At 43.5% G+C, this 54,907-nt stretch carries 46 protein-coding genes and 1 other annotated feature (1 of these 47 only partly in view); of the genes, 24 read left to right on the top strand and 22 right to left on the bottom strand.

Annotated features, from left to right (window positions below; translation table 11 throughout):
- The 4 genes from ACSQ8O_RS19245 to ACSQ8O_RS19230 all read left to right on the top strand — a co-directional run.
- Positions 1–529: peroxiredoxin-like family protein (locus ACSQ8O_RS19245; RefSeq protein ID WP_436242927.1), on the top strand; the 529-nt coding region annotated here is incomplete at its 5' end.
- Positions 530–649: 120 nt separating this feature from the next.
- On the top strand, positions 650–1,321 hold the full coding sequence (locus ACSQ8O_RS19240) for an NAD(P)H-dependent oxidoreductase (RefSeq protein WP_436242926.1): 672 nt from the start codon (positions 650–652) through the stop codon (positions 1,319–1,321).
- Positions 1,322–1,492: 171 nt separating this feature from the next.
- Positions 1,493–2,131: an FMN-dependent NADH-azoreductase gene (locus tag ACSQ8O_RS19235; protein ID WP_436242925.1), complete on the top strand. Its 639-nt coding sequence runs from the start codon at positions 1,493–1,495 to the stop codon at positions 2,129–2,131.
- Between the two features lie 141 nt (positions 2,132–2,272).
- Complete coding sequence (locus ACSQ8O_RS19230; RefSeq protein WP_436242924.1) at positions 2,273–2,737, top strand: GNAT family N-acetyltransferase; 465 nt, start codon at positions 2,273–2,275, stop codon at positions 2,735–2,737.
- 18 nt (positions 2,738–2,755) lie between these two features.
- Here the strand turns inward: ACSQ8O_RS19230 and ACSQ8O_RS19225 are convergent, their stop codons facing one another.
- Positions 2,756–3,148 carry a spore germination protein gene (locus ACSQ8O_RS19225; protein WP_436242923.1) on the bottom strand — a complete coding sequence of 131 codons (393 nt, stop codon included), beginning with the start codon at positions 3,146–3,148 and terminating at the stop codon, positions 2,756–2,758.
- Positions 3,149–3,330: 182 nt separating this feature from the next.
- On the opposite strand from ACSQ8O_RS19225, the gene ACSQ8O_RS19220 reads away from it, so the two are divergent.
- The 12 genes from ACSQ8O_RS19220 (at position 3,331) to ACSQ8O_RS19165 (ending at position 11,793) form a co-directional block, all read left to right on the top strand.
- The gene (locus ACSQ8O_RS19220; RefSeq protein ID WP_436242922.1) at positions 3,331–3,684 is read left to right on the top strand and encodes a DsrE family protein; all 354 of its coding nucleotides are present in this window, start codon (positions 3,331–3,333) and stop codon (positions 3,682–3,684) included.
- Between the two features lie 162 nt (positions 3,685–3,846).
- Entirely contained in the window at positions 3,847–4,122 is a 276-nt protein-coding gene (locus ACSQ8O_RS19215) for a TetR/AcrR family transcriptional regulator (protein WP_436242921.1), read from the top strand.
- A 319-nt stretch (positions 4,123–4,441) separates the two neighbouring features.
- A complete protein-coding gene (locus tag ACSQ8O_RS19210; protein WP_436242920.1) occupies positions 4,442–4,684 on the top strand; it encodes a glutaredoxin family protein in 243 nt (80 codons plus the stop codon).
- On the top strand, positions 4,677–5,375 hold the full coding sequence (locus tag ACSQ8O_RS19205) for a Crp/Fnr family transcriptional regulator (protein WP_436242919.1): 699 nt from the start codon (positions 4,677–4,679) through the stop codon (positions 5,373–5,375). The genes ACSQ8O_RS19210 and ACSQ8O_RS19205 overlap by 8 nt, the downstream gene beginning before the upstream one ends.
- A gap of 405 nt (positions 5,376–5,780) precedes the next feature.
- Entirely contained in the window at positions 5,781–6,485 is a 705-nt protein-coding gene (locus ACSQ8O_RS19200; protein ID WP_436242918.1) for a response regulator transcription factor, read from the top strand.
- A 974-nt stretch (positions 6,486–7,459) separates the two neighbouring features.
- Positions 7,460–8,401, top strand: coding sequence for a thioredoxin-disulfide reductase (gene trxB, locus ACSQ8O_RS19195; protein ID WP_436242917.1), 942 nt, complete (start codon positions 7,460–7,462; stop codon positions 8,399–8,401).
- 44 nt (positions 8,402–8,445) lie between these two features.
- The gene (trxA, locus tag ACSQ8O_RS19190) at positions 8,446–8,757 is read left to right on the top strand and encodes a thioredoxin (RefSeq protein WP_436242916.1); all 312 of its coding nucleotides are present in this window, start codon (positions 8,446–8,448) and stop codon (positions 8,755–8,757) included.
- A 622-nt stretch (positions 8,758–9,379) separates the two neighbouring features.
- Entirely contained in the window at positions 9,380–10,042 is a 663-nt protein-coding gene (locus ACSQ8O_RS19185; protein ID WP_436242915.1) for a thioredoxin family protein, read from the top strand.
- Between the two features lie 697 nt (positions 10,043–10,739).
- Positions 10,740–11,015 (top strand): hypothetical protein, encoded by a 276-nt coding sequence (locus ACSQ8O_RS19180; RefSeq protein ID WP_436242914.1) that lies wholly within the window; start codon positions 10,740–10,742, stop codon positions 11,013–11,015.
- Positions 11,016–11,051: 36 nt separating this feature from the next.
- Positions 11,052–11,243 (top strand): hypothetical protein, encoded by a 192-nt coding sequence (locus ACSQ8O_RS19175; RefSeq protein ID WP_436242913.1) that lies wholly within the window; start codon positions 11,052–11,054, stop codon positions 11,241–11,243.
- Positions 11,244–11,256: 13 nt separating this feature from the next.
- A complete protein-coding gene (locus tag ACSQ8O_RS19170) occupies positions 11,257–11,430 on the top strand; it encodes a hypothetical protein (protein ID WP_436242912.1) in 174 nt (57 codons plus the stop codon).
- Positions 11,431–11,505: 75 nt separating this feature from the next.
- Complete coding sequence (locus ACSQ8O_RS19165; protein WP_436242911.1) at positions 11,506–11,793, top strand: hypothetical protein; 288 nt, start codon at positions 11,506–11,508, stop codon at positions 11,791–11,793.
- Positions 11,794–12,270: 477 nt separating this feature from the next.
- On the opposite strand, the gene ACSQ8O_RS19160 is transcribed toward ACSQ8O_RS19165, so the two are convergent.
- From ACSQ8O_RS19160 to ACSQ8O_RS19150, 3 genes are all read right to left on the bottom strand, one after another.
- Entirely contained in the window at positions 12,271–13,197 is a 927-nt protein-coding gene (locus ACSQ8O_RS19160; RefSeq protein WP_436242910.1) for a hypothetical protein, read from the bottom strand.
- A gap of 30 nt (positions 13,198–13,227) precedes the next feature.
- Positions 13,228–13,905 carry a DUF7002 family protein gene (locus ACSQ8O_RS19155; RefSeq protein ID WP_436242909.1) on the bottom strand — a complete coding sequence of 226 codons (678 nt, stop codon included), beginning with the start codon at positions 13,903–13,905 and terminating at the stop codon, positions 13,228–13,230.
- A gap of 228 nt (positions 13,906–14,133) precedes the next feature.
- Positions 14,134–15,117 carry an SLAC1 anion channel family protein gene (locus ACSQ8O_RS19150; RefSeq protein WP_436242908.1) on the bottom strand — a complete coding sequence of 328 codons (984 nt, stop codon included), beginning with the start codon at positions 15,115–15,117 and terminating at the stop codon, positions 14,134–14,136.
- A gap of 338 nt (positions 15,118–15,455) precedes the next feature.
- Between ACSQ8O_RS19150 and ACSQ8O_RS19145 the strand changes: the two genes are divergently transcribed.
- On the top strand, positions 15,456–16,367 hold the full coding sequence (locus ACSQ8O_RS19145; RefSeq protein ID WP_436242907.1) for a LysR family transcriptional regulator: 912 nt from the start codon (positions 15,456–15,458) through the stop codon (positions 16,365–16,367).
- A 50-nt stretch (positions 16,368–16,417) separates the two neighbouring features.
- Here the strand turns inward: ACSQ8O_RS19145 and ACSQ8O_RS19140 are convergent, their stop codons facing one another.
- The 3 genes from ACSQ8O_RS19140 to ACSQ8O_RS19130 form a co-directional block, all read right to left on the bottom strand.
- Positions 16,418–16,627 carry a hypothetical protein gene (locus ACSQ8O_RS19140; protein WP_436242906.1) on the bottom strand — a complete coding sequence of 70 codons (210 nt, stop codon included), beginning with the start codon at positions 16,625–16,627 and terminating at the stop codon, positions 16,418–16,420.
- A gap of 458 nt (positions 16,628–17,085) precedes the next feature.
- Positions 17,086–17,400 carry a hypothetical protein gene (locus ACSQ8O_RS19135; RefSeq protein WP_436242905.1) on the bottom strand — a complete coding sequence of 105 codons (315 nt, stop codon included), beginning with the start codon at positions 17,398–17,400 and terminating at the stop codon, positions 17,086–17,088.
- A 98-nt stretch (positions 17,401–17,498) separates the two neighbouring features.
- A complete protein-coding gene (locus ACSQ8O_RS19130; RefSeq protein WP_436242904.1) occupies positions 17,499–19,064 on the bottom strand; it encodes a putative bifunctional diguanylate cyclase/phosphodiesterase in 1,566 nt (521 codons plus the stop codon).
- A 388-nt stretch (positions 19,065–19,452) separates the two neighbouring features.
- Here ACSQ8O_RS19130 and ACSQ8O_RS19125 point away from each other — a divergent pair, with 388 nt between their 5' ends.
- Both ACSQ8O_RS19125 and ACSQ8O_RS19120 read left to right on the top strand, forming a co-directional pair.
- A complete protein-coding gene (locus ACSQ8O_RS19125) occupies positions 19,453–20,889 on the top strand; it encodes a PLP-dependent aminotransferase family protein (RefSeq protein WP_436242903.1) in 1,437 nt (478 codons plus the stop codon).
- A gap of 138 nt (positions 20,890–21,027) precedes the next feature.
- Positions 21,028–22,062: an S-layer homology domain-containing protein gene (locus ACSQ8O_RS19120; protein WP_436242902.1), complete on the top strand. Its 1,035-nt coding sequence runs from the start codon at positions 21,028–21,030 to the stop codon at positions 22,060–22,062.
- A gap of 53 nt (positions 22,063–22,115) precedes the next feature.
- Here ACSQ8O_RS19120 and aroC read toward each other — a convergent pair whose 3' ends face one another.
- Positions 22,116–23,171, bottom strand: coding sequence for a chorismate synthase (gene aroC / locus ACSQ8O_RS19115; protein WP_436242901.1), 1,056 nt, complete (start codon positions 23,169–23,171; stop codon positions 22,116–22,118).
- Between the two features lie 19 nt (positions 23,172–23,190).
- Entirely contained in the window at positions 23,191–24,537 is a 1,347-nt protein-coding gene (gene aroA, locus ACSQ8O_RS19110; protein WP_436242900.1) for a 3-phosphoshikimate 1-carboxyvinyltransferase, read from the bottom strand.
- 105 nt (positions 24,538–24,642) lie between these two features.
- Here aroA and ACSQ8O_RS19105 point away from each other — a divergent pair, with 105 nt between their 5' ends.
- Both ACSQ8O_RS19105 and ACSQ8O_RS19100 read left to right on the top strand, forming a co-directional pair.
- The gene (locus ACSQ8O_RS19105; RefSeq protein ID WP_436242899.1) at positions 24,643–25,521 is read left to right on the top strand and encodes a LysR family transcriptional regulator; all 879 of its coding nucleotides are present in this window, start codon (positions 24,643–24,645) and stop codon (positions 25,519–25,521) included.
- A 78-nt stretch (positions 25,522–25,599) separates the two neighbouring features.
- A complete protein-coding gene (locus tag ACSQ8O_RS19100; RefSeq protein WP_436242898.1) occupies positions 25,600–26,079 on the top strand; it encodes a hypothetical protein in 480 nt (159 codons plus the stop codon).
- A 75-nt stretch (positions 26,080–26,154) separates the two neighbouring features.
- On the opposite strand, the gene ACSQ8O_RS19095 is transcribed toward ACSQ8O_RS19100, so the two are convergent.
- Positions 26,155–26,373, bottom strand: coding sequence for a hypothetical protein (locus ACSQ8O_RS19095; protein WP_436242897.1), 219 nt, complete (start codon positions 26,371–26,373; stop codon positions 26,155–26,157).
- A gap of 306 nt (positions 26,374–26,679) precedes the next feature.
- Between ACSQ8O_RS19095 and ACSQ8O_RS19090 the strand changes: the two genes are divergently transcribed.
- A complete protein-coding gene (locus tag ACSQ8O_RS19090) occupies positions 26,680–27,237 on the top strand; it encodes an NADPH-dependent FMN reductase (RefSeq protein WP_056625375.1) in 558 nt (185 codons plus the stop codon).
- A gap of 246 nt (positions 27,238–27,483) precedes the next feature.
- Here the strand turns inward: ACSQ8O_RS19090 and ACSQ8O_RS19085 are convergent, their stop codons facing one another.
- The 6 genes from ACSQ8O_RS19085 to ACSQ8O_RS19060 form a co-directional block, all read right to left on the bottom strand.
- Entirely contained in the window at positions 27,484–29,505 is a 2,022-nt protein-coding gene (locus ACSQ8O_RS19085) for a beta-galactosidase (protein WP_436242969.1), read from the bottom strand.
- A gap of 147 nt (positions 29,506–29,652) precedes the next feature.
- A complete protein-coding gene (locus tag ACSQ8O_RS19080; protein ID WP_436242896.1) occupies positions 29,653–30,648 on the bottom strand; it encodes an Ig-like domain-containing protein in 996 nt (331 codons plus the stop codon).
- Positions 30,649–30,671: 23 nt separating this feature from the next.
- Entirely contained in the window at positions 30,672–34,274 is a 3,603-nt protein-coding gene (locus tag ACSQ8O_RS19075) for a glycosyl hydrolase 53 family protein (RefSeq protein ID WP_436242895.1), read from the bottom strand.
- 162 nt (positions 34,275–34,436) lie between these two features.
- Entirely contained in the window at positions 34,437–36,008 is a 1,572-nt protein-coding gene (locus ACSQ8O_RS19070; RefSeq protein ID WP_436242894.1) for an ABC transporter substrate-binding protein, read from the bottom strand.
- Between the two features lie 71 nt (positions 36,009–36,079).
- Complete coding sequence (locus ACSQ8O_RS19065) at positions 36,080–36,979, bottom strand: carbohydrate ABC transporter permease (protein WP_056625360.1); 900 nt, start codon at positions 36,977–36,979, stop codon at positions 36,080–36,082.
- A gap of 27 nt (positions 36,980–37,006) precedes the next feature.
- On the bottom strand, positions 37,007–37,924 hold the full coding sequence (locus ACSQ8O_RS19060; protein ID WP_056625357.1) for an ABC transporter permease: 918 nt from the start codon (positions 37,922–37,924) through the stop codon (positions 37,007–37,009).
- Between the two features lie 186 nt (positions 37,925–38,110).
- On the opposite strand from ACSQ8O_RS19060, the gene ACSQ8O_RS19055 reads away from it, so the two are divergent.
- Both ACSQ8O_RS19055 and ACSQ8O_RS19050 read left to right on the top strand, forming a co-directional pair.
- Positions 38,111–39,685, top strand: a complete 1,575-nt coding sequence (locus ACSQ8O_RS19055; protein WP_436242893.1) for a response regulator transcription factor — start codon at positions 38,111–38,113, stop codon at positions 39,683–39,685.
- Positions 39,682–41,460, top strand: a complete 1,779-nt coding sequence (locus ACSQ8O_RS19050) for a cache domain-containing sensor histidine kinase (protein WP_436242892.1) — start codon at positions 39,682–39,684, stop codon at positions 41,458–41,460. The genes ACSQ8O_RS19055 and ACSQ8O_RS19050 overlap by 4 nt, the downstream gene beginning before the upstream one ends.
- 74 nt (positions 41,461–41,534) lie before the next feature.
- On the opposite strand, the gene ACSQ8O_RS19045 is transcribed toward ACSQ8O_RS19050, so the two are convergent.
- The 6 genes from ACSQ8O_RS19045 to ACSQ8O_RS19020 form a co-directional block, all read right to left on the bottom strand.
- Positions 41,535–49,727: a polysaccharide lyase family 8 super-sandwich domain-containing protein gene (locus tag ACSQ8O_RS19045; RefSeq protein WP_436242891.1), complete on the bottom strand. Its 8,193-nt coding sequence runs from the start codon at positions 49,725–49,727 to the stop codon at positions 41,535–41,537.
- Between the two features lie 267 nt (positions 49,728–49,994).
- A complete protein-coding gene (locus tag ACSQ8O_RS19040) occupies positions 49,995–50,945 on the bottom strand; it encodes a stalk domain-containing protein (RefSeq protein WP_436242890.1) in 951 nt (316 codons plus the stop codon).
- A 121-nt stretch (positions 50,946–51,066) separates the two neighbouring features.
- Entirely contained in the window at positions 51,067–52,311 is a 1,245-nt protein-coding gene (locus tag ACSQ8O_RS19035) for a stalk domain-containing protein (protein ID WP_436242889.1), read from the bottom strand.
- Positions 52,312–52,708: 397 nt separating this feature from the next.
- Positions 52,709–53,230, bottom strand: a complete 522-nt coding sequence (locus ACSQ8O_RS19030) for a YfiT family bacillithiol transferase (protein ID WP_436242888.1) — start codon at positions 53,228–53,230, stop codon at positions 52,709–52,711.
- Between the two features lie 18 nt (positions 53,231–53,248).
- Positions 53,249–53,881, bottom strand: coding sequence for an NUDIX hydrolase (locus tag ACSQ8O_RS19025; protein WP_436242887.1), 633 nt, complete (start codon positions 53,879–53,881; stop codon positions 53,249–53,251).
- Positions 53,882–53,885: 4 nt separating this feature from the next.
- Positions 53,886–54,698, bottom strand: a complete 813-nt coding sequence (locus tag ACSQ8O_RS19020; RefSeq protein ID WP_436242886.1) for a class I SAM-dependent methyltransferase — start codon at positions 54,696–54,698, stop codon at positions 53,886–53,888.
- A 45-nt stretch (positions 54,699–54,743) separates the two neighbouring features.
- Positions 54,744–54,907: a binding site (T-box leader), on the bottom strand (it continues 62 nt past the right edge of the window).

Here is a 54,907-nt window from a genome sequence, read left to right as displayed (position 1 = left end):
CGCTTCCGGGAAGCAACCAGGCGAAAAGGCGGTGGACTTTAAATTAACAAACGCACTAGGCCGGGATGTAATTTTATTTGAAGAGCTCGCGAAAGGGCCGGTTGTGCTGGTCTTCTATCGCGGCGGATGGTGTCCTTTTTGCAATATGCAATTAAAAGCTTACCAGCAGATATTGCCGGAAATCCAAGCGATAGGAGCGCAGCTTATCGCGATTAGCCCGCAAAAGCCGGATCATTCGTTATCACTTCAGGAAAAGGAAGGATTGGAATTTCAAGTCCTTAGCGATCCGAACGGCTTGATAACGGCCAAGTACAATCTACTCTTCGATGTTCCGCCGGGAGTAAGGGAAGTCACGGAAGGTTTCGGACTTGATCTTGCGGAGTACAACAATACCTCCAAATGGATTTTGCCGGTTCCTGCTACTTTCATGATTGATGAGAGCGCCATTATCCGCTCCGCTTATGTCAATCCGAATTTTATGCAGCGTCAAAGCCCGGAGGAAATTTTGCGAGAGCTAAAAAAGCTGTAACGATTTTTGCAGGCAGAATAATCGATTTAGTATAGCTTTAATTGACATCAATCCACAAAGTGGTTGTGATTACAAGATCGGTTATCAAAAAGAGTAAAATAGAAGGAAGGTTGATTTCACATGATAGGAACAGAGAGTAAAAAACAAGAAATTTTAAAAGCTTACGAGTTCAGACGTGCTTGCAAGGCATTTGATACCAACAAAAAGATTACGGATGAAGATTTTCACTTTATTTTGGAGACAGGAAGATTGTCTCCAAGTTCATTTGGCTTCGAGCCGTGGAAGTTTGTCGTGATCCAGAATGCAGCTCTTCGCGAAAAATTAAAACCTGTATCTGGCGGTGCCACGGGACAACTGCCCACTGCCAGCCATTTTGTAATTATATTAGCCAGAAGAGAAGAAGGCTTACGGCCTGACTCGGTTCACGTGAACAAAATGTGGAAAGACATTCATCATATGCCTGAAGAAATTGTGCAAGATTGGTACGATTTCTACAAATTCTTCGTCGAAACAGAACTCGAAGATAATGACCGTCTCATTTTTGAATGGTCAATCAGACAAACCTATATAGCATTGGGAAACATGATGACAGCCGCGGCTCAAATCGGTATTGATTCCTGTCCGATCGAAGGTTTTGATAAAAAGCAGGTGACCGCTATTTTACAAAATGAGGGTATCATTAACGGCGACGATTTCGGTGTAGCCTGTATGGTCGCTTTCGGATATCGTCAAAAGGATCCCTATCGTCCACAAACAAGACAACATCTCGATGAGATTGTTGAATGGCGATAAACTTAAGATGATATTTCTCAGCATCAGGGGACATGTTTCGCTAACAGGTGCTCGAGTTTAAGAATGGGGTTGCTGCGTGTGCGGCAACTCCTTTTTTATGGTGCTAACGGGTAGGATTCTTTGGGGGACTGTAACAACATCAATTTAAGAAAAGGGAGCGTTTGATTTAACATGGCACAAGTTCTATATATTACTGCTAATCCAAAATCAATTGAAAGCTCAGTTGGTCATCGAGTAGGACAAGCTTTTCTTAAAGCTTATTGCGAAACTCATGCAAATGATGAGATTCAGGAAATCAATTTATATGAAGAGAAATTTCCAATCGTGGATCTCGATATCCTTAACAGTTGGGAGAAAATGCGTCGAAGGGGAATGCCATTTTCAGAGTTGAGTCAAGTCGAACAGCAAAAAATGAATGCTTTAAATCAATTTATAGATCGAGTAACGAGCGTTGATAAATACGTATTTGTATCTCCTATGTGGAACTGGAGTATTCCACCACGATTAAAAGAATTTATTGATTCCATTGTGGTGGCCGGAAAAACATTTCATTACACCGAAAATGGTCCTGTCGGACATTTAATAGGTAAAAAAGCCATTCATATTCAAGTTAGCGGCGGTATTTACTCGCAAGGACCTTTAACGAAAATGGATCATAGTCACCCTTATTTAAAACAAGTACTTAACATCATAGGTATACAGAATGTAGAAGTATTATATGTGGAAGGACATGATTTTGACCGAGAGCGAGCAGATGAAATTATTCGCAAGGGTATATCCGATGCAGAAAAGCATGCGATGACTTTTTAATCACGATGTCGATTTCGCCCCGCAGCATTTTACATTTCGTAAATTGGTCTAATAAAAGATATTAGTATTTTATATCTTATCCCAATAAGCTATAAATACTAACCTTTGCTACTCTTATTATAATTGAAAGGATGAGCCAAAATGGCAGGAATATCGAACAAACAAATCTCGATTGACATTGTGCCACTGAGAACAGAGGATCGTAACAGCTGGAACATCTTGGCTCGAAGTTATAAAACCTTTTACGAGACTGATCTCCACGACTCAACATATGATGAGGTGTGGCACCGATTGTTGAATGCTGATGGTATATATGGTTTTGGCGCGCACTTACAAGGAAATTTGGTCGGTATAGCCCACTACCAGTTCCATCGCACTATCTGGATGGATGATGCCTGCTATCTGCAAGATCTATTCGTCGACGAGGCTTCCCGGGGGTATGGGGTGGCTCGGGCACTCATTGAAAGAGTAGCGCAATCGGCGCGAGAAAATAACGCTTCCCGATTCTACTGGCATACTCGTCAAGACAATACCACAGCTCGTTTGCTCTATGACAAGGTTGCCAATTACAAGGGTTTCATTCGTTATGATTATCCGCTTGAGTAAAACCACTACTTTGTAATCTCAGATAAGGTTGTTCCTAATTAATACTGTCCGATAGTTGAGCAGGCTTCCGATCACAATCGCATACCCTTTCAGGAGCCTAAGTTGAATGCTGTTGATCTGATCGGTAATCTCGATATCATCATTCGGAATCCAAACCTTAATATCCTTGATCCGTTTGAATTCGGAATCCAGCGCACGAGTCTGCATCGCAAATATAACTTGCTGGAGCAGCTTCTCATCGACTAATGTTTTGTAATAGGAAATGACTACTTCGTGCTTTCCCAGTGAAACCGTCGTCGTCTTAAAATCGCTCGATTGTGCGGATAGCTGCTTCAGTTGATCCGGATTTTCCAGCTCAGGTTGTAGTTCGGATACATGCTGTTCGGATTTAAGGCGATTGTTCAGCTTCATATACCGACTCCAGGGCTAGAATGATGAGCCATGTTATTTTACTGCGGGAAACCCATATCTATACATTAGGCACAACCCGAAAAATCACATCCGTAATGTGAAATATTTCGCAGAAGGATTCGACTCATTCCGGTTATGATAAACACATGAAATACAAATCACAAAAATAAGGAGTGTTCATCATGAAAAAAGTAGCTATTATCGTACACGCAACGGAGAATGAAGGGGGAAGAGTGTCACATGCCCTGCTGTACGCCCAAGAGCTGCACGAGGCAAATTTCGATGTCAAAATTTATTTCGACGGCCAAGGTACGACCTGGGTCAAAACGCTGGAGGATCCATCCCACATGTTCAATCCCCTTTACAAAGCCGCTAAAGGGCTGGGCCTCATCGCCGGAGTTTGCAATTTCTGCGCGAATGTTTTCGGCGTGACCGAGGATGCCAAATCCGCCGGCCTCCCGACTTTCGCCGATGTTGAAGGACACCTCAGCATAACGAAATTAATTGCGGACGATTACCAAATCATCACCCTTTAATTTCGAAGCGGCTTAAACACCATTTGACAACAGGAAGATGGGTTGGTCAAGACACCTTGATCAGCCCGTTTTCGTTTTCGCTTGACTCTCTCCCGTTTCGGCCATCATATCGCAGGAGTGTTTAAAATTTGCTCCTTACAACTAAATAGTTAGAATACAGTCATGGAGAGCAGAAAAAATCAAATCATTTCATTGGCGTTCAAGCTGATTCAAGAAAAAGGCTTTGTTTGCATGAGCTACGACGATTTATCGAAGCCGCTCGGCGTGACCAAAGCGAGCATTCATTACCATTTCGAAAAAAAGGAGGACTTAGGAGCCGCAATCCTGGAGCGAATGATGGAGCGCTTGGAACAGCTGTTGCTTCGTATCGCTTCATTACCGCCCGAAGAGAGGCTGGAGCATTATTTTTCCGATCGGTTTTCTCGCTTCGGAATGTAGGATATATGTCCCCTATCTTCGGCTGCAAGCGGATTTCGAATCGCTGCCTGAGGCGCTGCAGCACAAAGTAAAAGAAGTGAGCGCTTTTTATCCTGATCCAAATTCTTAAAGCGATTCAGGAAGAAGGCGTCATCGACTCTGCAGCGGAAATCGAACCGCTTACGATCATGATATTGGCAGGCGGTAAAGGGATTTTGCAATATCAGCGGGTATTCGGAAGAAAATTATCCCCTGTTTTTTTCAAACAAATCAATCGGCTTATTCAATAGCCCGGCCGTGACTGGCCGGTTCTTATGACCTAAGCGGGAGCAAGGGGGAGATGGAAATAAAGAATGTCGTATTGTATGGAGCCGATCATTGCGCAGCATGCGCCGAAGCCATAAAGTTCTTTCAACAGGAAGGAATTCCTTACCAATACAAGGACGTCGGAAACGACAAGGAGGCTTTCGCCGAAATGCTTCGTCTCGGTGGTATCGCGACGCCGTTCATCGTAGCCGGTAGACACGTATTTCATTCGTTTGACCGCCAGAAATTGAAGGAGGCATTGAAACCGCATGGATAAGCTTTGGTATTTATCGAGAATCAGCATTTTTGACTCTCTCTCTCCGGAGGATTTTAAGGAAATCGATATGATGGCTCCGATAACACATTTTAATGCAGTTCCCAAAGGCACGCTTATCCAAACTCCTGAACATCATCGCGAAGGCTTGTTTTTCGTAAAAACAGGCACGCTCCGCATGTACAAAGTGAACGCCGAAGGCAAGCAGTTTACGGCTGCGATCCTGGGGAGCGGCAATATGTTCGGCGAAATCGACTCCCTATCGTTCGGAACGCACGACATGTACATCGAAACGATCGAAGAAACCTTGATCTGCTCCGTTCTGCGCGAGCATTTCGAAAAGTTCCTCCTGAAAAGACCGGAACTGGCCATGCGATTTCTGAAGGTTTTAAGCAATCAGCTGAAGGAGAAAGATGAGCTACTTGAAAAGCTGGCCATCGGTAATATCGAAGATCGCGTGCTGCATTTGCTATTTAAATTATCCGAGCAGTTCGGCACGGAAAACGACGGCTTCATCAAAATTGATTTTCCTTTGACCCACCAAGAAATTGCCAATATGATCGGCGTAACTCGCGAATCGGTGACCACGATTTTGAAGGACTTGTCCCAAAAAGGCATCCTTCGAACCGGTCGAATGCAGATCTCGGTTCATTCGCAAAAATTCAGAGCATACTTGAATCATGCTGAGTTTTAACAATAACGAGCGACGACGGGAAATACCGCATTCCGGAAGAAATAAGCTTCGGAATGGCGTTTTCCTTCGGCATAGTCATATTTCTAAGCGTCCAAATCATAGCTGTATTGTTCCGGCATGAAACACCCTGAATGGGGAGATCGGACATGAAACAAGTTATTCAGCATTTGCTGAGTTTCACACCGACGAGGATCGTGCTGGCGCTTGCTTTTTTTGTCCGAATTCACCCTTCTTATTTCGCTAATATTCTACTAACAATTTCTCTTACAATGTCAATGATAGCGGTTACTCTTAAATTTTGACACCGTATAATAGAATTAATGAATAAAGTGTTAGCGCATGCATTCCCTCTGTTCATTTCACAATTTTGAATTGGAAAATTAGCTTAGTTTGGGGGAGTTTCTAATGGATAGAGTTCTACTAATTGAGGACGAAGATATTATCGGAGAAATGATCTGTATGTATCTGAAAGAGGAAGACTTCCTAGTCCTAAGGTCCCGCTATGGTCAGGAAGGCCTTGCAGCATTGCGTGAATTCGAACCGAATCTCATTCTGCTCGACCTGAATCTTCCTGACTTTGAAGGAACTGAGCTGTGTATGTCTCTTCGGAACATAACTCCTGTGCCCATTATTATCATTTCATCCGACTCTAGAGTGAGCGAAAAGGTTGAAGCATTCACCGTAGGTGCTGACGATTACTTAGTTAAACCATTCAGCATGCATGAGATGAAAGCCAGAATACAAGCCCTATTACGGCGTTTCAAACTGGGACACCCTACCGAGACGACAAATCTTCAGGTAGATCATGAAGTTACCGGACCTGCCACGGATTTAAACTTTAATTTGGAAAAAAGAACGCTCTACGTCCGAGGCGAGTCCATCGAAATGACGTTCTCCGAATTCGAGCTTATCCGGCTGCTGTACGAGCATCCCGAACGCGTTTACCGCAGAGAAGATCTCATAAATGCATTACGTGGTTTCGATTCCTACATAAACGACCGTGCCATTGACGTTCATATTACGAATTTGCGCAGAAAAATTGAAGTTAATCCCAAAGAGCCGAAATACATAAAAACCGTGTGGGGCGTAGGCTATAAATTTGTCATTTGAAGATGAGCCAATCCCGTTTGCAGATCGCCGCGGCCGGGTTAGTTGAGGTACAGTAATGCAAATTGTGATGCTCAGGCAACTACTGACATCATTCTTGATAAATGAACATGAATTCAATTTGATAAAAAACGCAGCGTAATTATGGCATCTATTTGAATATTGCTTCCGGGTAAGTCATTCATTTCACATGAAGTTTGTGGACTATCAAGATGGAGCTTTGAAATCCAAATTCGCACATTTGTTGATTTCACCTGAATTCATACGTAGAGATATGTCTGCTGATAACCGCAGTGTTGTTAAAACTTCTTCATGATAAAAACGAGTTTACAATCACTTCAATATTCATCACATTTTTTAAACCACTAGTTAAGGCGTTTCTAACAAATGAACGCGACTCGTCATCGAAGCGTTTTCAATGACTGGATATTTGACCGTAAGATTTGAATAGCAGCGATTGTGTTGGCCAATTGTAATCTGGTTTACAGATGATAAAAGAATTGGGTGGTAAAATTAAATAGAAATGAACGAAATTTGTATTAAAGGAGATGCTCGAAAATGAGTTAATTAGCCTTATCTGGAAAAATAGCACCGGTCACTGGAGGATCTAAGAACAATGCCGCTACCTTTCGATTTAAGCCTTATGATTAATTCACTATTAGGGAATTTGACTACAATGTCTCCATAAATTGCGTGCAGTCTTTACCGTTGTCCAGGCGGATATTTCTTACATGGTAGAAGGCGGTGGATAATTAATATAGGACGAATGTTTGATGAACACGCAGGTGAGTTGTGGAAGTGAGGGAAAGTCTAGACAACGATGCACACAGCTGTAATTATTTAATTTGTGTGCAACATAGTTGTTGGCAAAGTAAATGGATCTTGGTATGATTCCCTCATGAGTTTTGCTTCAAATTTATTTGTAAACAATTTAAATGCTCCGCAATATGAATGAAAACAGAAGAGGAGGCCTTCCTATGCATTATAAAGCGATTATTATCGGTACAGGTCCGGCCGGTCTAACGGCGGCGATCTATTTGGCAAGAGCGAATGTTGCTCCACTTGTTATTGAAGGAATTCAACCCGGCGGCCAATTGACGACAACAACCGAGGTCGATAACTTCCCGGGGTTCCCGGACGGGATTATGGGTCCCGAGTTGATGGATAACATGCGCAAGCAATCAATCCGCTTCGACGCTACGATTCAGCCGGGACGGGTGACGGAAGTGGACATGTCCAAGCGGCCGTTCACGCTGTTCTTGGAGGACGGCGGTCAATTGACGGCTGATTCGCTGATTATTTCGACAGGCGCATCGGCCAAGAAGCTGAGCATCCCCGGCGAAACCGAGAATATCGGTAGAGGTGTCAGCACCTGTGCGACCTGCGACGGCTTCTTCTTCCGCAACAAGAAAATCATCGTGATTGGCGGCGGAGATACCGCGATGGAGGAGGCGCAATACCTGACTCGGTTCGCGTCCGAAGTTCGTGTCGTACATCGCCGCAATGAACTGAAGGCTTCGAAGATCATGCAGGATCACGCACGCGGCAATGAGAAGATCGCTTGGAGCCTGAACCGGACACCGCTCGAAGTAACGGCGGGGCCGATGGGCGTAAGCGGACTGAAGGTGCGTAACAACGAAACGGGCGAAGAGGAGCTGCTGGAAGCCGACGGGATTTTCCTGGCGATCGGCCACACGCCGAATACGGGCTTCTTGGGCGGGCAGCTGCCAACCGATGAGCTTGGTTACCTGCAAGTCATTCCGGGCACATCCCAAACCGCCATACCTGGCGTTTTCGCCTGCGGCGACGTGCAGGACCGCATTTACCGCCAAGCCATTACGTCGGCAGGCAGCGGCTGTATGGCCGCGCTGGATGCGGAACGGTTCTTGTCCGAACAGACGCTTAATATTTTCGCATAACGAATCAATCAATCAATCAATCATTCCTAAGGGAGGCATATGCCATGTCAGTTCAACCGATAACAGATGCTACTTTCCAAAATGAGACCGCAGTGGGCACTGTGCTCGTTGATTTCTGGGCGCCTTGGTGCGGACCTTGTAAAATGATCGCTCCGGTACTGGACGAACTGTCCACCGAGATCGGCGATAAAGCCAAAATCGTAAAAATCAACGTGGACGATAATCCGGATTCCGCGGCCAAGTACAACGTCATGAGTATCCCCACCCTGTTAATATTCAAAGACGGGCAAGTAGTGAACCAACTAGTCGGGGTGCAACCGAGAGATCGATTGAAGGCGGCTATCGAGCAGGCCTGAGAGACAGAAAAAAACACCCATACACCATATTCTACTTAGGAGACAGCGTTCATGACACAATTTCAAGAACGCACAGGAGTAGTGACATTAGGAGGCAACCCGATTACACTTCTGGGACCGGAGATCCAAGTTAAGGATCATAGCACCGGACTTCACAGTAAATAAAGATCTGATGACGGAAGCCCGATCATTCTTATTTTTTATCGTGATGAATGGTACCCGTATTGTAACATGCAGTTAAGGGCATATGAACGTATCATGGGAGATATTCGAGCATTTGGTGCCAGTTTGATTTGATTAATCCGCAAACTCCCGATCATTCTCTTTCCATGAAGGAAAACATGAATTATCCTTTCATGTCTTGAGCGATCCTGGTAATAAAAAGGCAGAGCACTATAATTTGAAATATAAGTTGCCAGATTACATGCATGAATTTTCTTCGTAACGTGGGTATGATACTTGAAGGATCATTGTAATGAAGCATGTTTTTTCTTACTGGAGGGTGCTTCTGGTGTATGGTATCGCCGTTTGAGGTAATTCAAGGTCGTTTCCGCAGAGGATCCGACAGGGAATACCGAGGTGAGGAGCCAGGAAGGTGATTTTCTTCGAAGGAGTAAGTTTTATGAGATCCGCAGTCCGCAGTATCCCAAAAATAATGAAGAGGGTGCGTAAAGAAATGGAAGCACGATTGAACTTAACACACAAAATAGGTCAAGGGATTTCACCTCAACAATTCATGAATGACATGCAAATTCGGGCAATAGAAATCAATAATATCCCGAATACCAAAAAAGAGTTAATCTCCATTTACGAGAATTTCACATGGACGCAAGAAGATCAGAAAGTATTCTTTACCGATTTAAACAATAGCTCCGACCTGCACTGTTTGATTCTATGCACGGATTGGTGCCCGGACGTCATCTGGAACGTCCCCATACTGTTTCGAGTGATGGAGCAGAGCCGCATTACGACTGAAGTGTTGCCCATGGAAGAGCATCTGGAAACCATGGATCTCTTTCTCACAGATGGCGGGCGAAATCAGCCGATCGCGGTTTTCTTGAATGCGTCCGGAGATGTTCTAGGCAGATGGGGAGCGCGTCCAGCCTATATTCAGGCCGTGATGGATCGGTTTAAAAAGAACAATCCAGATAAACAGGAAGCCGATTATAAGGAGAAATTGAACCAAACATATCGAGAGATCGGCGAGCTCTATCAAGCTAGTAACGAATATCAGGAAGTTATCCTTCATGAATTAAGAGATTTGTTTACTACCTTTCCTTCGTGAATTTTCAATCTCTCTGGAAGCAGGGATGAAGTGTTGAGTGCTCAAATAACGGATAACTTTAGTTGAGGAGCTTGCTTCAGGGCGGCTCCTTTTTTTGTCCATTGAAGTAACGGGCAGCATTCCTATTATGATGAAATACGAGATTTGAAGAATAAAAAGACTCCTTGGTATGATGTTAATGGGTCCCAGATGCTGGCCAGCGTCAGACCCAAAAACAAAACCAAGGAGACTGCAACATGCATTCTACTCAAAATGAACGAATTAATCAAATCACTTGGACACGATAGTTCAACATTAAAGGACTGCCGCGTGGCAGTCCTTCGCTCCGTTAACAGGCAGTTTAACGCAACTAAATTAAATCGTAATAAGAACATGCTTCTACAAAAAAGCCAGCCCAGGCGCAAACAATGGTAAGCCAAGTGCATTCTACGCTTCAAACCGTCCAATAAAATATCAATCCGTGACGTTCCAGTTAGGAACGTCTTTTTTGTGCGCCCATGCCGTGGTGTATAAAGTAGACCACCCACCGGAACTGTTGTCAGGCCACATTATCAAAGATAATCGTTGAATAAATCCGTCCATATCTATGCAGATTAATCCATATATGGATGGAGGGGCATTGTAGTGAGTGGATTTGAACTACATTAATTGTCGAGACTGACTGTACGGAATAGAACGTTTAGGAGGGAAATTCAACGTGAATGCATTTAATAATATCAATCGGAATCAGAATCGTAATGACGGAGTTCTCCGGGAGGAGATAGAAGTTGACTCCGATGTTAACGAGGATCCCAACCGAGAGCAGCAATTGGACGCTTCGTTTCAGGACTGGTACCGCAACATTGGGTATTGGGTACATCAAAAGGAAGATATGACTCAGGTGTCAAAGGCGAACGTCTTCGATGCTGCCGCTGATATGGACGCAGAATATGAATTAAACGAGACTACGGAAGACGAAGAGATGGATAGGTAAGGTCAAACTTAGAATCAATAATTGGAGGTAAGAACGATGTCTGATAATACTAAGAACCTGAAAAATGTTGTTGCAAACAAAACGCATATCTTTAAAAACGGGTTTCAATCAGCAACGAATTATGTACAGAACGCCATAGAAAATGTGACTGAATCCACCCAAGACGCAACACAAAACTTGGTGAATAACGTAATGAGAATACGACAAAAAGAAGATGAAGATAAATAGGAGGTGATACAAAATGACTCAAAGGGGCAACCAAAAATCTATGGTTGTAACAAATGACCATAATCAGAATTTACCAAGATCATCAGTATCAGTTTTAAATACAACTGATGAAGTTAAAAATATTGATGACCGAATCAAGGTAGATACAACATCCGAGACATGTCGTGCAAGTTTAGATGGAAATTAATTAGTCTATTAACCACCAAGAAAATGGGGAGTTTTATATACCATTTTCATCATATACCCAAAGAGGTGTTTTATATTGTGGATTATAAAAACAGAACACAAAAGAGATGAAGATGGTGGAACAGTAGCCCTAGAACTGGAAACCGATGATAAGCGTCTTGATGTTAATGTTAGATGGGATGGTTGTACAGAAATTCACGTATATTCACTTACAGAAGAAAATCGTGAACTTAAAGATACTTTTCATACGTGTGATTTAAAAGGATTTATTGATACGTTGCAGACCCTTGATAATGTTTGTCAGGATTACTTTGGTAAGGGAAGTTATTGGGAACGGAAAAAAGATGAAGATGAAGATGAATAGCGCGCACGTGTAGCATAACAATAGAATGCATTTACGCGGGTTTTTGTTTTTTTGTCGGGTGGACAAGAACATTATCTCATTAATTGCCGCGTAAATCGCGGTTTTTTTATTTTATCGGATCAAGTTCTTGTCAAAACCCGAAATTGTGACACAAACCATAGAAGTTTAGCTATATCATGGACTAGACCAGCTTTACCGACATGTGTATAAAATACGGATTTTGTGAAGTAGTATAGCCCAGGGTTTCCCGGGGATCTCTTCTATCGATCCTTTCGTGCCGAATATTATTGTCCCAACATCCGGACAAGCATACCGTACAACAAAGAGTGATTATGAGCGTTTTTAGGATTGGAAAATGTCGACATTGGGCTCACCACCTGTTCCTATATTTTCCTTCACGTTAGTTTTTTATCCCAAGATTAGGTATTTAGATTGAAAGCCAAAAAATCCGCTAATAAGCGGATTTTTTGATTTATTTTAGCTGCGTTCAGTCAGTTGTTGTATCGCTTGTTTATTTCTTAATTGACGGTAGGCTGCTGACATACACATCAAAACACCTGTAGTGACAAAGACACCTACTGGAAACCCCCAGCTCCCCCATGCTGGAACGATCAGCGGCATTAACGAGACACCGAATGCAACAGGTACAGGTGTTTTAAACAACATACAGAGAATAAGTGTTATCAGTACATTGATTACACCAACCCAAACGATTGAACCGGGCAATAGATGATAGACGCCAACCGCAAGAAGAGCTGTCAATGTCAATACCGCCAACCGAGGTGGAATCAATTTCCAACTAAATTTCTCCGTATGAAACACCTCGAATATGAGGGCAAATACAGGTGGAACCACGATAACTTCTACATTTGTAGCGAATGCCAGTCCGATCCAAAGACATAAAATGATGCTAATGATAACCGTATCCGTTATTTTTCGAAAATTTTGCGCACCACTTGGCGTTAACTTTTCTGGTTTCCTCACTTTAAAAGCGGCTAACATTATCACAAAAGTAAACACAGCAGTCGTAATCGCAAAAACATAGTCATGCAAACCTAAAAAGATCGGCAGCAAGGCAGCCGGAATTGTTGGTCCAAAATTGACGCGAAATATGTGCATGAGAACGACTATTATGACAAAACCTAACCAAAGTTTGGACAGAGGCGTTATGGACAGCCCGTTCAAGGAAGTTCCCAGGAATGCAGCTATTGTCGGAGAAAGCCACAGATGAAGGGGCTTCTTTATCCAATGTGGAACTGGAAATACCATCACACCCATGGCCATACCAGCAATTTCTGGGAAGAGAATATCCTTTTGTTGTAGACATACTGAACATATAAGCATGAGAATAACTAACACGTATCCCGATAGAAAACCTCTTGATTTTAACGTATTCCAAATCATTTCTTTAGCCCTCCTTTTCGAGTCCTCCATTTAAAATCCTTGTAAAGATTGTGTATGCTTCCTCCACTTTTCAATTATCAAGCTACGATTATCACAATACACGGTTTGTAAATAGCGGGTCACATTCGTTACTTTTCCTTCTACAAGGACCTCGCGTATCTCAGATGGTTTTGAAGGCACATCATTTCGCTGTACAATCTCAAATTGATCTATTGGTAAAAACATTTGCAAACTTTTTTTATATGAAGTGCGAGCTGGATAGCGTGGTGAGCTTCCCGAATCGTACTTTGTTAGCTTTATCATGTCATAAAAGTCAGTCATCAGCGATTGAGCATCTAATTGAAGGATAGCGAAAGATTCATTTGGTTCTCTTTTTGAGTAAATCGCCAGCATTTTCTGACAATCTAGTTGCGTCGGCCAAAAAAATACGTGCTTATCCACATATTTATGAAATTCCAGATGAGTGGTGTTTGGATCCATCACTTGATCGGTAATCTTTAAATGCGCGTTTGCTATAAAAAGATGTCCGTGAAATTGAATTTCTCTCCTCACTTCCCTCCTTTCATCTGATAAATGTGGATTTGCTTGATTACTTGAATACAAAGCATCCACATGTGATATGGAAGGCAAATTTCGTGCCCTCGTAAAGTGAAATAATGACTTCCTCTTTGAGCTGTTCGTTATTTTTTTTACAATGGAATCGTTCATAGCTGGATACCTCTTGGTTCTCATTTTGTGCGCAATTTAATTATAGTAAATCAATATGTATACGATCAATATCACGTTTTCTATCATAATGATGCTTCATTTCTATAACTTGATCCGTTTCTATAATAAAGAATAGTCCAAAGATTTATTGAAAATCATTGGACTGTTTGTAGTATCTGAAGAATAGATCTCTATTATCCGACAGTCTTGATGCCTTTAAAATTTTGATCACCCTTTAAGCAGATTCCCATTAAATAGCGCCTTTATTGTTCGAACAAAGAGAACGACCAAAACGATATTCATCAAGACAAGAATGATCGCAGCAATGGTAATTAGCGGCCAGGAATGTACAAACATCGCATATTGCAAAGCAGCGTTGCTAAGTGCAGCCAATGGAAAGCTTACACCCCACCAGGAAGCGCCAAACGGAATTGACTTTTTAAATACTTTGAAGAACAAGACAATGAACAAAAACAGACCAAAGTAAAACAAGATCGACGCAAACTGATCAATTCTATGCTCAAAATTAATATAGCCAAGAAATCCAACCTCGAACGGCCCAATCATGATAAGCATAGAAGGCGTTAATCCTGCATGCATTGGAGCATGATGTATCAATCTGGATAGGATCATGGTAAGGAAAACTAAAGCCACAATTCCGCCGATCGCTAGAGAAAGTAAATTAATTTCATGCGCCCATGTAAACGGCATACTCCCACCTGCAACCGCAATATCAAGGGTCCCAACCCCAGGAATAAGCCAAGCAGGTACCGCATGCCCATGTTCGTGATTCCCGTCTAACAAGCGTGTAACGATGATAAAACTAAGCGCTAACGTCGTTACAGTTCCGATGATCCAGAGCACTTGACCAGTCAGTCCACTGTAAGTCCCAACCACGGAAGATAGCAATAGAATGGCAATCGTGATTGTACCAAAGAAATTTCCTATGATGGGATGTTTAAATTCATCTTTGACTTTTTGTGGGTATAGAATCCACTTAGAAATATATCCTAAGCTTAATACGATAAACATGAGCACCGCGGCAATTCCAATGATATCAGCGATTACAAGTGAAGTACCGAATAGCTTACTTGCTTGTCTCCAAGCCAATGACAGACCTGAAATTCCCATAACCGACGCAAATAGATTAACGGGTAAAAATTGTATAGAGCCAATGCTTTTTTGTTTGGGTACGGCAGTTATGGTTTGCATATATGTTGGTCACTACTTTCATCATTTTTTGTGTATATATTCAAATTCAAAAGGATTTCGATTTACCTAAACTCATTTTGTCCCCTCCCTTATTTACCTATTAAAAGGTAGTTGTTTTAGCAACTTAAGTATCATTATTGATTACTTGATGAAAAGTATCAATACTTGATATTCTATCGTTATCATTAATAATATGGATGATTGACTCCACTTCATTTCTACATAATAAGCGGGAGTTTATGATAAAGTAACGTTTAAGGGGATGGATACAACGCATGTACTTTTCGCGAAATACATACTACTAATTTCAATATCAATATAAAAGTGAGGTATATCCTATGGAGTTTCGACAGCTGGAATATTTTATAGCCATTTGTGAAGCGTTGCATTTTACAAGGGCTTCAGAGAAGCTGGGCATGAGTCAGCCGACGCTGAGTCATCAAATTAAATCGCTAGAGGATGAGTTAGGGGTTCCATTATTTGATCGTATTGGCAAAAAGATTGCAATTACCGAAGCGGGTAAAATTTTATTAAATGAGTGCAAAGTGATTTTTTCTTCTTTAAATAACGTCAAAGTACAAATTTTGGAGCTTCAGAAGGTTAATCGCGGAACTTTATCCATAGGTGCACTTCCTGGTGAGTTAACTCAGCTTGTTTCGTCTTTATTGCTCGACTTTCATCATATTTATCCTGAGGTACAAATTAAAATTCTAAATCTAGACGATATTGTGGAGCGAGTCATACAGAATCAAATTGATCTGGCTATCACCATTTTTCCTGTCGAAGATGAACGCATTCGTAAAATTCCATTGTACAAAGAAGATATCTATTTGGCAGCTTCTAGAGACCATGTTTTAGCCGACCGTGAAAGCATTAATTTTGACGAAATCAGCAGTTACCCGCTCATCCTTTTCCCCCAATCCCATAAATGCCGTCAAATTATCGATCTACACAACAGCGTCTGTGGCATAAATATGGAGCCGATCATCGAGACAACGGCGATTGAAACGATTATTGGCCTTGTAAAATCGGGTGCTGGCGTGACCGCGCTATCCAGAACGTACTTGAATATGTATAACGATAACCAATTAACAGCTATTAAAATCGTGAATCCAACGCTGCAAAGGGAAATTGGTATCATCCATCATAAAGATAAGTATTTAAGCCAAGCTGCCCGGTTATTTATCGACTTATTATCACATCATATTGTTAAATTGAAGTTGGCAGAAGAAAGTACGATACTGGCTTAGTCGTGGTTCAAAATTACAAAGAAAAAAGGAGCCGTTAGACGGCTCCTTACCTATTTAGTAAAAATATAGGTTTGTGGCGCAGGCGAAACAATAAACGAACATTTTTTTCGTGAATACCATTCGTCACCCACTTTGACCTCATTCTCATTCCATACGGCAATCATACCCCATCCAACAACTCTTCCGTCCTTCATGACCATGATAAATTGCCCAAATAAAATAGCATTATCTAATTCAATGTCATACTTAACTGTTTCCATCGCTTTTCCACCTTCCTAAATGAAATATGAACTCCTTAAGTTCTTATATCGCATCGTTCTAACGCTTTTTAGTTGTCTTCATATCATGTTTAGCTAGAATGGCTATCGTGCTTGAATCGCTCTTTCTTAATAGTCACTCTCTTCTGCTTCTTACAGCCTCATTATTGAATAATTGATGAAAAGTATCAATATTCGATATTCTATTGTTATCATTAATGAATTGAATCAATATACGAAAAAGCCCGACTAATAGTCGGACTATTCATCGAACTATTCTATTTGCTCCAAGTCGACAGCCCTTAAACGAATAGTCTGAGCGCACGCTTTTTCCCCATTACGTGTGAGCGAGTAATCCCCTCTTTGGTAACTTGGAACGCATAACTCGTTCGTGTAGTTTGGAGATGGAATAATTGCTGAACTTCATCGTACTGAATTGGCATGGATTTTCTTTGGGATCCCTACATGAAATCAAGTCGATGAAATAAAGAATTTCGGTCAGGGTAATTATAACGAATCGGCAAATCCTGTTTGGTTATCGAGATCAATCCATATTTCTCTAAAAAATGCAGTGACCTTTTTGTGATTGAAGGGGTGTCCAAGAAAATGGTTGTAGCTCCTTGCTGCCATGCATACTCAAAAATGACATCAAATAATTCTTGTCCAAAAGAGAGCTCATTCCCGCGATTTTCGATATATATATAAAACTTTTTGATAGGAAAGATATCATGTGTGTTTATCTGCTCCATGGTGTTTTCCCATTTATTCTCTTTCAAGGAAATGAACTCCTGATGATGAAAAGATAATTTGAGCTCAACAATTTCCTCGAAATAACGATTTTTTAACAGCCTTAAACTACACATGTAACTTTCCCTCATTCGTTCAAAATGTATTCAATATCCGACGCTCCAAGTGGCTTACTGTATAGGTAACCTTGCGCTTGATGACATCCACTGTTCAACAACCAAGTATGCTGTTCATGTGTTTCCACTCCCTCAGCAATGACCTTAAGCTTTAATTTTCGAGCCAATGAGATAATCATCTTAGTTAAGGCTTTATCCTGAGGTAAATCTTTGATGAAACTTCTATCTATTTTTAAGGCATCCAATTTAAAGGTTTTGAGATATTGCAATGAAGAATAACCGGTTCCAAAGTCATCAATGGATAGAAAAACACCCATTTCCTTAATCACTTTTAAGGCATCGACGATAGGTCGTTCATCCTTCATTAATGCACTTTCTGTAATCTCAATTTCGATGAATGTAGGTTTAATCTCGTTCTCTCTAAGGATTTCCTTCATTTTATTCACGAAAGAAGCTTGAAGAAACTGCTTCGCAGACACGTTAATAGCAACTCTAACCGGTGGTAGACCTTTTTGTTGCCATTGTTTAATTTGCCTGCAAGCTTCCCGTATGACCCATTCACCTAAAGGCACAATAAATCCAGTTTCTTCCGCTAGCGAAATAAATTCCATCGGTGCAACAATCCCTTGATCTGGATGGTTCCATCGCACCAGCGCTTCAAGACTCTTAATTTCACCGCTATCTAGTTCCACTCTCGGTTGATACTCTAAGAAAAACTGTTGATCTGCAAGAGCTTTCACAAATTGTGATTTAAACACAAACCGTTTATATTCTCCTTCATCAAAGGATGATTGATAAATAACGAATTGATTTCTGCCCTCCTGCTTCGCATGATACATTGCTTTATCAGCTCTTTTCATAAGCATGCTCGCAGTCATACCATGATCTGGAAATACACTTATGCCAGCGCTCATCGTTACTCTTATTTCATGTTTGTCAAGCCATACCGGCTCTTTAAACGCTTCAATAATTCGCTCTGCCATACCGACCATTTGACCACTAGAATGAATCCCTTCTAAAATGACTGTAAATTCATCGCCGCCTAAGCGAGCGACAGTGCCAAATTGGCCTACACATGTTTTAATTCGTTGGGCTATCTGAACGAGCAAACGATCTCCAGCATCATGGCCGAGTGAATCATTAATCCATTTGAAGTGGTCTAAGTCAATAAACATCAGTTCTAGTTTAATGTCCTGTTTATGATGTTTTTGGATCATAGTTGTTAATTTTTCTTTGAAATATCTCCTGTTTCGTAAACCTGTTAAAGAATCGTGATATACTAACGCTAATAATTTCTTTTTCTCCTCGTTACGTTTGATTGCATAAGCTTTCAATTCTCTTAAAATCTCGATAATCTCTAGTTGTTCATGCTGATTTATCTTGACTTGTTTCGAAGACAGCAAGGAATGACTGCGCTTGTTCGGCATTATCATGGCTCGTTTTGTCTTATCGATTGCTCTTAATATCGTAGATAGTGACTCACCGGATGCGAATAGCGATAAGATGTCGCTTTTTATTTGAAGGATTTTATTCCTTGAATTTATTTCACTAATTGATCGTGAATTCATTGTTCTCATCTGTGAAACTCCTCATGGCGTTCAAAATTACATCCGATATTTAAATGACAAGGCACACAATCCTCATCATAACTAGAATTGGTCACGATGTAACCATCCACTCATCAAGAAAAAAAACCATCCAAGTTTACCCAAGAAACCTATTTATTATTGCACTTCATTTTAATAACTTAATAATATAATTTTACTTAATAAGCATACACAAGCGAATAACATATATGATATGATACTTAAAAATTACAAAGAACTGTTGCCAAGTGTGAGAAAAATAGTTAAAAATGACAACCCTATCTATGGAAAGCTGGGTGTTTTTTTGTATTTTATCGTTGCTCATTTAGCGTAACTTCAAATAGTTATGACAAAAATTTGATAAAAGTTGGTATATTTTATGTGGAAGCCGGATCGATCAAGCAAAACGCCTATTTATCAACAAATTGCAGATTACATGGAACACCGCATAGCATTTGGAGAGTTCCCTCCTGGTAGTACGCTTCCTTCCGAACGAAAATTGGCCGCCGTACTGCGCGTTAACCGAAGTACTGTAGTTGCTGCATACGAAGAACTTCGTGCTACTGGCATACTGGTAAGTAGTAAAGGCAACGGTACCATTGTTTCCAACCTGAATGAGGAGAACTCGACTAACCAAACTCCTAACTGGAAAGAGTATGTTGAAGGAGGAAATTTCCTCCCTAATCAACCATTCGTACGCCGTATTCGCGAAGAATTACTTCACAAAAAGGGGCTTATCGACTTTGCAAGTGGCCAGTTGTCACCAGATCTATATCCGCAGGAAATCGTCCGTGAACTTCTACAAAAGCGGCCCTTTCATGAACAACTCGGTTACGATAACCCGCAGGGGTGCGCACAACTTAGAGAAACGCTTGTTTCATTTCTTGCACAGCATCTTCACATTCATACGACGGACTCATCTATATTAATTTCATCTGGTTCCCAGCAATCTTTATATTTGATTTTACAGTGTTTATTAAATCCAGGAGACGCCGTTGCGATAGAAGACCCTTCATACAGTTATTCGTTGCCCATGTTTCAATCGGCTGGTCTTCGTTTATTCCGATTATCCACGGATGAACATGGGATAAATCCAGAAGAAGTTATGGCGTTATATCGCAAGCACAAAATTCGTATGTTATTTGTAAACCCTAATTTCCAAAATCCAACGGGTAGTGTAATGCCATTAGAGCGAAAAATTCGCTTGCTTGAAATTGCATCGGAACTTGGCATACCAATAGTTGAAGATGACACCTTTACATTAACTGCCTTCGATGGTCATCCACCTCCTACTTTGAAATCAATAGATAAAAATAACAATGTCTTATATATTGGATCTCTTTCCAAAACGGCTACTTCTGGCTTACGAATTGGTTGGTTAATTGCTCCACAATCCGTTATTTGTCGATTATCCGATGCCAGACAGCAGATGGATTTCGGATTGAGCAGTATTCCGCAGTGGGTTGCCAATCATTTTATCAAGGAAGGTCATCTCGATAAACACATTCACTTCTTGCGAACAGAATTAGCAAAAAAGAGAAATGAACTCATGCGAGGACTAGCAGAAATCATGGGTGATACCATTTCGTACTCCGTACCTCAGGGCGGACTTACGCTTTGGTGTAGAATCAATCGTGAAGTTGATGAATTTAAATGGCTCGAAGAGTCCACCAAAAGAGGCGTTATCTTTGTTCCGGGAACTGTGTATGGGTCCAAAAAAGGATGGATCCGCTTAAGCTTTGCAAGGCCATTATTCCATGAAATTATTCCAGGTATTCAACAACTCCACGCTGCTTTAGAAATGTGCATTAATTAATCACTCAAAAGGGCCGCAAATCTGCGGACTTTTTCACAAATAATAAGATAGTAACTTATTTAAGAGTAGGTGCAACCTTTTTATCAACATTGCCGTTTAATTTTCTGAAACACAAAAAACCATATGAGGTGAAATAAAATGAAAAAAACAATCAAAACCTTCACGCTAACTGCAGCAACTGCATTGCTATCCCTATCTTTAGTCGGCCAAAGCTTTGCGGCTACTAGCTCCTTCACTGACCTCAACAACATTGCATCAAAAGATAAAATTGTATCCCTACAGCAAAGTGGTATTGTCAGTGGAATGACTTCTACGTTATTTGCACCACAAGAAAAAATGACAGCAGCCCAATCCGCACAACTTCTAGTGAATGCACTTGGACTTAATTTAGATTTGGTCAAATTCGTGAAAGAGCCGAAAGCAACTGATTATTTTGCGAATGCTTCCAATGACGCTTGGTACGCACAGGCGCTTATCGTTGCGGCGGTCAACAATGTTGAACTTCCCAAAGATCTAACCCCTGCTAAAAAACTAACACGTGAAGAGTTCACCCATCAGCTCGTTCGAGCAATCGAAATTAGTAAAAACCTCCCTTTGATTAACCCGGTTGTTGTCGATATTAAAGATGGTGATCAACTAACAGTTGATTACTCGGGATCGATCCAACGTGGACTTAAATACGGAATTATTAAATTGAATACGGAAGGTAAATTCAATCCAAAAGATGAAATTACGCGTGCTGATGCTGCAGAGGAAGTATATAATGCGTTAGATTATCTGAAAACACATCAAGCGCCAGTCACAAACAAAGAGCCTATCTCAGCAACGCAAGGTGTACAGCTTATCACGGATGCACTTGGCAAATTGGGTACAGATATCAAAATCAAGATAGATCCAGATGCCAAAGTGACGCGTGAATCGTTCACCTATCTTCTCGTTCACACGTTTCAAACCAGTGAGAAATTACCGATGATTAAGTTAAATCCTGTCGATATCAAAGATAATGACAAGATCGACTTATCTAATGTTGGCGCCATCCAAACCGCGCTTGCTTTAGATATTGTCGAGCTAAATGCAGACGGTACATTCCATCCGCAAGATGGACTTACCCTTGCAGAGGCAACAGAAATTGCCAATCAAGCGGTAAAAGCTGCTGAGGGGTTAAAGAAATAAATGTAAAAAAACAGACCCATTCTCGAATGAATGGGTCTGCTTTACTTTCCTATTTATCCAAGATTAGCTGCTTGTCGTTTATACAAATCTTCCAATACTAAGCACGCCATCGCTTCAACCACAGGTACGATTCTCGGGCAAATACATGGATCATGTCGACCTATCGTTCGAATTTCTTGTTCCTCACCGTTTACGTTTAACGTCTTCTGGGCAACAGAAATCGAAGAAGTCGGCTTCACGCTAATTCGGAATATAATTTCTTGTCCCGTACTAATCCCACCTAGAATTCCACCAGAATGGTTACTGAGAAATCCGTCACTGTCCATTTCATCATTATGCTCACTACCTAGCATGGAAGCAGCTGAGAACCCTGCACCAATTTCTATCCCCTTCACAGCTCCGATAGATAACATTGCTTTCGCCAATTCAGCATCCAATTTATCAAATACTGGCTCTCCAAGACCAGGCATAACCCCACGAATCCGGCATTCTACGATGCCTCCACAACTATCACCAATCGAAGCAAGTTGCTCAATTTTTTCAATCATTTTGGCTCCTGCAATCGGATCACATGCACGTACCGCATTGCGTTCAATCGCATCTTCATCGAAAGTTTGACTTCGAATACCACCGATTTCAAGGGTATAGGCCAACACTTGTACACCTCTATGTTCAAGCAGCTTACGAGCAATTGCACCACCTGCTACCCTGCCTGCTGTTTCTCTTCCAGAAGCTCGCCCACTTCCGCGATGATCACGGATTCCGTATTTCTGCAGATATGTGAAATCCGCATGGCCTGGTCGAAAAGAATTCTGGATATCATTGTAAGCCTCCGGCTTCATATCTTGATTATAGAGATTAACAAAAAGCGGCGTACCTGTCGTTTTACCTTCGAATACACCTGATAAGATATGAATGATATCATATTCTTTACGTGGAGAGGTCACCGAGGATTGACCGGGCTTTCTTCGATCCATCTGTTTCTGTATATAGGCTTCATCGATCTCTATGCCTGGTGTTACACCATCCACAATGACACCTACAGCGGCCCCATGTGATTCTCCGAAAGTCGTAATTTTGAAAATTTCACCGAATGTATTCCCTGCCATATAAGTATAAGCCTCCTATTTAGTAAATAACTTCTACACCTAACGTAGACAATTGTTCGAAATAATCTGGACACGTCTTGGATACACACCCTGGATCGGCAATACGGATATTTTCAACCCTTAGGCCGATCAAAGACAATGCCATCGCCATGCGATGATCGTCATGCGAATCTACCAAAGCAGGCAACGGTTGCCCAGGATAAATCGTTAAACCATCCTGATGTTCCTCAACACGAATGCCTAGCTTGCCGAGTTCACTACACATAGCAGCAATACGATCGCATTCATGATGTCGAATATGAGCCGCATCGATAAGTGTAATAGGGCCATCCGCAAAAGGAGCTAGTGCAGCTATCGTCAACGTCTGATCAGACCATTTCTTCATACTAAGAGTAAAGCCACCTTTGAGCTGTTGTGTACCATGTACTTCTACAAAGTTCTCACCGCGTAGTACCGTACACCCCATTCGCTCCAATACATCTAACATTTCTATATCGGGCTGACTCGTGCTCCGCGCGTCAATGCCTTCGATTCTTACACTCCCAGTGGTTAATGCGGCTAAAGCCCAGAAATAACAACAGGTAGAGACATCTGGTTCAAGTTGCACAGTCTGCGCTTGATAGGTCCCAGCAGGAACCTTAATCGATTGTCCGTCCTCCGAAACCTGCGGTGTGATACCGAAAGCAATCATCATATCCATAGTCAGTTGTACATAATCTCGTTGCACAATTTCACCCTCGATCTGGATGGTTAATGGGGCTTGTGTATAGGGAGCTGCTAATAAAACCCCACTTATAAATTGGCTGGACATTGAACCAGGCAGCTTCACGATTCCACCTTTGAGTCCAGCAGCATCCAATTCGTAAGGCAATCGATGTTCAGCCTCCAAATAATTGAACGAAGCTCCTTGCGCTGAAAGTGCCGAAATTAATGGTGCTAGTGGCCGCTCACTTAATCGTTTACTCCCTTTTATCGTCCATTTCCCTCGCCCGATAGCCAATGCTGCTGGCAAGAACCGTGCAACCGTACCAGCTGCCCCCATGTATAGCTCTCCAGATGAATTTGGCCAATTTCCCCCGCAGCCATCCACATTAGCAGTTTCTCCATCGATGATGACTGACACTCCTAATTTGGTTAATGCTTGAATACACCAGTACGAATCATCGCTTTTCAAAATGCCATTTAACTGTGATTTCCCTTCAGCTAGTGCGGCAATTAATAACGCTCGGTTCGTCAAACTTTTACTCCCCGGTACTCGGATGGTTCCTGACACGATCGATTTAGGAGGACTAATACGTACTTCCGAAATCCCCTTATTCGTCGTCCACGGAGAACGCGCTTCCCAATCTGGTTGATGCATCGCCATATTCGCCACCTCTTTGTGTTTTTGCTATATGCCAATTATAATGAGTTATATGAAATAAATGAAATTGGAATATATGCTACTTGTCATAGAGGTGATCTATATCAAATGATCAATTTAGAATGGTATCGTATTTTTTTACATACGGCCAAATGCCGGAATTTAACGAAAGCTGCGCAAGAACTTCATATAACGCAACCGTCGGTGAGCTATGCCATTAAGCAAATGGAAGAGGCGGTTGGGCTTAAATTATTTCATCGTCTATCGAAAGGTGTTGAGCTCACAGAAGAAGGACGTACGCTCTTTGACTATGTGGAACAATCCTTTGCTATGCTGGATTCGGGACAGAAGCATCTGCTCAATCTGAAGCAATTACATCAAGGTGAAATTCGGATCGGGGCAAGTGATTCGTTGATTAAGCACCTTCTGTTACCACAGTTGAATGCGTATCATAAGCAATATCCTGGAATACGGATTCGGTTATCACATGGAAAAACAGGCGAGATTACGAAGCGTTTAAAGGAAGGTGATATTGACTGTGCCATCGTTCATTTACCAATCGAAGATTCGGATTTGACGATTCACACGTTAGCGACGTTGGAGGATTGTTTCGTGGTTGGGGAAGATTTCCGAGAATGGACGAACCATTCCATCTCTACGAAGGAACTCGCGGAGCTACCTCTTATCTTCTTATCGCCAGGGAGCAGTACTAGAGTGTCTATAGAAAAATGGTTTGCAGCACAAGGATTCGCGGTGAATCCAGATATTGAATTAGGTAATATTGATCTTTTAGCTGAGTTCGCGAGACTAGGTTACGGGGTTGCCTTCATAAGCCGATCATTTGTACAGGACGAGCTTCGATCAGGCACTCTCTTTGAGCTCAACTTGGAGGAACCACTACCACCGCGCAGCATCGGGTTAGCTGTTCGTCGGGATATGAAATTATCCGTAGCCGCTGAAGGATTTGTCCGGATTCTGCATATGTAGTTGGACGTAAATGAACGATATTCCTTATTCATACGTCTGTATTTAAGAAAGAAATTTAACTGTTTAAGGAGTACATGAATGAAAAATTTTCTCACATCACGATTTAACTGGACTAGAATTAGCGAACAACTGGAGTCTTATTGGGAAGCAAACGTGCTGAAATGGAAAAAACGTTTAAATCCATTGACGAACAAAATTGGATTTGGCATCTACTTTTATAAAAACATGACCTTAAACCTCAATCGTTTGAATAAAGAATTCTTACAAATTGCTGAGGATCATATCCACCTTGGACTGTACAAGAAACCCGAGTTCCCCAGTTTTATCTCCGTTGTTGATGGTATTCATGCATCCACGATGGTTATGAAACTACCCAATCATATCACGAAGCAAATCACGACTATGGTTAAATCGCTCCCAGGGTTCAAATCCTTACAAGCCATTGCTAGTGAGTACGGGTACAAATGTGAGCTCCATTACAATCAAGGGAAAGCATTTTTCGGATCGTTGCAGATTCACTTTATTAAAATCAACACGTTTCCAATGATGCCAGCTTGAATCCTACTTTCCTCCCAATACTGCATCAAAACAAAAAAATCTCCCACCAATGGAGATTTTTTTGTTTATTTGCGTCTATTTAATTGTGTATCTAATAAAGGCTAGCAACGCTAATAAACCTGCTGCAATCGAGATGACGTAGAAAGAAGTGAGCCTTACCCACTTTGTGCCTGTTTTCTGAAAATAGGATTGATCCCCTTCACGATTTTTACGAGAAAAACCGATGATGAATGTCGACAATAAGCCAAATAATAAAATAACGGAAAATATCACAAAGTAAATGGATGTATTCATAAGAAAAGCGACCACCCTTCTTTTGTCTATTCTAAATATGTTTTACTAAATTATATAGGAGCTTGTATGATAAATCATATACATCCTCTCCCATGTTCATACAAATTTCAAAAAGTATCTGTTATTTATGATGCGAAAATGTCACTTTTAGAATAAAAGTAAACTTAACTTATATTATGTAAACAAATATCAGTTCTTATTGATCCCTTACGGGAAACATTTGTTATAACTGTATTTTCAATTGCACAAGATTCCATTCAACCGTTATGCTACTTGTAAATACTTTATCTTTTGGAGGCCATAACGATGTTGAAAATCGGAATTATTCTCGGCAGCACTCGGCCAGGACGTAGAGGCGAAGTCGTCGCTCAGTGGGTACATGAAGTTGCAAGTAAACGCACCGATGCATTATTCGAGATCGTCGATCTGGCAGATTTTAATTTGCCACTTTATGACGAACCTCATCCACCTATGATGATGAAATATACGAAAGAACATACCATTGCTTGGTCGAACGCAATTCAAGGTTACGATGGTTATATCTTCGTGACACCAGAGTATAATCATGCCGTACCCGCGGCGCTGAAGAATGCCCTCGATTTCCTGTTCAACGAATGGAAAGATAAAGCCGCTGGGATCGTCAGCTATGGTGGAGGTACAGGTGGAGCGCGTGCAGCGGAGAACCTAAGACTCATCTTGAGTGAGTTGCATATTGCAAGTGTACGTGCCCAGGTAACCTTGTCCCTCTTTACTGATTTTGAGAATTTCACGGTGCTCAAGCCCAATCCGCGTCAGGAGACTGCTGCGAACACCATGTTTGATCAAGTCATTGCATGGAGTGGTGCATTGAAAACATTGCGTTAATTCCTACTTTATATCTACATGCATGTGATAACAAGCTGATTTAGGGTTCTCTAAATCAGCTTGTTTGGAATAATTCATCAAATGCGTAAGGTGAACATAATTGCCCGTATATTATCCTATAAGAGTTAGTGATTTCCTTTCCCTGCATATTTGTTTGCATAACTTATATTATGTCATCTATAGAATGGAATATAAGCTGAATCAGGTTTCCCCAATTCAGCTTACTGCTCACCTATGTGATGATCTCTACTTGGATCTTCTTAAAACACGAACGCCATAAGGCTCAAGTTGCAAACTCTTCGCTTCCCACGTTTCCTGCAAAAGCATATCCCAATACGCATCCTCATCTAACTCGACCGTTTGCGTCTGCTGAGCGAAATTCATCAAGAAAACATAGTCATATTCCCCATTCGACCTAACTTGTGCAGTTACTTCAGGAGGTAACTCCATTTGTAACACAGCTTTAACTCCCGCCTGCTCAACTACTTGCTTATACAAAAGGTTCAAAAGCTCAGTATCTGTTCTCGTCGCGATATAATACGCTTTACCATGGCCAAATGAGTTCACGGTCAACGCTGGACGACCTGCATAGAAATCATCTCCGTAGACAGCCAGTGTCTCTGCTCCCTCGGTATGAATGAGCTCACAGAGCTCATGGGACTCGTACTCGCCTTCTAAGTCAAGTCCATTCCCCTCCGTAAAGATCAAACGGTTTTTCTCATGATCATAAAGTGCATCGATTTCCTCCGACCAAAGCCCAAGCGTTTTACGAAGCGGTCCTGGGAAGCCACCTTGGAAACAGAGGTCATTTTCGTCAACGATTCCTGACCAATACGTGGTTACGAACGTACCGCCATCCGCAACAAATTGCTCGATGCGCTCCCCGACACCAGGTCGAACCAAATATAGCATCGGCGCCACGATTAGCTTGTATTTACTGAAATCAACATCCATATCGATGACATCGACGGGAATGCCGCTATCCCAGAAAGCGCGATAGTGACTAAGAACGGTCTCTTCATATTTGATTCCCATATTACGAGGTCCTTGCGAATTCTTCACTGCCCAGCGATTTTCCCAGTCAAATATCAAAGCTGTTTCCGCCGGAACCGAAGTCCCAATCACTTCAGAGAGCTTCTCTAAGGCACAGCCTAGCTCAGCTACATCACGAAATACACGCGTATGTTCATGTCCGACATGATCAATAACCGCACCGTGCAGTTTCTCACTAGCACCGCGACTCTTCCGCCATTGGAAGTATTGAACGGAATCAGAGCCATGCGCGACTGCCTGCAAAGAAGATAACAAATGCATACCAGGCTTCTTCAATTTGGAAACTGCCTGCCAATTCGTCAAGCTCGGTGTGCTTTCCATCAATAAGAACGGCTGTCCACCCTTCAGCGAGCGGAATAGGTCATGATTGAGAGCGAACCAAGCAGCCAAGTTACGTTGATCTTTCGCATCATGCCATGTCGGGTACGCATCCCATGAAATAACATCAAGCACATCCGCGAATTTCCAGTAGTTAAGCCCTTCGAACGCATCCATCAGATTCGTTGTAACAGGCAATTGCGCGTTCACAGCTTTCAATGGGGCAATTTCATGACGGCAGAAATCAACGGTTTGATCCGTCACAAAACGTTTCCAGTCCAAGTTCATGCCATGAACTAAGTTTTCACCGTGCGGAGCAGGAGATTCAATCTGAGACCAGCTCGTATACGTATGGCTCCAAAATGACGTCCACCACGCCATATTTAATGCGTCTAGCGTGCCATATTTCTTTTGTAACCAGCCGCGGAAAGCTTCCTGGCAATACGAACAATGACATTCCCCACCGTATTCATTGGAGATATGCCAACCCACGACGGCCGGATGCTGAGCATAGCGCTCTGCCAACCGAGTGTTCATCATGGCAACCTTCTCCCTGTACACTGGGGATGTGAAGCAATGATTGTGACGCGCGCCGAATAAATTACGCACGCGATTCGCACCAACACGCAGTACCTCCGGGTATTGCTCCGCCATCCAGGCAGGCCTTGCGCCGCTCGGCGTCGCAAGCCAAGCATAGATCCCGTTCGCGGCGAAGGTATCGAGCACGCGATCTAACCACTCGAAGGTATACGTGCCTTCGACGGGTTCAAGTGCGGACCATGCAAAGATACCAATGGCCATCACATTGCATTTGGCCAGCTTCATCATGCGGATGTCTTCTTCTAAGACTTGCGGATCGTGCTGCCATTGATCAGGATTATAATCAGCGCCGTGCATGAAAACCGGCAATTTCGGACTAATAGGTGGAAATGTAGAAGACAAACGGATCACCTCATGGATTCATTTTTAGAAGAAATATGACCCCATTCTATCAACTTCCTGTCCCAATTTATACCCACTATTTTATCGATTGCCTGTCATTTTTCAAGTAGCAGGTTGAATCATTTGTTCAGCGATGAACTGGACATCGGCGAGATCAACTTTGCCATCGTTATTGAGATCAGCCTTTTTCGCTCTTTCCCAATCTGCTGAGCCCGCACTTGCCTGCATATCGTAGTAAGCCAACGCCAAGTCTCCGACATTCACGATCCCGTCTGCGTTAAGATCGGCCGGCTTCATCCTGACTGATATCGTAGCGAGTACGGTTGAATCCGAACCCTGAATCGCGCCAGTTAGTTGATACACACCAAGATGATCATAATTCGTTGCAGGATTCGTCTCCCATTGAACAGGCACCTGCAGATACGAAAGATCATCGTTATAAACTGCTCTTACCACCGATGGCAGCTCAGGCGCAGCATGTAACCACGAGGTGGCTAGCACCGGTTGAACGGTCATGGAAACAGGAGCCGTTTCTACGTCACCGATACGCGTGAATGTAATATCGTCAACGGATCCCCAATTGTCAGCCTTCCCATTCACTTCAAAACCAATCGTACAGCTACCGTTCGTTACCACGACGTTGATATGGGTAAGCTGTGGATTTTTCCAAGCTGCATAGCCCGTATTAATAAAGTCGGTTTGAATGGGGTTATCACCTTCAACCGTTGCGAAAATTCGGGAAGACACTTCCCCGCCGCCGCCCTGTGTATAAGCAGACAGCAGATATCTCCCATCTTCTAAGCCTACGATTCGTTGTGATACTTTGAAATGAAAGGCCGAAGCAGACCAGTAGGCAGCAGAATGTGTCCCGCCAGACGTATGATTATCTTGACTTTTGATACTGACAGCCGAAGCCTGTTCACCTTCAATTAACCATGGAGATGAATCCGTGCCTTCGAAATCTCCGTCCAAAGCTAGATTCACGGGAGCTGGTTGAACTACCGCTATTGCCTGAGCGGAGCCACCAAAAGGTAGACACCCAATCAATAACACAGCCGCTAGCACACCCGATTGAACTACTTGTTTCATTTGCATCATAGTAAATCTCCTCCTCCTTTAAGTTAAAAATGAAACAACCTATAAAGAATAACTGCCGCTTCTGCTCGAGTTGTGTATGCTTTAGGTACAATTCCCTGTCCATTGCCTTGAACGAGGCCTGTTTTGAGCAACGTTGCAATAGCTGCCTTCGCATAGCTCGACACGTCCATGTTGTCCGAGAATGTATCCAAGGTGCTAGTCTCATTACTCAAATCCAATCGATGCGCTTGGTGAAGTGCTCTTGCCGTAATAACCATCAGATCTTCTCTCGTTATATTTGCTTTTGGGTTAAAATGGTAGGTATCACTACCCTCGATAATGCCGAGTGATTTGGCAATTCCTACCGCTTCAGAATAATAATCAGCAGTCGTCACATCTTGAAAACTATCCCCTGCATTCGCCGTGAGTCCTAAGGCTTTTACCAACATCACAATATAATCAGCTCGAGATACTTCTTGCTCCGGACTAAATGTATCCGATGATGTACCTGTAGTAACACCTTTGGAAGCTAGTGCTTCCACTGCTTTCTGTGCCCAAGCGAAGCCAGCCAAATCGCCGAATGTACGATTTACGTAAGCCACAGCATACGTACTGAAATGTGTCGTGGTAAATACAACGCTATGTGCTACAGCATCGTACTTCGCATTGGGTACAGCTATGGCTTGACCGTTCTCATCGACATACCAAATGACGATATGATCAAGATTTTTCAGTTCTTCCCCTGTTGGCTCGTAAGGAATCGTAACCGTCACTGGGGCAGCCGGATTGTTCCAATGGAGTACTTCTGCGCCTGCTCTCAATTTCAAATCAATCACGGGCTTGCTGCCAATTTTCGCTTTCAATGCATCTGGTATTTGAGAAGGATCTAAGGAACCAACTGTCAAACTTATGGAATCCGACTCCTTACCACTCGCCCAGCTAAGCATGTTGCTTGGCAATGATACCGTTCCTTGTGGGGTGATGACCTCCACGAACTGATTCTCTGCAGAGCCTTGTAAAGCTGCTCTAGGCAGCTCTTGCTCATAGGAGTTAGCGCCATCAACTTTCGGCAAAATTACCGATAATTTCTTATTTCCGTTAGCATCCGTTTTCGCCAATTCAACCATTTGCTTCCACACCTCAAGTGAGACGGATGCAACGGCCGTATGGCTGTCATTCAAAGCAGGCGTTTGTTTCAGGCTGGCAACACCTTCTAAACTAAGTTCGATAGCAGGCACTGGATTTGGTTGAACTGCTCCTGTACTTGGCATATTTGTTGGTTCAGATGGAACCTGTTCAATGTCTTCCGTAACCAACTTAACTTTCACCGAACCCAACGAAGCTGGCGTAATAATTCCACCTGCTGGTGCTGTTCCCCATCCCGCTGAAGCAACCTCAACGACACCTTCTGCCGCATTGGTTTCACCCTTCGCACGCAACGTAAGTGTGACAGAATTCGAATTCAACGATTTTCCGCCCAAATGTCCAAGAATGAGCCTTACAACACCAGGTGTATGCGCATCCGTGGTTAGCAGCTGCACCGCTTGTGAAGCGCTTTGTGCCGATACAAACTCAAACGCATCCGAATCATAGTGGATGACGAGATCCTCTGCAAAAATCGTATCAACTAATCCTCCGTTTCCAACGTTCACGCTAAAGGTTGATCCCTTCGTAACTCGACTTGGCGCAGACAGTGTTTCAGCTGTGCGATCCGTATAGAACTCGAAATCATCCAAATTGCCCCAGTTACCCGATTTACCTTCGGCCTTTATCCCAATAGTTGCTGTTCCATTCGGTTTTGTACCATGATCTGCTGTATTATTAGTAACCTCAATATTCATCAGAATCGGATGCTTCCATGCTAACCAGCCTGTATTCACAATGCTCTCAGACAATTCAGCACCGCCGTAGTCCTTGGCAAACAACACCATGCTGCTCTCTCCCCCGCCGCCGTGTGACCAAGCTTTCAGGGTGTATTTCCCGTTAGCTAAACCAGTAATCGTTTGCGTAGCCGAAAATGGCATATCCTGCGGTAAGGAGTAGTGGAGTGCATAGGCACTGCCATCATGCGCATTTGCACTATCTGATACCACTTTAATTGCGTTGCTCCCCCCAGTGATCGTCCAATTGGCGTTGTTACCACTTTCAAATCCAGGATTGCTCACCAAGTTGGTAGAGCCCTGAACAGTAATTGTTCCAGTTGCTCTTAACGGAACACCCGCCACAGTGCCCTGAAGCTGAATCGTACCTGGATGCTGCAAGGCATCCTCTTCAAAGACATCCCACGTCACGGGTAAATCACGAACGGAATCATCCGTAAATTCAACCTGTACTTTACTTGGAAGCACTGGTGTACTGCCAACCGTTACTTTAATTTGCTCCGGGTGTATCGTTGTTGCCTCCGCAACAAAGAGCTCGCCGCTCGAGCTAGCCGAGACACGATTAAAGACATCCAACGATGGCAATGCATGACCGTTAAAATCAAACATCGCTTGATTTTCCCAACCGTTACCCTCTCCAGCCTTCGAGCTCCACTCCGCACCTTTCACCGGAATCCAATCTGGTTCCCAGTAAAACACCCCAAGCCCCTTCTGATTGGGAACCTGTGCGACAGCGTTCATCACATCATGTACCTCTTGTGCTTGACCTTGAACGGTCGCTTTGTAACCGCCTAATTGTTCTTGACTAGGCCCGAAATTGTTCGAGAAATTGTCGCCATCATTCAGCGTGTACGCATACGCATTCTCAGCTACAAGCACCTCTTTGCCATATCGCTTGGAAATGTCAACCATATTGGCTTGGAGGTCCTCCAGCGGCCCATGCCAATAGGGATAGTACGAAAAGCCAATCACATCATAATCCACCTGACGCAAGGTCAATTGATCAAAATTCCGGCGAAACAGCTCGTTGTTCCCACCGTCGGCAAGATGAATCATTATTTTTGTCCGTAGCGCATTCGCATTGTTCGGATCATGGTCACGGACAGCTTGGACGCCTTGTTTGATCAAATTCGCCCATCCCTCATAGCCGCCGCTTCCTGTCGTCTGTCCTTCTGTCCACACCATTCCAGTGTTCGTCTCATTCCCGATCTGTACCATTTCCGGCATTACGCCTTCATCAGTTAAACCTTGAATTACATCCGCTGTATACGTGTACAACGCTTGTTGAAGCTGGACAGAGTTAAGCCCTTCCCAAGCCGCAGGCTTCGTTTGTTTAGAAGGATCTGCCCAGAAATCGCTATAATGGAAATCGAGCAGCACCTTAAGCCCGAGCTCATGGGCTCTTTTGGCAATTTCAATCGTTCTCGCCTTATCGTTATTTCCACCGCCAAGCCCAATTCCATTCGCATCAACTGGATTATTCCAAACACGTAGTCTGACCCAGTTCACCCCATGGTCCTTTAGTATTTGGAGAGCCTCTTTCTCAATGCCCCCATCGTAAAATTTGCCCCCGCTGACTTCAATTTGCTTCAACATGGACACATCAGCGCCCTTAATGAAATCCGCAGACAGACCGGGGATTGGGTTAATGTGGATGTCACTCGAAGTCGTTGCAGCTGACGAATCTGCCAGTACGGTTGGTATTGCCGTAGGCAATATTCCTGAAGTTAACATTGCAGCCATAGCGATTACTAAGCTTTTCTTCATCGTCTCAAATCCTCTCGCGCGCTCTAATGTGAACGCTTTCTTTTCTCACAGCTACATCTTACCAACATCGGAATAGCAGCATAACCCGCAAAAATATCGATTACCTGTTCAATTTATAGACGCACAAAAAAACCGCCTCCTGCACCAGGAAGCGGTCCACACTTATTTTTTAGCGATAACAGGATCAGCTTGGCTTTGCATTTCTGCCACAATCTTATCGATGCCTGCTTGCTTCAACTTGTCTTTGAAAATTTGCAAACCATGTCCAGCATCGCTAGGATCAACTAAACCATAGAATAACGGCTTACCGTACGTTTCCATTACATTGCTGACAGCTGCAACTTCATTCTTCACTTTGGTATCATCGAACGTAAATGTCTCCAACGGATGGTTAACCGTTACGGTTTTCTTCCAGTTCTCTGTGAATTTAATCGTCTCTTCAGCTACTGTCGAATCAAGACGCTCATTCAATGAATTCCAGCCCCATGGATCTGTACCAGATGGCGGGAAATCGGCCGATGCAGGAAGTGGCTTGAACTGATCCTTGCCTACTGGCTCATAGTGCTTGCCTTTGATACCGTAGTTGGTTAAATCATGAATCTCTGGGTCATAACGAAGAAGGTCAATCGCCATCAATGCACGCTCATAGTTCTTGGAACCCGCGTGAATGGACATCCCATTGTTGATGAATGGATTGGATAGACGTTTCTTATCTGCACTTAGATCGTATAACTCGACTTTCCAATCCGGATGCGTCGTTTGCATTTCGGATTTTGTGCGCAGCAGTGTACCTAGATTCCACTCAACTGAAGCTAATTTACCATCTTTGAAAGCTTGTGTTTTATCGACTTTATTGGCAATCGCGTCGCGGGACCAAGCACCCGTCTTTTGGGTATCGAACATTTTCTTAGAGAAAGTTGCGAATTCAGGTGTATCTACATAGCTGAAGAGTTTGCCTGTTGCTTCCGTTACTTTATACACGATAGGCAGCTGCGGGACGACAAAGTTCCACTCGTTCGGCTGAATTAACTCTACCGAATTAAACTCACTTACCCCAATGCTTGGTTTGAAATCCTTTTCTTTCTCCGAGATTACTTTCAAGTAATTCACATAATCATCATATGTTTTCAGCTCTGGCAAATTATACTTCTGACGTAGATCACCACGAATACCAATCATATGATAGCTGTATTCAAAATTGTTTTGAGGAATCATGTAAATTTTGCCGTTGATTTTCGCTTGCTCCCAAGCGACCTTTGGCTCTTCGGCCCATGTTTTTGGTGCGAATTTCTTGATCAGATCTTCGGTCAAAGGCATGAAACCATTCTTCGTAGCTTGTTGGGCATAGTAAGACCAAGTCGCGGAGAACACAAGATCGAAGTCTTCATTCGCAGCAAACATCAAGGGATATTTCTGTTGATATTCGCCCCAATCAAGGAAGCTAATGTCTAGCGTTGCATTAATCTTTTGCTTCATCAATTTATTGACTTCCCCATATACCTCATCAAAAGCCTTCGGCTTAGAGCCTAACAGAACCGTTTTCAACTTAACTTCCTTGCTTGTATCAATGCCCGTATTAGCAGCTGCTGTCGCGGAAGCGCTTGCTTGTGGAACTGATGACGATGACGCACTTGGTGAAGGCGATGCTTCTTTGGTGCTGCAAGCTGACAGTACCGTTCCCATTGCAAATAAGGATGCCAGACTGAGTGTGGCTAATTTCTTCGTGTTTGCCATGTTATTCTCCCCTTATAAATGATAGATAAGTTATGATAAACCGGGAATTGGAATTCCCGGGGCTACCCTTTTTAACCTTTTACAGCGCCAACTGTTAAGCCTTGAACAAAATATCGTTGTACGAACGGATACAAGAAAATGATCGGTCCTGTGACAAGAATGGCTAAGGCCATCTTCAAGCTCTCGCCAGGCAAGTCTGTTACCTGCATACCGGTAATCGCCATGACCTTGCGAATCCCTTCGAGATTTCCTAACATTTTATATAGTAAATATTGCAGGGTGTACAGTTTCTCATTCTGCACAAACAGCAACGAGTTAAACCAATCGTTCCAATAATTCAGTGCCGTGAACAGTCCAATCGTCGCCAGACCGGGCTTTGCCAAAGGGATAATCAATCGCACGAAGATCGTGAAATCCCCGGCTCCATCAATTTTCGCTGACTCGGTAATTGCATCCGGGATGCTGCGCAGAAACGTTCGTAAGATGATGATATAGAACACATTTAACAATGGCGGTACAAGCAGCGCCCAGAAGGTATTCTTCATGTGTAAATAGTTAACCATTAAGATATACCAAGGTACAAGTCCACCGTTAAACAGCGTTGTAAAGTAGAAGAAGAATGAAAATCCGCTGCGCCATTCAAAATCCTGACGCTGCAGCACATACGCTGCCATTGCAGAGATGAATAATCCCACAACTGTACCTGTTACCGTCAATGCGATAGTAAGCAGATATGAGCTCACGAATTGTTCAGGATGCTTAAGCGCAAACGTGTAGGCATCCCACGAAAATTCCTTCGGCCATAATCGAAACCCATCACTCGTGATCGACGATTCACTTGTTAATGATCCGCTAATGATGAGCAAGAAAGGAATCAAGCAAGCCAAACATATCACTGCTATAAAGACATAGCCAACCGTATCCAAGATTCGTTGATCGATTTGACTCTTTTTCACACTGGTCGTACTCATAGTTCCACCTCGCAAGTTGCTGTAAATTTAGAATAACGCATTATCTTTATCTGATTTACGTACTAGGAAATTCGTCACCATGATTGTGACAAAACACAGAATGGACTGATAGAACCCGATTGCAGATGACATACCGATTTCGTTGTTGACCAACAGAGAGCGATACACGTAAGTGTCAATGACATCTGTCGTTTCATACAGTAGGCCGTTATTACCCACTAGCTGGTAGAACAGTCCGAAATCGCCACGGAAAATGCCGCCTATCGCCAAAAGCACAAGAATCGTAATCGTTGGTCGAAGTGATGGTAACGTGATGTATCGAATGCGCTGGAACACGTTAGCACCATCGATTTCCGCTGCTTCATAAGTCTCACGATCAATGCTTAGAATGGAGGCCATGTAGAACACAGCGCCATACCCCACTGCTTTCCATGCCGAGAAGAAAACTAAGATATATTTCCAATACTCCGTCGTTGTATAGATATCTAATTCAGGAATGTGCAACGCACGCAGCAGCGTATTTACCGTTCCATGCTCATAATTAAACAAATTATAAGCAACCGCCCCTACGACCACCCAGGATAAAAAGTAGGGTAAAAACATAACCGTCTGCGCTGTTTTACGGAACAGCTTGGACCCGATTTCCGCCATGAAGATGGCGACAATAATTTGTAAGCCATTATTAATAAGAATGAATGCCGCATTGTAGAGCAGCGTGTTCCTGGTTACTCGGAAGGCATCTCCTGTTAGAAAGAAGAACTTGAAGTTGTCCAAACCTACCCAAGGCGACCCCATAATTCCTAAATCATAGCGGTACTGCTTGAATGCCAACACAATGCCTGCCATCGGTACATAGCTGAAAAGCAAGAAGTAAATCACTGCCGGCGCAATCATGAATAACAGCGCTTTCTTGGATCTCATGCGATACAGGAGTCCTGTTCTCATCTCTATCCTTTCCCCCATCCGTTTCTAGTTGTCTCTCTCCTGTATCTAAATTAACAGGTTACTCGGAACATGATAACCCGACAAAATATCGATTCCCTGTAACTTTTGCAGATGGCCACGCTTGCTAGTGGTATTGCATGTAAATATAAGATAATCTATAGCTACATCTAAGGGGGGTTGCCCGTCATGAAACTTCTATTTGCAGAAGATGAGAAATTCACGCGAGAAGGCGTACTCAAATCCGTCAGTTGGGAGCGCCTTGGTATCACCGAACTCCATGAAGCTGTAGACGGTCTGGATGCTGTTGCTATTGCGGAACAGTTTAAGCCGGACATCGTGCTCACCGACATTCGCATGCCTCGGATGGATGGCATCGAGCTTGCCTTTCATCTTCGCCGCAAATACCCGCAATGCAAAATCGTCTTTATGAGCGGCTATGCCGACAAAGAATATTTGAAAGCCGCGATTACCTTGAAAGCGGTTAGTTATGTAGAGAAACCGATTGATGTGGAAGAATTAGAAGATGCCCTGCGGGGTGCGATTGATATCGTATTGGAAGAACAGCGACATGTTGCCAATGATACGGTGGCCAAAGAAAACAAGAGTTATATGAAGCAAGAAGCCGCTTTGCAGCTGATTCGCGGCGGTTATGATGAGGACATGCTGCATAGTCGCTTATTAGCAACTGATTTCACAGCTGTCATGCAAGCACCCGCAGCAACAGCCGTCATCAAGCTGATTTCACCTGGATCACAGAAAGAAACGCTGGGACATTTGATTGAAGAAGCGCTTGCTAGTAGTGAGCAGCCCTATTTGTACGCTTGGAAAGATGATCATCACGCGATCGTTCACTTCTTTTCGCATCAGCATGACGGTGTCGAGATCAGCCATGTTCAACATCTGTGCTACGAGCTCTCCACCGCAATGAAGCGGGAGTACGGTTTATTTTCCATCGCTGCGGGCAAAATTGTCCCTTCCGCCTATAAGCTGCAAGAGTCCTATACGAGTGCTGTGCTCCGCTTACAGGAGTCGTTCTTTCACAAACCGTGCTCCCTCATTTTGCACGATAATACGGGAAGTGATGCGCAATCGCTGCATTACGTAACGCAGCCTGAACAGCTCGTCCGCTTCACGGAAGCATTGTCTGAAGAGGATTTCGCTGACGCCGATCAGCTGCTCGCAACGATAACCGGGGATATTCGCCAGCATCCAGGCACGCTGATTGTTAGTGTGAAAGAACTCTACTACCGCTTCATTCTGGAAATGGACAAATTTGCACAAAGTCGGAACATCACCCTCTTCGATACCTCGGAGGAAAATGATGTGGCTTGGAAGCTGATTCTGGAATGTCATTATTTGGACGATATCCACCGAGTTACTGCCATGAAGCTAGACGAATTAAAAAAAGCCATTCAAGATCGCTCAAGCGGTGGCATGTCTTCCACAAGCTCCCGAATCGTGCGTTTCATTCATCTGCATTACTCCGATGACGATCTTTCCGTGCAGGATGTCAGTGATCATATGCAGATGACGGCTTCTCATCTTATTTCAATCTTTAAAGATGCTACAGGGAAAACGATCAAGCAATATGTGACCGAATATCGGATGGAAAAAGCGAAAGAGCTGCTGCGCAACAACCGACTGAAGGTACTCGATGTGGCTTCGCAAGTGGGTTTCAAGGATGGGGAACATTTCGCCAAAATATTCCGCAAATCCACGGGCATGACGCCTTCCGAGTATCGGGAGAGATGCCAATCATGATCTTCTCTTTCATTCAAATTCTGCGCAAATGGCTGTACAATACGAAGCTGCGTCATAAGATTATGTACACCTATTTGCTGCTGATCATGCTTCCTCTCGGCTTCTATCAGTTCATTGCTTCCGAGAAAATGTCCGATATCATCATCAATCATGTCACCTATTCGGCTAAACAAGGCTTTGATCAGACGTATTCCTTTCTGAATTATCGCGTCCAACGGATTGCAGAGACAACGAATATTCTCGTCTCCAACTCCGCCATCTCGGACATTCTGATGGATAACAATGTAACCAGTGATATCAATCGTGAGCTGCAGGAATACGCTAATCTCAAGAAGCTGCTGCGTTCTATGCAGGATAGTCTCGATATTTCACGTGTCATCCTTTACGTACCTAGTGCTTTTATTTTCGCTAATGAAACTGAGAATTTCTTATCACTTAATGAAACGAAGGACAGTCCTTGTTTCAACCGGTTAAATGATTTGCATGCCAAATATTTATGGTGTTCAGCCCCAGAACTTGGGGAGAAAGCTACCCGTGACAATTCTTCCCTCTACGTAGTCCGTAGTATATTGGATCCGAACAATTATGCCAATCCGATCGGTCAATTGCGCGTTGATGTACAAGCGGAAACGATTCGTTCCATGTTAAGTAAAGCGAATGTGGTCAGAAACAGTACGACTTTCTTGGTGGATCAGAATCAACAAATCGTCCTATCCTCGGATCCGTCAGTGACCACGCTAGTCAATTTGCCTGATACGCTGGACGATGCAGTCTCCACTACTTGGCAAACGAATAACAATTACTATTTGTTCCGGCAGCTGCCTTCCAATTGGGGGATGGTCACCGTCATACCACTGCATGAGGTTGTGCAGCAAAGTCACCAATTGCGCAATGATTTGTTGGTTATTTTGCTCATCGTGACAGTCATCGCCTACTTGTTAGCCTACCTCTTCTCCTTCTCCGTCACACGGCGTATCACGCAATTGACTAGCCGCTTACGGGACGTGCAGAATGGAAATCTCATCGCGCTCGCTCAGACACAGGGTAGAGATGAAATCGGTGAGTTGATCCAAACGTATAATTACATGATCGAACAAATAAGCTCGATGAATAAGGAGCATTACCGGCTGGGACAAGAGGTCAAAAATGCCGAATTAAAAGCACTTCAATCGCAGATAAATCCGCATTTTCTCTACAATACATTGGATCTGATTAACTGGATGGCGGACAGCGGGTTGAACACAGATATTAAGAAGGTGGTCAAGGCACTCGCTCGATTCTACAAAGTCAGCCTCAGCAGCGGCAAAGACATTATCACCTTGCGTGAGGAGCTGCAGCATGTTTCGTTCTATGTGCAGATTCAGAATATCCGTTTTGAAAATAAGATTGATTTCCAGATTGACGTACCTGAAGAGCTGCTCAGCCATCCGATTCCGAAAATCACCCTGCAGCCTCTTGTTGAGAATGCCATTCTTCATGGGATATTAGGTCGAACGCAGCGCGAAGGCAGCATCTCGATTCGGGCCTATCTGGAAGATCTTACGATGCACCTCCTCATCAAGGATGACGGTGTGGGCATGAGTCCCAACCTCATCGAAGATATGATGGCGGGCATTAGTCGAAGTCGGATCGGTGGCAGCAGTTTCGGCGTTAAGAACGTTGGCGAACGTATTCGCCACTATTTCGGAGAGCCTGCGAAGCTTACTTATCGAAGTGTCCCGGGAGTAGGGACCGAGGTTGAGATTACGTTTCCATTTACGGAAGAGGAAGAATAAGATGTCGTAGATGCGGAGGTGCGGAACATATGTACGCAATGAAATAGCCAGCGGATGCCCGCTGGCTTTTCCTTTTACTGATTAAGTTTTACTAATCGTTGAATGATAACAGCAGCTTGCGCACGTGTTGCCTGCGCCAGTGGCATGAATTTGCCATCGCTGCCCTCTATAATGCCTGCGCTTTGCATCAAAGCAATTGCTTCTGCCGCGTATCCTGCAATATCTGTCGCATCTGCAAATGCATTCCCTTGCTGACCTGTCTTCAGATTCAACTTCAGTGCCTGTAAGCTGCGGAAGACCATGACCGCCATATCTTGTCTGGAAATTTCGCTATCCGCTCCAAAGCTTCCATCCTCTCTACCACTGATAATGCCTAACTTCTCAGCAGCAGATATCGATCCAAAGTACCAATCCGTTTGGTCAATATCGGTGAAGTTCGATTCTGCATGGTCATCAGCTAAGCCTGCAGCTTGCATTAACATGGTTAAGAATTCGGCACGCGTTACCGGATTGCTAGGCATAAACTTGTTATCGCCTACCCCGTTTAACACTTCTCTAGCTGCTAATGCTTCAATGCTGGATTTCGCCCAATCCGCGCCTTCTAAATCACCGAACGTTACATTAGCGTAACTAATGCTGTACGTTCCGAGCTCATTTGTTTTGAATTCCATCTTCCCTGTAGCCCGATTATAAGTGCCATTGATGATAACCTCGTGTTTTCCTGTGGCATCCAGATGGTGAATAACCACATTCTCAGACTTCTCACCTGGCTTCAGTTGATAGGCGATAGCAACTCTTACAGCTTCGCCATCGAGTCTTGTAACAGGCTTCCCATCCATCTCGATGCCCAACTGATACACCTTACCGCTGTCTGAAGATTTCTCTTCAAAAGTCCACTGAATCTCCTTAGCTCCCGCTTCTGATTCACCTTTCAGTGCTTGAACAGGAAGTTTCACTTCAACGCTATTTGACTTGAATGCCAATTGGGTAATACCGCTTGCGATGGCTTTATCCAGAAGTGCCACTGGGATAACTGCACCAAGTCGTTTATCCCCTTGCACATGAGTTAAATCAAAGCTCAGCTTATTGTCTTTGGCATTTTCAAACGCTGTACGGAAATCCGCTTCGCCAAGCGTAGAAATCTTGCTACTCGCTGGATCAGGAATGACTGTACCTGGATTTGTTGTTGGATCTGCTCCCGGACCTGTCCCTGGATCTGTTCCCGGATCTGTCACTGGACCTGTCCCTGGATCTATCCCCGGATCCGTACCTGGATCTGTCACTGAGGTAACCGTTACATGCGCAATTGCTTTCAAAGCCGTCTCACTTACCGCACCCTGTACGTCAAATGTCCCTGCTTGCGCATAGCTAGCTGCATTCACGCCATCCCATATAACGCCAAGCTGAGCTTTCGTTCCATCGGTATAGATAGCCGATACCGTTGCAGGCAATACTGGCGCTATGCCAGCCACCGTTGTCATATTTACTGGTATAATGGAAGTAATGACATTCGCCTGAGCTACAACGACATCATAATAATTGAACACATTTGCATTCACCGTACTCATGGCCTTCAATCGGGCCGTTCCTGGATTTATGCCTGTCACTTGTAAATCTAATCCATTCGCGACAATGGAAATTACTTTATTGCTGCCATTGGTTGCATTTTGACTCTCTACGAACCATTTGACATAATTGCCTGACGCATAGAAAGCGTGCAAACCTGTAATGGCTGCGTGTAAGGTCACTGCTTGATTAACATCAAGGGATGCTTCACCAGTGATCGCCATCCTTGGCGTTTGTCCCAACACTTCCGATACAGGTGTCATAATAAACCGATCGGTATTAATCACTTTGTTTGATCCACCTTGGAACTCGAACCGGAATGTTTTCTCTCCAGCCGTTGCAAAAGTAACATCACCTAACGTAAAGAATCCAATTTTCTCAGCGGCAAGCACTTGCCCATTTTCCATTTTTTGGTCCCACACAGGACCTGTTTTTACACCATCCACATACCACTGTCCAATACCTCTGTTAGCATTCACTTTCGCTGCTACTTGAATCCGGTAGACACCAGCTTTCGTCACATTAAGTTTGAAATCAATATAACTGCCCGCTGTTGTAGCCGTAGATGCGAAATTCAAGCCCTGCGGTGATGCATTCGGTGTACTTCCACTACTAACGACTGACTGTGTTCCACCACTTACCGTCGTTTTTCCCGCAATGCTCACATCCGCAGCCACATAGGTCGTTGCCGAAGACAGCGTCGGGATAAACACATCGTCCGTAGCTTCGAATTGGTCAATGTGCAGAGTGCCCGAACCATTTGCTCCAAAGCTTACATCTGCCAACATCACGGCTTGCTCATTGCGGCCATAGATCACAACTTTGCCTGACATATTCGCTTTACCTGTACCGGTAATCACGATTTGATTGTTTACAATCGCCAACTGTGAGCTATTCACATTTTCATCAGCATACAAGATTTGATAATCTGCACCCGTATATTCCTGAATCCAATAAGCTCGACCTTTCGACGTATTCTCGGTAAGATCAATCTTAAAGTTCTTCAGTTGCTCACCTGCGAGCAGCCCTTTAAATCGGTACGTGTAGATACCTGTATCATCTAGTGATATGTCTTCGATCAAATACTGTTTAGATGGATCCAACCATCTGAGATTCACATCCACACTGGACGCTCCAGCTTTGCCGCCGCCAGTTGCAATCATCAACGCATGGTCCTTGTTCGGCGAAACCTGCATCATCACGTAAGGACCTGCTTTTTGATCAACCCATGAAGCCGCACTATTACTATCCCAACCTACACCGTTATACACGGGGCGAATGATGGAATCTGTCAGTTCCTTAATACGACCAGAGTTCCTCCAAGCATTCAATTTAGCCATCAGATCAATATTCTTCTGACTCCATCCTTCAGGTGAACTGCCATGCTTAATATTTCTAGCAAATAAATATTTGTAATACGTCGACATATCCCCCGTTGTCATATTCCCGATATTGAAGTATACCGAGTTCAATGGCAAATGTCCGAACAAGCCTGCAAAAATGGGAATATCCAAGTCTTCACCGTACTCTGTTGTCGCTGTTGTCCAGCCATTATCTACGACATGAAGCAATTCATTCGTACGATCACCCTGCGTCGGCCAAATATCAACCTCAGTCGTATATTTCACCATATAGTCCGGATTTTCATCAACAACTTCATTCAACACATGATTCGTAAGGACATTTTTACGGTAGACATTATCCGTCGGATGTGAATACGTCGTTACATCAGGATTCGGCCAGAATTCGGTTAAGTCGACCATTTGATGTGATAAATGATAATTATCAATCAAGTAGTTGATCTTCTCTTTCTTCGCTGCAATCACGGCAGGATCGGCCAAGTCGTTCCCGCGATTATGATAACCACCGGTCATGGAATACCACATACCAAGCAGCAATCCTTTATTTTGAAAATAATCCGCAAGCCCCTTCATATCGTTCGTAATCGATGGAAGTGCTTCGACACCATCTCTTGATGTGCCCGTATCATTCGCATTGTTCCAACCATCGTCAAACATAAACATATCGAAGCCCGCAGCATTGATTTTCGGTACGGCTACAGATTTGTAGAACGCTTCATTCCGTTTACTATCTCCCCACTGCCAATCGTTCGTATTGAGGATCGTTGACGTGTGATTGTACTTAAATCTCGCTCGCAAATGTTCTTCTACCGCCATCTTCCCATCGACGATATCGCCTTGAAAGACGCTCAAATTGACAGCGATATACTCGAATTTCTCACCCGGGAATAGCACAAGCTGCATGGCTTCTGGATTCGTTGCCACATTCACCATATGACCCTTGAAGGCACTGATACCTGCAAAAGAACGAACCATATATGGAGCCCCTGTATCCGGTGAACTTGGATCTCTTTTCAGAATCTCCGTCTTCGAGTTTACTTCCGGTCCTACATAGAAGCCATCTCCCGTATTGTAACGGTTAATGATAACCTTAATATCCTCACTTGCTTTCTTCGTGTCGCTTTGATCCACACCACCTGTCGTACTATTCCATTTGGACAAGTAAACATAGTGTAAATTCCTTGCTTCATCCGGAAAATCCAACGTAATTACATCTGAAGATGTAATCTGCAAGCGTTTGTCCACACTATTATTCGTCAGATAAGCTTGGTATTTCAAGCCTGCTTTGCCATCATAGAGCTCGAAGGAAAGCGTAACTGTAATTCCATTTTTCGTAACAGGAATCTCTAAGCGTGTTCCAACCTTAGATACAGCACCATCGGTTGCCGTCATTGAAATATCCCTAGTAGACGCCGTTCCAAGCACGAAACCAGTGTCATTCGCATCCAAGCTGAGTGTAGAACCAATCGCTTCTTTTCCTGTTTCACCATTATTCAATAAGCGATAGTTGTAATGGAATAAGGTGGAATTGTTATCCGCTTCAATTTGAGGCAAATATTCTCTGCCTGCCGCTTTATTAAAGAAGCTTCCGATCTTGATACTTCCATCATCCGTAAATTGAATTTTGGTATGAAGCACATCATTCTCGAGTGTCCACGTGTTCGCATAGTCAGCGATCGGTGTTGCGCTGCGTTCATTAGACGCTGTTACACTCTCACCTGCCTGATTGAAGGCAGATACGACGAAGTAATAAGGTACTTCACTCGTTAATCCAGAAATCGTCGTGCTACTAACGGGACCTACTGTGGCAGTCTTTGAATAATTGCCGCTTGCCGTCCCATATTTAATCGTATAACCAGTAGCTGAATTCACTGGCTCCCAGTTAAGTACGACAGTGTTGTGTCCAGCAACTGCACTAGTCAGGTTAGGCGCTGCTGGTACCTCATTCGATCCAGCAATATATAATTTGGCATGGAATGTTTTGCCCATTGAACCATTTGTTTGAACGGTTAACTTAATCGTAGGAAGCAGCTGTGTTACGGTGATGCCCGGTTCGGTTGAGATTGTCGCATTCGCAGGCAAATGAATCTCGATAGCGATACTGCCTGTATTCTCATGCGTCGGATCCGAAATGGATACATCTAACACATCCGCTGATTCATGTGTCATGACCGATGCTTTCTTATTACTCGTAATCCAATTGCTTCCGTTATCTTGGATCGATTTCGTCGTATCGTTCCAGAAATTAGCACCAACAATGCCGAGTGATTTCTCTTTCACCGCTTGTGCGTCCGTCGAATTCTCCAAAATCTCCACGTCCGGGTGGTTAGCATAGCTGCCTGTTTCCGCTGAAGAATAATTCGGAAGTGTGACATACTGATACGTTCCATTCGTAGGATTCACACCATGATCGAACCATAACGTCATATAATTGCTCGTAAATTGTGCTGTTAATGTTCCTGTTCGGCCATCAATTTGGTTCCAAGAGCCTGTTCTCGCTTCGCGAAGCCCTTTGACCGTTGCAGCTGTTGGGAAATAATAGCCGATATCTGTATTCGGCGTTTTGCCAGCCAAATGCGCCCATTGGACGGCATTCATCGTCTCATTCCAGCCGAGAGCAGCTGGTTTCGCTGCATTATTTACAGTAAATGTGTTATCGCCTGCGCTATCGATTTTGCGATTATCAACAATCGTCTCAATCGTACGGTTGTCCGTACTTGTGATGCCTGATCCCAATGCTACGATTTCATTATCGAACATGAACCAGGACTTCTTCGCAGTAAGATTGCTGTATAGCGCATCCAACTCCATGCCCGATACACCGTATTCGCCAAGGATTTCTGTGCCGCCAGTCCAGCTGTTCGCGCTCGTGTTATTTCCGCCTGACGTTCGTGTTTGACGATCTACGGTTGTGCCTGGAAGGCGATAAGGATCAACTGTTTGCCAGTAGTCATCCGTAAATTGACCCAGATCATTATTGTACAAGTAGGTCATGCCATCTCCAGTAAACCAACCTTTCAAATTTTCGTTGTTACCAGACTCGTAATTAGCGATACGATTCGAATGCATGCGGATGGCAAATGTAAATGCCGGTCGCCGCTGAATCGCTTGATCCATACTGGCGAATTGCTTAAACGCGACCTGCTCGCCACGTGGTGTCACGCCAGCATCTTGCACGATATTTTTCGCAAGCACAATATAATCAATCGAGTTCCCAAGGTAGAAATTCAAGTACGTATCCGCTTGGATCCAATATTTGATCATACTTTTGAAAAGAGTTGTATGCGCAAGTGGCGCAAGTTGAGATAAACGGATGACAGCTCTTGTAATGCGCTGAGCTGTTATATGGTCCGTCGCATAAGAACGTGAGATTTCCCGTCCTCTGGACATATCCATGACCAACCCTTTGTACATGAAAGGTTCGAAGTTATCGTAAATCCACTGATATACATTGCTTACTTTAGGGTCGGTGACTGCCCAAGTTGACCCGTTTAGGGCATAGAGCATATCGGCTAAATTTGCTAACATTGTTGCGCCATATCCACCGTTGTACGGTGTCACATCATGCTGGATAAACGAACCATCTTTATAAAATCCATCGCCTGAAGTGACATAGACGAATACGGGGCTTAGGCCATCTCTTGCCATAGCAATTTTGGCGGCATTTTTCACGATAATTCCGCGATAGGCTACGACTTGGCTTTTCCAAACACGATTCGCTGCTGTCATATCGACGATCGGTGTGAAATGTTCCACGGCATTCATGTAATTCGCAATTTGTGTGGAGGATAAGTCATCGTACAGTAGAATTACTGTATCATTGAGTGCCAGTGGCGCTCCCATCCACCAATCCCACCAATTATCGTAAAGCACCTTGTTTTCGTTGTATCGGTTCGTGTACATCCAATCGAGTGCTGACTGGACATCCGTGAGCAAAGCTGCATTATTCTGTAAGGCAGAACCTGTTGTTGCAAAAGCAATCGCCATTTCCTTCAAACGCGTGTAAGCCGACGTAATTTGAGCGGAATTCGATGTGCTGGCCAAATCACTCCAGAGCGCAGTACGATCCACTGTTTTTATCATGGAATCCCAATTTGTTTGCGCTTTGGCTGTTAATGCTGTGATTTGATTGGCAATATCTGTGTCCTGTTGACTATAAGAAGTTCCGCCGGTCAACATAACTTTCAACTTATTTCTCAGCGTATCAAATTCATCCGCTGGTGCTGCTGTCACTGTAATGTGGGCTACAGCACGAATTGCTGTGCCTGCTACTGTGCCATTGACATCAAAGCTTCCTGCTTTAGCATACAGCGTATCTGCATAGGTGTCCCATTGTACAGCTCGCTGTTCGGTGGATTGATCCGAATAAACAACCGTAACAACCGTTGGCAGTACGGGTTTTGTTTTAGCTTGCGTCGTAACTTGCACTGGTTGTATGGCAGTAACGGCTAATTGCGGATTCGTTACTGTGATTGTAGCGATCGCTGGTATCGCTGTCCCAACAACAGTACCATTCACCGTAAAGGAGCCTAGTTGTGCGTATTGGTAAGCTTGGATATTCTCCCAAACGACTGGAGAGGATTTGATAGACTCATCTGTGTATACAGCTGAAACAACCGTTGGCATAACAGGTGGAGTTCCCGCAGACGTCGAGATAGCTACTGGGGAAACCGATGCGATAGTACCTGTGAACGGGAGAATCTCTCCTGTGCCCAGTCTCACTTGATCCAAGGTTACATTGGCAAATGAAGCAGAATCCCCACCGATTTTGATTAAATAGGAGCCGCCAGCTCCATTCGGTGCTCCACTCCACGCTAACGTACCATCCACGTAGAGGTCATACGTATAATTCGAGTGAACGACTACACGATAGGCATGATAGACCGTCGTATCAAGGGTATACGTTTTGGTCGAATTGGAGGCTTTATTTTGCACCACACCACTTGTCCCATAGGTTAAATAAAAGCTAATTAAATAAGATGCACCCCGTACCGTAAATTCATTGAGTGTTCCTGTCGCATTTACCTTAGCTATAGCTTCAAATGTGAACGGGCCTGAAGCTGGGGCAACGGTTGTCGCTGGTGCGACTGGCTGCTTTAAAAGATACGTAGATTTATCAGACGCATCCATAATGGTTACATTCCCCGTATTTTGCGTAACCGATCCTGTGAAACCCGTTGTTTTCTGCTCTGTCCAGCCAGTACTCGTGAAACTACTCAAATTATCATTGAGCAAATCCCATGGGCCGCTAGCGGCATACGACGGTTGAGGCAAGACCCCTACAAGTAGGCTAAACATCATCATCACGCGAATCACACTAGATATACTTCTTTTTATCAATGCCTACACACTCCTTACATCTTTTATTAAGCGCTTTCTTTAGCCTAGATAGAACATACCATCCCTGACATCACCTAGATAGAACGCTCACTTGATAAAACCTATCTTGAATTAACCTCTTTCTATCGGCAGTCAATTATTGATAGGAATACGAACGAGTTGTGATATATGGGGAGGATGCAACTGGAATAAGTGTTAAATCAAGGGTTTGTTGAACGCAAAAAACAAGCACCGCTATTCGCTCGGTACTTGCTCTCATGTACGCTATTACTCGAATTTGAAGCTCGTTCTAATTTTACTAATTTGGTCCGTCATTGCACGAAATTCGGCTGTTAGCTTCTCGTCATGGGGATTATACTCTACGTCTCCTGGGGGGAATAAGAGAAACACCTGGTCCGCATCTTCGCCTAACTTGTATACTTGACCAATTCCCTTCGTGGTAGCACCATTTGCAAGCCAATCTCCCTTTGACCATATGGAAATGCTAAAGATCACACCACCGAACGCTTTATTCGCCTTATTAATAAAAAGGTAGTTCACACGCTCAGATTCATCATCTTTCCGCTCAACGACCTCGTATTTCCCCTCCCAACTAGACGGGATCGCGAGTGTGAAACGATAGCTTGAATTTCTGTATAGCATAGTAGGAGCATCACTCATTATTCGGTGATTGATTGCACCAATATGAAGGTAAACCGCATCGTAATTATTGAAATCTCCCTCTCCCTCGGTTACAAACGTTTGGGCATCTACGCCGAAATTATTTCCCGAAATGACGGCTTTGCCTATTTCCTGATTATCTTCATTGTAAAAAGACAATCCCGCTCCGACCATGTTAAGACTGTTTCCTACGCCTTCAAATTTCAATTGACCTGTCACTTTGGTTTGATTGCCTTCTTTGGTTAGGATTAAATTTCCCACAGAGATATTAGCGTAATCTGGATCTTTGATGTCTAACGGCTTATTTTTAACGACAATTTTTTGAGATTCTGCATCATAATCAATCGTCGCTCCCAAATTTTCAGCTACAAAGCGAATGGGTACATAAGCATGCCCATCCACATTCAGAATCTGATAGTCACTATCCATCTTAACTTGACTGCCATTGATCTCAAAGCTAGCTGGAAACAATAACGCTTGAATCGTATCTGAAGCGAAGGCAACAGATGAGCCTGCAAGCAGCAGGCCACACCCCAGACCTAACATATATTTCTTCATGGTTGACTCCTCCCAAACGCATCTATTCCATATTTTAACAATGATAACTCATTAGACGCACCATCTTCGAAATTGTTTCAAAATAAAAAAGCCGAGCATCTTACGCTCGACTTTATCTCCCTTATTGGAGTTGATTGATGACTGCCGTCCACTTATCACTTTCCCAGGCCACTTGCGCGCCAAGTGCTTCGGTAGCAAATCGTAGGGGTACATACGTAGAACCTTCTGCGGATATAAAAGGCGCATTCGAAAGTGCCTGCCATGTTCCGTTAACTAGCGCTTGTTTCTTCCCAATTGGCAAAACAATCGTTTTTGATCCTTTCACAATCGTAACCTCTTGACGGGTTCCCTCCCAAATCACTTTGGCTCCCATCGCTTCAAATACGCCACGAAGCGGGATGAACGTGCTTTCGCCAATGATTTTGGCCTTAGGAGAAACGTCGATGTAAGTCCCATTGATACGAATACCAACATCATTCGACGTAAATTTCTTTGGCTGGTCCGATTTGACCGGATTCCCTTTGTGTTCTGTAGATGGCGCAGCTGGGTTTTCTACCGTTGTAAAAGACCATGAGTTATTCTCAACAGTTACCGTATACGTTTCTCCATAAGCAAGCTCATATTTCGGAATGATATGCCAAGCGTTCGTATCGCCGAGCTCTTGCTTTAATTTGTAAATCTCAACAGGTTCATCTTGACTATTCGTCAGCGAGGCAGTTACATCCGACTTATCTTGAGCTACCCCTGCGTATGTAATAAAATAACCTGATTTCTCCAAATCAAATTGTTCCAACGGATTCGGTATCTCGAAACCATAAAATCCAATCGGTACACCCGTCTGTCCATCGTAAGGATAAACACCCGTTCCTGTATGGGTGAACCATTTCTTAGCAGGGTTTAAGACAAGTGCATGTTTATTATACCCTACGCCTAGTAGTGACATGTCCGGAAGTATCAAACTCGATCTATGAAGCGGAGCATCCAGCAAAGACTGCACGCCATCCTCCGGCGAATCGGTCGTAAACGAAACATCCTCAAATACTCCGAATTTATTTGTATCAAAACCTGTCGCGGCTGCCCGATCCCAGGGAAGTTTGCCTGAGAACCCTTGCTTACTTGGTATTTCTGTGTGGCCATTCTCTTTATTGATTTGAAGATAATTCGCATGTTTTCCCGCAGCTGTTGTGAGTGAAGGATCTAATTCCATCAATGGAATGCCCATATGAGCTCTGACGTCATTCAAATAGTCTAAGGCAGCGCTCTGATCGTTGTTACCTGCTGCAAGTGCACTGAAGTTCCCGATTACCATGGATACCCCAGCAAGTACTGTTGCTAGCTTAATACTCTTTTTCAACCAATTGTTCATTGTACCTCCGTAACACACGGTTTGATTTCCACGAATCATTCCTTTTCGACAAAATCCCTCCCAATTCCTGCAAAAGAAGATGAAAAAGACAGATCATACGTGCGAATCTGTCTTTTCACAAAGCTTACTTTGGCTATCTTACCTCCAAAGGTGCCGGGGGACCTCGAGATAGTCGATTATTTCGACTATCTCACCTCTAAAGGCGCCGCTTTCCTTCGAGATAGTCGATTATTTCGACTATCTCAGCCTTAAATAAGGGCTAAGCTTCGCTTACCCCAAAACCCAAAACATATAAATTCTGGCGCTTATAAAAAGGCCACCGAGATCATACTCGGCAGCCCTATAAATTTATTATTCAATTTTGGAATAGAGATTTGTTTTGCCCTAAGAAATGTACCTACCAGCCCATTCGATCTTTTAGTGATGCGATCTGAGCAATGTGATGTCGATCATGCCAAACAAATCGTTGCAGCGCAACTTCCAAACTTATCACACCAAGGACAGGGCTCGTAAAAGACTTCGATAAATCCGCTGGATCTAATGAACGGAGCACAGCTACAAATCGAATATGTATGGATTCCAATAGTTGAATCGAAGCTTCAATAGGTACCTGATAATCACTCAAATCTGCCCATAAATCTTCCCGATATGTGCTTGCAACGGGGCTATCCTCTGTCAGGGCTCGCTTGAAACGCAGAAAAGCATTCATATCATTGTCCGCCATATGGTGAACGACTTGTTGAACCGTCCAACCACCTGGACGATATGGCGTTAAACGTTGTTCCTGGTTGAGGTTTAAGACAGTTATCCGCAAAAGATCAGCTGTCTCCGCAACGTCCGTCACCCATTTATCCCGATTCGCTTGTGTTGGCTGCTCGATCCGCTCGAATCTCCCAATCGGGTATCGCAGTTGTTCCATAACGTCTGCCTTCCTCTCTTAGTCCAATCTAACCGCTTTATCCGGATCTCTTAAATAATCAAACATACTTGTCACTTGAGCAATCGTATTCCGTTCTGCTGATAATTCAGGTAGTTCATTTTCACCGAAAAAGCGCACCTCACTCGTTTCCACGCCGACCAACGCTTCCCCGCCAATTATTTTGCAAAGAATAAACATTTTATAAATGTGATAGGGCTCAGGTGGATGGTTATGGAACTTTTTATCTAGAACAGCGAGCAATCTAACAGGCACCACATCAAGGCCTGCCTCTTCTCTGATCTCTTTCACAGCAACTTCCGAAGGTGAGTAGCCAATATCGGCCCAACCCCCAGGGAGCGCCCAAGCGCCATCTGCTTTTTCCTTCACAAGTAGTAGTTTATCCTCTTCAAAAACAACGCCTCGAATATCCACCTTCGGTGTTGCGTACCCGGTTTCATTGGCAAAGCTAAGGTTAATTGTATCCTTGCCCACCACAGTGTACGTATCCAGAATATCAACACTTATTTCCCGAAGCGCCTGGAAACGTTCCAGATCGTAGACATCCTTCGAATACGTTAAACCAATTTGGGCAATTGATTGAATTTGTTTGGCCCAATCTAACCATTTAAGGCTTGCATCACGTTCTGTCATCTCTTCACTCTCCTACCTTTCTCCCGATATATAACAAATGTGAGGAAACCCCTAACACCGATGGATCACGCGCTAGTCGAATGAGAAGTTCAATGAACATGTCCTTTTCCCCTCGATCCGTCCAATATTGCTTCTGCTCTTGCGATAACAAAGCCCCAAGATTGGAAGATCCAATCAGATCTAATGTCTCAAATCCTTGGCTTTCCATAAATGGTTTGATGTCTTCCACATTGTAATAATAAGCCCCCGTGAAACGACCTGCATCTGTATGATTAAAAGTACCTTCCTGTATAAAATGCTCAATAGCAGCCATATTGTCATTCGGTTTCCAAGCATTGGGGAATAGCAACGAAGTTAGCAGCATCCGCATCCGACTTTGAAAAGCGACAAACACGATGCCATCGTTCTTGGTCACCCGATATAATTCCCTTGCAGCAGCAACGCGATCCTCTTCTACTTGCAAATGATAAAGTGGTCCCAACATCAACGAAGCATCAAAGGTTTCATCTGATATCCCCTCTAAACTCGTGGCGTTCAACGCATGAAAGCCACTAAACATGTCTGATAAACCCAACTCACTTGCTTTCTCTTTCGCTAGCTTGACGAGATTAGGTGTAAGGTCGGTAAGCGTCACGTGATAGCCGAGTTTCGCTAATTCCATTGCGTATTTACCTGGTCCAGCCCCGTTATCTAGGACATGACCACCGCGAGGGAGATACTTCTTCATGTAGTGCCAATTTATCGTAAACTCAATAGGCTCGCGATCTAGTCTTCCCCATTCATCAAACTTGGCATAGTAATCGATCACATTCTTCATTCGTTGTTCCCTCCCTTATTGGAATGCCAAAAAACCCATCGCCTACAAAGAGGCGACAGGTTAAACCTTCGCGGTACCACTCTTCTTGATTCGTAACATGAATAGTTACAAATCCTCGAGACCCGATCACGGTGGTTAACCGTTAAGATCTACGAAACACTTCGATCTTACCGCTCAAGGGTGAGTTGGGGAAGCTATTGGCTGTCTTC

Origin of the sequence: Paenibacillus sp. LjRoot56 (assembly GCF_964253335.1) — a bacterium.
In the GTDB taxonomy this organism is placed as follows: Bacteria; Bacillota; Bacilli; order Paenibacillales; family NBRC-103111; genus Paenibacillus_E; species Paenibacillus_E allorhizoplanae.
This window is presented reverse-complemented; position numbering and strand designations above follow the sequence as displayed.

What these genes read in the sequence shown, in the direction of transcription:
- ACSQ8O_RS19240 (WP_436242926.1), top strand. Translation starts at nt 650, where the DNA reads ATGATAGGAACAGAGAGTAAAAAACAAGAAATTTTAAAAGCTTACGAG.
- ACSQ8O_RS19235 (WP_436242925.1), top strand. Translation starts at nt 1,493, where the DNA reads ATGGCACAAGTTCTATATATTACTGCTAATCCAAAATCAATTGAAAGC.
- ACSQ8O_RS19230 (WP_436242924.1), top strand. Translation starts at nt 2,273, where the DNA reads ATGGCAGGAATATCGAACAAACAAATCTCGATTGACATTGTGCCACTG.
- ACSQ8O_RS19225 (WP_436242923.1), bottom strand. Translation starts at nt 3,148, where the DNA reads ATGAAGCTGAACAATCGCCTTAAATCCGAACAGCATGTATCCGAACTA.
- ACSQ8O_RS19220 (WP_436242922.1), top strand. Translation starts at nt 3,331, where the DNA reads ATGAAAAAAGTAGCTATTATCGTACACGCAACGGAGAATGAAGGGGGA.
- ACSQ8O_RS19215 (WP_436242921.1), top strand. Translation starts at nt 3,847, where the DNA reads ATGGAGAGCAGAAAAAATCAAATCATTTCATTGGCGTTCAAGCTGATT.
- ACSQ8O_RS19210 (WP_436242920.1), top strand. Translation starts at nt 4,442, where the DNA reads ATGGAAATAAAGAATGTCGTATTGTATGGAGCCGATCATTGCGCAGCA.
- ACSQ8O_RS19205 (WP_436242919.1), top strand. Translation starts at nt 4,677, where the DNA reads ATGGATAAGCTTTGGTATTTATCGAGAATCAGCATTTTTGACTCTCTC.
- ACSQ8O_RS19200 (WP_436242918.1), top strand. Translation starts at nt 5,781, where the DNA reads ATGGATAGAGTTCTACTAATTGAGGACGAAGATATTATCGGAGAAATG.
- trxB (WP_436242917.1), top strand. Translation starts at nt 7,460, where the DNA reads ATGCATTATAAAGCGATTATTATCGGTACAGGTCCGGCCGGTCTAACG.
- trxA (WP_436242916.1), top strand. Translation starts at nt 8,446, where the DNA reads ATGTCAGTTCAACCGATAACAGATGCTACTTTCCAAAATGAGACCGCA.
- ACSQ8O_RS19185 (WP_436242915.1), top strand. Translation starts at nt 9,380, where the DNA reads ATGAGATCCGCAGTCCGCAGTATCCCAAAAATAATGAAGAGGGTGCGT.
- ACSQ8O_RS19175 (WP_436242913.1), top strand. Translation starts at nt 11,052, where the DNA reads ATGTCTGATAATACTAAGAACCTGAAAAATGTTGTTGCAAACAAAACG.
- ACSQ8O_RS19170 (WP_436242912.1), top strand. Translation starts at nt 11,257, where the DNA reads ATGACTCAAAGGGGCAACCAAAAATCTATGGTTGTAACAAATGACCAT.
- ACSQ8O_RS19160 (WP_436242910.1), bottom strand. Translation starts at nt 13,197, where the DNA reads ATGATTTGGAATACGTTAAAATCAAGAGGTTTTCTATCGGGATACGTG.
- ACSQ8O_RS19155 (WP_436242909.1), bottom strand. Translation starts at nt 13,905, where the DNA reads ATGAACGATTCCATTGTAAAAAAAATAACGAACAGCTCAAAGAGGAAG.
- ACSQ8O_RS19150 (WP_436242908.1), bottom strand. Translation starts at nt 15,117, where the DNA reads ATGCAAACCATAACTGCCGTACCCAAACAAAAAAGCATTGGCTCTATA.
- ACSQ8O_RS19145 (WP_436242907.1), top strand. Translation starts at nt 15,456, where the DNA reads ATGGAGTTTCGACAGCTGGAATATTTTATAGCCATTTGTGAAGCGTTG.
- ACSQ8O_RS19140 (WP_436242906.1), bottom strand. Translation starts at nt 16,627, where the DNA reads ATGGAAACAGTTAAGTATGACATTGAATTAGATAATGCTATTTTATTT.
- ACSQ8O_RS19130 (WP_436242904.1), bottom strand. Translation starts at nt 19,064, where the DNA reads ATGAGAACAATGAATTCACGATCAATTAGTGAAATAAATTCAAGGAAT.
- ACSQ8O_RS19125 (WP_436242903.1), top strand. Translation starts at nt 19,453, where the DNA reads ATGTGGAAGCCGGATCGATCAAGCAAAACGCCTATTTATCAACAAATT.
- ACSQ8O_RS19120 (WP_436242902.1), top strand. Translation starts at nt 21,028, where the DNA reads ATGAAAAAAACAATCAAAACCTTCACGCTAACTGCAGCAACTGCATTG.
- aroC (WP_436242901.1), bottom strand. Translation starts at nt 23,171, where the DNA reads ATGGCAGGGAATACATTCGGTGAAATTTTCAAAATTACGACTTTCGGA.
- aroA (WP_436242900.1), bottom strand. Translation starts at nt 24,537, where the DNA reads ATGGCGATGCATCAACCAGATTGGGAAGCGCGTTCTCCGTGGACGACG.
- ACSQ8O_RS19105 (WP_436242899.1), top strand. Translation starts at nt 24,643, where the DNA reads ATGATCAATTTAGAATGGTATCGTATTTTTTTACATACGGCCAAATGC.
- ACSQ8O_RS19100 (WP_436242898.1), top strand. Translation starts at nt 25,600, where the DNA reads ATGAAAAATTTTCTCACATCACGATTTAACTGGACTAGAATTAGCGAA.
- ACSQ8O_RS19095 (WP_436242897.1), bottom strand. Translation starts at nt 26,373, where the DNA reads ATGAATACATCCATTTACTTTGTGATATTTTCCGTTATTTTATTATTT.
- ACSQ8O_RS19090 (WP_056625375.1), top strand. Translation starts at nt 26,680, where the DNA reads ATGTTGAAAATCGGAATTATTCTCGGCAGCACTCGGCCAGGACGTAGA.
- ACSQ8O_RS19085 (WP_436242969.1), bottom strand. Translation starts at nt 29,505, where the DNA reads ATGCACGGCGCTGATTATAATCCTGATCAATGGCAGCACGATCCGCAA.
- ACSQ8O_RS19080 (WP_436242896.1), bottom strand. Translation starts at nt 30,648, where the DNA reads ATGATGCAAATGAAACAAGTAGTTCAATCGGGTGTGCTAGCGGCTGTG.
- ACSQ8O_RS19075 (WP_436242895.1), bottom strand. Translation starts at nt 34,274, where the DNA reads ATGAAGAAAAGCTTAGTAATCGCTATGGCTGCAATGTTAACTTCAGGA.
- ACSQ8O_RS19070 (WP_436242894.1), bottom strand. Translation starts at nt 36,008, where the DNA reads ATGGCAAACACGAAGAAATTAGCCACACTCAGTCTGGCATCCTTATTT.
- ACSQ8O_RS19065 (WP_056625360.1), bottom strand. Translation starts at nt 36,979, where the DNA reads ATGAGTACGACCAGTGTGAAAAAGAGTCAAATCGATCAACGAATCTTG.
- ACSQ8O_RS19060 (WP_056625357.1), bottom strand. Translation starts at nt 37,924, where the DNA reads ATGAGAACAGGACTCCTGTATCGCATGAGATCCAAGAAAGCGCTGTTA.
- ACSQ8O_RS19055 (WP_436242893.1), top strand. Translation starts at nt 38,111, where the DNA reads ATGAAACTTCTATTTGCAGAAGATGAGAAATTCACGCGAGAAGGCGTA.
- ACSQ8O_RS19050 (WP_436242892.1), top strand. Translation starts at nt 39,682, where the DNA reads ATGATCTTCTCTTTCATTCAAATTCTGCGCAAATGGCTGTACAATACG.
- ACSQ8O_RS19040 (WP_436242890.1), bottom strand. Translation starts at nt 50,945, where the DNA reads ATGAAGAAATATATGTTAGGTCTGGGGTGTGGCCTGCTGCTTGCAGGC.
- ACSQ8O_RS19035 (WP_436242889.1), bottom strand. Translation starts at nt 52,311, where the DNA reads ATGAACAATTGGTTGAAAAAGAGTATTAAGCTAGCAACAGTACTTGCT.
- ACSQ8O_RS19030 (WP_436242888.1), bottom strand. Translation starts at nt 53,230, where the DNA reads ATGGAACAACTGCGATACCCGATTGGGAGATTCGAGCGGATCGAGCAG.
- ACSQ8O_RS19025 (WP_436242887.1), bottom strand. Translation starts at nt 53,881, where the DNA reads ATGACAGAACGTGATGCAAGCCTTAAATGGTTAGATTGGGCCAAACAA.
- ACSQ8O_RS19020 (WP_436242886.1), bottom strand. Translation starts at nt 54,698, where the DNA reads ATGAAGAATGTGATCGATTACTATGCCAAGTTTGATGAATGGGGAAGA.